Origin of the sequence: Pseudomonas sp. SJZ080 (assembly GCF_007828295.1) — a bacterium.
Lineage (GTDB): Bacteria > Pseudomonadota > Gammaproteobacteria > Pseudomonadales > Pseudomonadaceae > Aquipseudomonas > Aquipseudomonas migulae_A.
Window position 1 is genome coordinate 1 of the sequence record NZ_VIUK01000025.1, and the last position, 57,671, is coordinate 57,671.

The window sequence follows — 57,671 nt, forward strand, 5'->3', positions numbered from 1 at the left end:
TGCATGCGAATATTACTGATCAGACTGAATGCCATGCTGAGAGACGGCACCGAATGGCGGTGACGAATGGCAGGGTGAAGACAGTTGCTCCCACAGGTTTTGTGTCTGGCTCAAGTCAGGCGATGTCGCCGGGTTTGGGCGTGCGCGCCAGGCAATAGACATCGACCCGCGAGGCGCCCGCCTCGATCAACAGGCGCGCCAGAGCCTGGGCGGTTGCGCCGGTGGTCAGCACGTCGTCGACCAGTGCCAGGTGACGCCCCTTGATCACCGCATCAGGCATCAGGGCGAAGGCGTTGCGCAGGTTCTTTTTGCGGGCTTCGGCCTTCAGGTCTTGTTGCGCGCTGGTATCTTTAATCCTCTTGAGTAGCTGTTCGTCGCAGGGGATATTCAGGCTCGCGCTCAACCAGCGAGCCAGCATTGCGGCCTGATTGAAACCCCGTTGACGCAGACGTCTGGTGGCGAGCGGAACCGGGACCAGCGCATCTGGCCGATCCAGCGCTTCATCGAAGCGATGTTGCAGGAAATGAGCGAGAAGTTCGCCAAGCAGGTTGCCAAATGGCCACTTGGCGCTGTGTTTGAAACGGGTGATCAGGCTGTCGACCGGAAAGCTGTAGGTCCACGGGGCGATCACGTGTTCGAAGGCGGGCGGTGCCATCAAACATTGGCCACAGGTCATGTCCGCCGCGGGCAAGGGCAGGGCGCAGGTCAGGCAGTGATCGCCGAGCCAGGGCAGGTCGGTTTCACACGCCGTGCAGATCGGCGTCGCTTCATCCGCCATCTCGTCGCAAAGCAGGCAGGATTGTTTGTTTTTTAACCAGATGTAAACCGGTCCTTTGTATCGTGGTTGACAGCGCATCGCTCTTCCTTAAATATGCCGAACATCCGTGTCGCGTCTGTGGGTATTCCATTCCCCAGTCGCTTGCCAAGCATAATCAAGGAAACACCCATGAGCGCCAGCACCTCTGCAACTCTGCGTCATGACTGGTCTTTGGCCGAAGTCAAAGCACTCTTCGTTCAGCCATTCAACGACCTGCTGTTCCAGGCGCAGACCGTGCACCGCGCCCATTTCGACGCCAACCGCGTCCAGGTTTCCACGCTGCTTTCGATCAAGACCGGCGCCTGCCCGGAAGATTGCAAATATTGTCCGCAGTCCGGTCACTACAACACCGGCCTGGAAAAAGAAAAACTGATGGAAGTGCAGAAGGTCCTCGAAGAGGCTGCCCGCGCCAAGGCCATCGGTTCGACCCGTTTCTGCATGGGCGCGGCGTGGAAACACCCGTCTGCCAAAGACATGCCGTACGTGCTGGAGATGGTCAAGGGCGTGAAAGCCATGGGCCTGGAAACCTGCATGACCCTCGGCCGTCTGGATCAGGACCAGACCGAAGCGCTGGCCAAGGCCGGGCTCGATTACTACAACCACAACCTCGACACCTCGCCCGAGTTCTACGGCAGCATCATCACTACCCGCACCTACAGCGAGCGCCTGCAGACCCTGGCCTACGTGCGTGATTCGGGGATGAAGATCTGCTCCGGCGGCATCCTCGGCATGGGCGAGTCCCTCGATGACCGTGCCAACCTGCTGATCCAGCTCGCCAACCTGCCGGAGCATCCGGAATCGGTGCCGATCAACATGCTGGTGAAAGTCGCCGGTACGCCGCTGGAAAACGCCGAAGACATCGACCCGTTCGATTTCATCCGCATGCTCGCCGTCGCGCGCATCCTGATGCCGAAATCCCATGTGCGCCTGTCCGCTGGCCGCGAAGCAATGAACGAGCAGATGCAGGCCCTGGCGTTCTTTGCCGGTGCGAACTCGATTTTCTACGGCGAAAAACTGCTGACCACCGCCAACCCGCAGGCTGACAAGGACATGCAACTGTTCTCACGCCTGGGGATCCTGCCGGAAGCGCGTGAAGAGCACGCCGATGAAGTGCACCAGGCGGCCATCGAACAGGCGCTGGTGGAGCAGAAGAGCAGCGAGCAGTTTTACAACGCTGCTGTTTGATCAACACCTGTAGGAGCCGGCTTGCTGGCGATGGCATCTCCTCGGTTGTTCAGACAGACCGCGGTGATGCCATCGCCAGCAAGCCGGCTCCTACAATCTGACTTTTGAGGCCTGCATGTCTTTCGATCTCGCCGCACGCCTTGCTGCCCGTCGTGCCGAAAATCTCTACCGCCAACGTCCATTGCTCGAAAGCCCTCAAGGCCCGGAAGTGGTGGTCGATGGCCAGCCGTTGCTGGCGTTCTGCAACAATGACTACCTGGGCCTGGCCAATCACCCGCAAGTGATCGAAGCCTGGCGCGCCGGCGCGTCCCGTTGGGGTGTCGGTGGCGGCGCTTCGCATTTGGTCATTGGCCACAGCACGCCACATCATGAGCTGGAAGAGGCGTTGGCTGACTTGACTGGCCGCCCTCGTGCGCTGCTGTTTACCACCGGTTACATGGCCAACCTTGGCGCGGTGACCGCGTTGGTGGGGCAGGGCGATACGGTGCTCGAAGACCGCCTCAATCACGCCTCGTTGCTCGATGCCGGTCTGTTGTCAGGTGCGCGTTTCAATCGTTATCTGCACAACGACGCGGCGAGTCTGGCCAATCGTCTCGAGAAGGCCACCGGCAATACGCTGGTGGTCACCGACGGCGTGTTCAGCATGGACGGCGACATCGCCGACCTGCCGGCATTGGCCCGGGAAGCGAAGGCCAAAGGCGCGTGGCTGATGGTCGATGATGCGCACGGTTTTGGTCCGCTGGGCGCCAGCGGTGGCGGGATCGTCGAGCATTTCGGCCTGAGCCAGGACGATGTGCCGGTGCTGGTGGGCACCCTCGGCAAAGCTTTCGGCACTGCTGGCGCTTTTGTCGCGGGCAGCGAAGAACTGATCGAGAGTTTGATCCAGTTCGCTCGTCCGTATATTTACACCACCAGCCAACCGCCTGCCCTGGCCTGCGCGACGCTGAAAAGCCTGGAACTGCTGCGCACCGAGCACTGGCGTCGTGAACATCTGAACATCCTGATTCGTCAGTTCCGGCAAGGCGCCGAGCAGATCGGCCTGGAGTTGATGGACAGCTTCACGCCGATCCAGCCGATCATGATCGGCGATGCCGGGCGTGCGGTGCGCCTGTCGCAAATGCTGCGCGAACGTGGATTGATGGTGACCGCGATCCGCCCACCGACCGTGCCCGCCGGCAGCGCCCGACTTCGTGTGACCCTGACCGCCGCGCACAGCGAGGCGCAGGTGCAGCTATTGTTAAATGGACTGGCCGATTGTTTTGCACAACTGGGACCGGAGCCAAGCCATGCGTGATCGTCTGATTCTGCTACCTGGCTGGGGCCTCGGGATTTCGCCTCTGGAGCCTCTGGCGGCCGCATTGCAAGGGCTGGACGAACACCTGCGTGTCGAGATCGAGCCGCTGCCGGAGCTGGAATCCGGCGACCTTGAAGAATGGCTCGACGAACTCGACTCCACCGTGCCTCAGGACGCCTGGCTCGGCGGCTGGTCCCTCGGCGGCATGCTCGCTTCCGAGTTGGCGGCCCGACGCGGCGATCGGTGCTGCGGCTTGCTGACGTTGGCGAGCAATCCTTCATTTGTCGCCCATGAGCAATGGCCGAGCGCGATGCCCGGCGAGACGTTCGACGCGTTTCTGGCCGGATGCAGTGCCGATCCGCGCATGACGCTGAAGCGCTTTTCGCTGCTCTGCGCTCAAGGCGCTGAAGACCCGCGCGGGTTGTCTCGGTTACTGCTTGGTGGCGCGCCCCACACCTCTGCTTCGGTATTGATGAGCGGCCTGGAGCTGCTTGCGCAACTGGATACCCGTCAGGCGTTGCAAGCATTCCGCGGCCCGCAACTGCATTTGTTCGCCGGTCTCGACGGGCTGGTGCCGGCCGAAGCGGCGGGGGATTTGCTGGCGTTGCTGCCGGACGTCGAAATCGGCCTGATTGAACAGGCCGGCCACGCGTTTCTTCTGGAAGACCCTCACGGTGTGGCGGGGGCGATCCAGGCCTTTTTGCATGAGTGCGGTGATGACTGACTTATCTCTCCCGCTTCCCCATCCAAAGCAATCCGGCGGCTTGCCGGACAAGCGCCAGGTGGCTGCGTCCTTTTCCCGCGCGGCGGCCAGCTATGACAGCGTCGCCGAATTGCAGCGTGATGTCGGCAGCCAGTTGTTAAGCCGTTTGCCGGGTGATTTCGTGCCGGGTCGCTGGCTGGACCTGGGCTGTGGCACCGGGCATTTCAGTCGTGTGCTGGGTGAGCGTTTTCCTGTCGGTCACGGCGTGGCGCTGGACATCGCCGAAGGCATGCTCAATCACGCGCGCCCGTTGGGTGGGGCCACATATTTCATCGCCGGCGATGCAGAACGACTGCCCTTGCAGGATTCGACGTGCGACCTGATCTTCTCCAGCCTGGCGGTGCAGTGGTGCGCGGACTTCGCTTCGGTGCTCAGTGAAGCCCATCGTGTGCTGAAACCTGGCGGAAAGTTTGCATTTGCTAGTCTGTGCGTGGGCACGCTGTTTGAGCTGCGTGACAGTTGGCGGCAGGTGGATGGCATGGTGCACGTCAACCGCTTCCGCGAGTTCGGGGTTTATCAACAGCTGTGCGCGGCCAGCGGCTTGAAGGTCGCAAGTCTGCAAACCCGTCCTCACGTGCTGCATTACCCGGATGTGCGCAGCCTGACTCACGAACTCAAGGCGCTGGGTGCGCACAACCTGAATCCCGGACGGCCGGGCGGTTTGACCGGCCGGGCGCGGATTCTCGGCCTGGTCGAGGCTTACGAACAGTTTCGTCAGGCCGAAGGCCTGCCGGCGACTTATCAAGTGGTGTATGCCGTTTTGGAGAAACCCTTATGAGCGCAGCGTATTTCATCACCGGCACTGACACCGATGTCGGCAAGACCACAGTGGCGGCGGGCTTGCTGCATGCCGCACGGTCGGCGGGCCTGAGTACGGCGGCGGGGAAACCGGTTGCTTCAGGTTGCGACGTGACGCCCAAGGGTTTGCGCAACGCCGATGCGTTGGCGTTGCTGGCGGAATGCTCGGTGCCGCTGACGTATGCACAGGTCAATCCGGTGGCGTTCGAACCGGCAATCGCACCGCATCTGGCGGCACGCGAGGCGGGCGTGGCGTTGACAGTGCAATCCTTGTTGGCACCGATGCAGAAAATTCTGGAGATGCAGGCGGATTTCACCCTGATCGAAGGCGCCGGTGGCTGGCGCGTGCCGCTGGCGGATCAGGACAACCTGTCGGACCTGGCCATGGCGCTGAATCTGCCGGTGATTCTGGTGGTCGGCGTGCGGTTGGGTTGCATTAACCATGCGTTGCTGACAGCCGAGGCAATTGCGCAGGACGGTTTGCAACTGGCGGGTTGGGTGGCCAACATCATCGATGCCAAGACGGCGCGCCTTGAAGAAAACCTTGCCACGCTTGCCGAGCGGATTCCTGCGCCATGTCTGGGGCGAGTGCCGAAACTAAAGCTGGTGACAGCGGAGGCGGTGGCGGAACACCTTCAGCTGGATTTGCTGGACTGATCATTCAAGCAATGGTTTTACCTATGACAAGGCACTGTGCCATTAGTGTTTTTGTCGGGTGTTTTGCGCGTGCGTCTGTTTCAATGCCCGCTGTTGATCCTTTCCAGGACGAGTTCTCCCATGGAAATCTCAGGAAGTACCGCTTTTTATGCCGGTCTGAGCACTATTCAGACAGGGCAGAACCGTGTCGATCAGGCTTCCGGGCAGATCGCCAACACTACAATCGAGCGCTCGGTGACCAGTCAGTCTTCCGAGGTTCAGGTCGATCGCCTGCGTTCGGTCGATCGTAGCCAGCAGTCGGACCTGGCCAGCAACATGGTTGAGATGGCGCAGGGCAAGTTTCAGGTCGAGGCAGGCGTCAAAGTCGCCAAGGCTTCCGATGAAATGCTTGGTACGTTGATCGATACGTTCGCCTGATCATCCGCTGAATCAGTACATCCAACGCCGCGACCTCTCGCGGCGTTTTCGTGTGTAAGTCCTTCTCCCCAAACTAAACTTTCTTGTACGGCGTGTTGCCTGGGCAACGGCGCAGTGTGGTCGTACGTCCGGGATTTGCGTCGAGCGATGACGAACGGCAAAAGATCGACGCTTGACAAGATTTGGGCGTAAACGTATGTTTCAAACAACTGTTTGACCGTTACAACAAATCACCACGGTCGTTCATTCCCGGTTACATCAGCAGAGGTTTATCGCTATGCCTGACTACAAGGCCCCCTTGCGTGATATTCGCTTCGTTCGTGACGAACTGCTCGGCTACGAAGCGCACTATCAGAGCCTTCCGGCTTGTGCAGACGCAACTCCGGACATGGTTGACGCCATTCTCGAAGAAGGCGCCAAGTTTTGTGAGCAGGTGCTGGCTCCGCTGAACCGCGTGGGTGACACCGAAGGCTGCACCTGGAGCGAGTCCGGCGTTAAAACCCCGACCGGTTTCAAAGAAGCCTACAAGCAATTCGTTGAAGGCGGCTGGCCAAGCCTGGCGCACGACGTAGAGCACGGCGGCCAAGGCCTGCCAGAGTCTCTGGGGCTGGCAGTCAGCGAAATGGTCGGCGAGGCCAACTGGTCGTGGGGCATGTACCCAGGCTTGTCCCATGGCGCGATGAACACCATTTCCGAGCACGGCACGCCTGAGCAGCAAGAGGCTTACCTGACCAAGCTGGTGTCCGGCGAATGGACCGGCACCATGTGCCTGACCGAACCGCACTGCGGCACCGACCTGGGCATGCTGCGCACCAAGGCTGAACCTCAGGCCGACGGTTCCTACAAAGTCTCCGGCACCAAGATCTTCATCTCGGCCGGCGAACACGACATGGCCGACAACATCGTCCACATCGTGCTGGCCCGCCTGCCGGATGCACCGGCTGGCACCAAAGGCATCTCGCTGTTCATCGTTCCGAAGTTCCTGCCGAACGAAGACGGTTCGATCGGTGCGCGAAACGCCGTGTCCTGTGGTTCCCTGGAACACAAAATGGGCATCCACGGTAACGCCACCTGCGTGATGAACTTCGACGCGGCCACCGGTTTCCTGATAGGCCCGGCGAACAAAGGCCTGAACTGCATGTTCACCTTCATGAACACCGCACGTCTGGGCACCGCGCTGCAAGGTCTGGCCCACGCCGAGATCGGCTTCCAGGGCGGCCTGAAATACGCTCGCGATCGTCTGCAAATGCGTTCCCTGACTGGCCCGAAAGCGCCGGAAAAAGCCGCTGACCCGATCATCGTGCACCCTGATGTTCGTCGCATGCTGTTGACCATGAAAGCGTTCGCCGAAGGCAACCGCGCGATGGTTTACTTCACTGCCAAGCAAGTCGACATCGTCAAGTACGGCGTGGACGAAGAAGAGAAGAAGAAAGCCGACGCACTGCTGGCGTTCATGACGCCAATCGCCAAAGCCTTCATGACCGAAGTCGGTTTCGAATCCGCCAACCACGGCGTGCAAATCTACGGCGGCCACGGCTTCATCGCCGAGTGGGGCATGGAGCAGAACGTTCGCGATAGCCGCATTTCGATGTTGTACGAAGGCACCACCGGTATCCAGGCACTCGACCTGCTGGGCCGTAAAGTGCTGATGACCCAAGGCGAGGCTCTGAAAGGCTTCACCAAGATCGTCCACAAGTTCTGCCAGACCAACGAAGGCAACGAAGCCGTTCAAGAGTTCGTCGCGCCACTGGCTGCACTGAACAAGGAATGGGGCGAGCTGACCATGAAGGTCGGTATGGCCGCCATGAAAGATCGCGAAGAAGTCGGCGCGGCCTCCGTGGATTACCTGATGTACTCCGGTTATGCCTGCCTGGCCTACTTCTGGGCTGACATGGCGCGCCTGGCAGCCGAGAAACTGGCGGCCGGCACCACCGAAGCGGCGTTCTACACCGCCAAGCTGCAGACCGCGCGCTTCTACTTCCAGCGCATCCTGCCGCGTACTCGCACTCACGTTGCAACCATGCTGTCGGGCGCCAACAACCTGATGGACATGAAAGAAGAAGACTTCGCACTGGGCTACTAAGTCCCGGGCTGTCGCTTCATGAAGCCGCTGTTTCCTTCGGGGACAGCGGCTTTTTTGTGGGCGATTTACGCGCGTAAATATTCCTGACTAAAACGCTAAGAAGAACGACTTTGCTGCCGTTAAAGAGGATGGCGATGTGACATGTCGCTCGATGAGTGGGCACAATGCCATCTCAGTTTGCCGGGTCGGAGCTTTACCCTTGCCGCGTTCTTCCGCTGTACGTTTCAGTCATTTCCTACCGTCACTTCTGCTGTTGATTGCGGGGCTGGCGGCTGCCTACGTCAAGGACCTGAACGTCTTCTTCACGTCACTGTTCAACGTGTTGCCCACCCTCGTTTTGTTGCTCGGCGGTGCTTACTGCGCGGTTTACCGACGTCAGCGCGAGCTGTTTCTGATGGTCACGGTGTACATCGCCTACTACCTGCTCGACACCCAGACCGACTATTACCGCGACAACGGCAAGGTGCGTGAAGACGCCGCTGTGGTGTTTCACCTGTGCTGTCTGCTGCTTCCGCTGATGTTTGGTGTGTTCGCAGCGTGGCAGGAACGCACCCATCTGTTCCAGGACATGATCGCCCGTTTCGCGGTGTTGCTGGCGGTCGGGAGTGTGGCATTGGGGCTGGAGCAAAGTTACCCACAGGCATTGCTGATGTGGCTGTCGGAAATCCGCTGGCCTGCCCTGCATGGCGCCTGGATGAGCCTGATCCAGCTGTCCTATCCGGTGTTCATCGCTTCGTTCCTGCTGCTGAGCTGGCAATACTGGCGTAATCCGAGACCGTTGCATGCCGCACAGTTGGTGGGTTTGCTCGGGTTGTTCTGGGCGCTGCCGAAAACCTTCATCCTGCCGTTTACCCTCAACATCATGTGCAGCCAGGTGATGCTGATGATTGCGGCGGCGGTCGCCCATGAAGCCTATCAAATGGCCTTCCGTGACGAGCTGACCGGTCTGCCGGGGCGTCGCGCCTTGAACGAACGCATGCAGCGCCTGGGGCGCAATTACGTATTGGCCATGAGCGACGTCGACCACTTCAAGAAATTCAACGACACCCATGGTCACGACGTCGGCGATCAGGTGCTGCGCCTGGTTGCCAGCAAACTGTCGAAAATCGGCGGTGGCGGTAGGGCTTATCGCTATGGCGGTGAGGAGTTTGCACTGGTGTTCGCGGGCAAGACGCTTGAGGAGTGCATGCCGCACCTGGAAGTAATCCGTGAATCCATTGCGACCTACAACATCCATCTGCGTAATCAGGACAACCGTCCTCAGGACGACCAGCAGGGGCGTCAGCGTCGTTCCGGTTCTGCGGCCACGAGTGTCTCGGTCACCGTCAGCATCGGCGTTGCCGAACGGGTGGACCAACGTAATCCTGAAAAAGTGCTCAAGTCTGCCGATGAGGCGCTCTACGCTGCCAAAGGTGCCGGGCGAAACTGTGTGGTGGCTTACGGTCAGAATCGTCGTGGCGCTGTGCGCGAGGCGGCTGCGGGTTGAGTGATGACGGCGCATTCAGCGTCTGGACTGTGATTGTGAGGCGTGGTCGGCGGCAGTAGGTTTAAGGCATCTGCTGCCGGAGAAATGACCATGCCCGAGTACAAAGCTCCCCTGCGCGACATGCGCTTTCTGATCGACCACGTCTTCGACTTTCACACCAACTACGCGGCGCTGGGTGCCACCGAGGCCAGCCCGGACATGGTCAATGCGATCCTCGAAGAAGGTGCGAAATTCTGCGAGAACGTGCTGGCACCGCTCAATCGCAGCGGCGATGAAGAAGGCTGTCATTTCGACAATGGCGTGGTGACAACGCCTGCAGGCTTCAAGCAAGCCTTCGCACAATACGTGGAAGGTGGCTGGCATGGTCTGGCGGCTGATCCCGCCTACGGCGGCCAAGGCTTGCCGAGTTCTCTGGGGCTGGTCATCAGCGAGATGGTCGGTTCCAGCAACACTTCCTGGGGCATGTACCCCGGCCTGACCCACGGTGCGATGTCGGCCATTCACGCCCATGGCACCGACGAACAGAAAAACACCTACCTGAGCAAACTCACCGCGGGTCAGTGGACCGGCACCATGTGCCTGACCGAAGCCCATTGCGGCACCGATCTGGGCATCATCAAGACCCGTGCAGTGCCTGCGGCGGACGGCAGTTACGCCATTTCCGGCAGCAAGATCTTCATCTCCGCCGGCGAACACGACATGAGCGACAACATCATTCATCTGGTGCTGGCGAAACTGCCGGATGCGCCTGCAGGAACCAAGGGCATTTCGTTGTTCATCGTTCCCAAGTTCCTGCCCAATGCAGAAGGCGAAGCAGGAGAGCGCAACGGCGTTTCCTGCGGCTCGATCGAGCACAAGATGGGCATCAAGGCTTCGGCCACCTGTGTGCTGAACTTCGACGAGGCCAAGGGCTTCCTGATCGGCGAGCCGAACAAGGGCCTGAACTGCATGTTCACCATGATGAACCATGCGCGCCTCGGCACCGGGATGCAGGGGTTGTGTCTGGGTGAAGCGAGCTTCCAGGGCGCAATCAAGTACGCCAACGACCGTCTGCAGATGCGCTCGCTGACCGGCCCGAAAGCGCCGGAAAAAGTTGCCGACCCGATCATCGTTCACCCCGATGTGCGGCGGATGTTGCTGACCATGAAAGCCTTCAACGAAGGCAATCGCGCACTGACATACTTCACCGCGCAATTGCTGGACGCTGCGCACCTGAGCCCGGATGAAACCGCGCGGCAGGACGCCGAAGACCTGTTGGCTTTCCTGACGCCGATCTGCAAAGCCTTCATGACCGACACCGGGCTGGAGGTGACCAACCTCGGCATGCAGGTGTTTGGCGGTCACGGTTTCATTCGTGAGTGGGGCATGGAGCAACTGGTTCGCGATTGCCGGATCGCACCGATCTACGAAGGCACCAACGGCATCCAGGCGCTGGATTTGCTGGGGCGCAAGGTGCTTGGCAGCCAAGGAAAACTGCTGCGCGGCTTTACCAAAATCGTTCATAAGTTTTGCGCGGCGAACGCCGGGCATCCGCAACTCGCCAGTTATGTGACGCAACTCAATGGGTTGAATCAGCAGTGGGGCGAGTTGACGACCCAGATCGGCATGGCCGCGATGAAGAATCCGGACGAAGTGGGCGCCGCGTCGGTGGATTACCTGATGTACAGCGGTTACATCATCCTTGGTTACTTGTGGCTGCGCATGGCGCTGGTGGCTCAGTCACAACTGGATGCGGACAGCGGCGATGCCGATTACTGCCGGGCCAAACTGGCGACCAGCGAGTTTTACTTCAAGCGCTTGCTGCCACGCACTGCCGCTCATCGCGCAGCCATCGAAGCGGGCAGCGATTGCCTGATGAAGCTGCCGGCTGAGTTGTTTGCGCTGTAACGGTTACGTTTAAAAGCTTCGCGGGCAAGCCTCGCTCCTACAAGTCATGCACCCAATCGAAATGGCGCAAACCCTGTAGGAGCGAGGCTTGCCCGCGAAGGCGTTCTGGCAGACACAAAAATGCAATGACCAAAAATTACAAAACGGTCATAGCCTGACCCTATGTGTCGCAAAAGTTGTTGGGTTACACTCGGACCCAACGAAAACTCTTCCTACGAATCACCTGTAAAGATCCTGCGAGGTTTGCCATGGCTGACTACAAAGCGCCCCTGCGCGATATGCGCTTCGTCCTCAATGAAGTATTCGAGGTCGCCAAACTCTGGGCCGAGTTGCCTGCGCTGGCCGAGACCGTCGATGCGGAAACCGTTGAAGCCATTCTTGAAGAAGCCGGCAAGGTCACCAGCAAAAGCATCGCGCCTCTGAGCCGTGCCGCTGACGAAGAAGGTTGCCATTGGGCGGACGGTGCTGTCACCACGCCGGCAGGTTTCCCACAGGCTTATCAGACTTACGCCGAAGGCGGTTGGGTTGGCGTTGGTGGCGATCCGACCTACGGCGGCATGGGCATGCCCAAGGCGGTTTCGGCTCAGGTCGAAGAAATGGTCAACTCCGCGAGCCTGTCGTTCGGTCTGTACCCGATGTTGACTGCCGGTGCTTGCCTGTCGATCAACGCTCACGCCAGCGACGAGCTGAAAGCGGCCTACCTGCCGAACATGTACGCCGGCGTCTGGGCCGGCTCGATGTGCCTGACCGAGCCGCACGCCGGCACAGACCTGGGGATCATCCGCACCAAGGCCGAACCTCAGGCCGACGGTTCCTACAAAGTCAGCGGCACCAAGATTTTCATCACTGGCGGCGAACACGACCTGACCGAGAACATCATCCACCTGGTGTTGGCCAAACTGCCGGACGCGCCGGCGGGGCCGAAAGGCATTTCGTTGTTCCTGGTGCCGAAGTTCATGGTCAATGCCGATGGCAGCCTGGGCGCGCGCAACCCGGCGACTTGCGGTTCGATCGAACACAAGATGGGTATTCAGGCGTCCGCGACCTGCGTGATGAACTTCGACGAAGCCGTGGGCTATCTGGTCGGCGAGCCGAACAAAGGCCTGGCGGCGATGTTCACCATGATGAACTACGAACGTCTGGGCGTCGGCATCCAGGGCCTGGCCTCTGGCGAGCGCTCTTACCAGAACGCCATCGAATACGCCCGCGACCGTCTGCAAAGCCGTTCGCCGACTGGCGCGCAGAACAAAGACAAAGTGGCTGACCCGATCATCGTCCACCCGGACGTGCGTCGCATGCTGCTGACCATGAAAGCATCGAACGAAGGCGGCCGTGCGTTTTCGACGTACGTGGCCATGCAACTGGACACCGCCAAGTTCAGCGAAGACGCGACCACCCGCAAGCGCGCGGAAGACCTGGTGGCGTTGCTGACCCCGGTAGCCAAGGCGTTCCTGACTGACCTCGGCCTGGAAACCACCATTCACGGCCAGCAGGTTTTCGGCGGCCACGGTTACATTCGTGAGTGGGGCCAGGAACAACTGGTTCGCGACGTGCGCATCACCCAGATTTACGAAGGCACCAACGGCATTCAGGCGCTGGACCTTGTAGGGCGCAAGATCGTCGGCAGCGGCGGAGCGTTCTACAACCTGTTCGCCGACGAGATTCGTCACTTCACCGCGACTGCCAGCGCTGACCTGGCCGAGTTCACCCAGCCGCTGAACGATGCCGTGACCACCCTCGACGAATTGACCGCATGGTTGCTGGACCGAGCAAAAAACAACCCGAACGAAATCGGCGCGGCCTCGGTCGAGTATCTGCAAACCTTCGGTTATGTGGCCTACGCCTACATGTGGGCACTCATGGCGAAGGCGGCCTTGGGCAAAGAAGCGCAGGACGATTTCTACGCGAGCAAACTGGGCACCGCGCGGTTCTATTTTGCACGCCTGCTGCCGCGTATTCACTCGTTGAGCGCGTCGGTGAAGGCCGGTAGCGAATCGCTATTCCTGCTGGACGCAGCGCAGTTCTGAGGATGTAACGTCATGTAAGCATTCGCTTACATGACGTGCTGCTTTTCTCCCATAGATGGAGATTGGATCCACAGCTAATCTACTTCTCATGGACGTCGCGCAGGAAGCGCAAAGTAACAACACGGACACGTAGGATTCTGCCAGGACGGCGGAGTGAAATGGATGTCAGGGAAACAGTCTGCAAAGCCCCGCTTCGGCGGGGTTTTCTTTTGCCCGCAGAAAAGTAGTCAGCTCAGCCCATCCAGGGTTGCCGAGCGTTCATCCGGTGCGTTCATCACTTCTTCCAGCAAGGTTCGCAACAAGGCCAGCGAGGCTTGTTGCCGCTGCACATCCCGACACACCAGCCCGACTTTCAGCGGCACCCGTGGTTCGGTCAGCGGTTTCCAGAGCAGTTCATGGTTGCCGAGCGCTTTCTGCGAGCGGCCAGGAAGCACTGTCGCCAGTCGGGTGTGGGGCAGACTGTCGAGAATCCCCGCCATATTGTTCAGTTCCGCCTGCACTTGCGGGCGCCGCCCCAGGTTGGCCAGTTGCGTCTGCCAGATCTGCCGCACCTGAAATTCTTCACCCAGCAGCAACATCGGCAACTCGGCAGCCTGACTCATGGAGACTTTCTTGAATTCGCGCAACGGGTGATCCGCCGGGATGACGAGCGTCAGTTCATCTTCGTACAGCATCACGCCGTGCAGCCCAGGCTGTCGGGGCGGCAGGTAACTGATGCCGATGTCCAGAGCACCGTTAAGCAACCGCCGCTCGATCTCCAACCCGGTCAGTTCATAGATCTGCACCACCAAGTGCGGTTGCGCCTTGCGCACGCGCTCGAGCATTTGCGGCACAAGACTGGTGTGGACCGTCTGCAACACGCCAATGGCCAACGTGCGCAGCGCTTGTCCCTTGAAATTGCCCAGCGCTTCACGGGCCCGTTGCAAACCATCCAGCAAGGGCAGGGCGTGGTTGTACAACGTATGGGCGGCCAGGGTAGGCAGCAGGCGTTTGCTGCTGCGCTCGAACAGGCTGACATCAAGGTTTTGTTCGAGGTGGCGGATCTGTTGGGACAGTGCCGGCTGAGAGATTGAAAGTCGCTCGGCGGCCCGGCCGACATGGCCCTCTTCGTAGACCGCGACGAAATAACGCAGTTGTTTGAAATCCATAAGTTTTGCTTATTGAAAATGCTGAAAAATCGAAATGGCCCGAAGCCTGCTCTGAGCCTAGTCTAACCGCATTCACAAGGCTTACAGGGCCATAGAGCGCGATGAATACCGTTTACGCCGAGGTTGTTTACATAGGTCAGGCAAAAAACCTCAAGCGAGGTTTTTCTGGATGAATCTGTTCAATTTACGGCGTAGCGCTCCCAGTCTTGATGACCTGACTGCGGACAATTTCCTGCCGTCCAGAGGTGACAATCTTTCCAGCGAGTGCCTGATGCCCAGTGTCGAGCGGCCAAAACAGATTTTTGTGCGCGGTCAGGGCTCCTGGTTGTGGGACAGCGACGACCGTGCCTATCTGGATTTTTCCCAGGGTAGCGGGGCCAATAGCCTCGGACATAGCCCTTCTGTACTGGTCAATGCGATCACGGCGCAGGCTCAGTCGCTGATCAACCCCGGTTTCGGCCTGCATAACCGCGGCATGCTCAACCTCGCCGAGCGGCTCTGCGTCAGCACCGGCAGTGATCAGGCGTACTTGCTCAACAGTGGCAGCGAGGCCTGTGAAGCGGCGATCAAACTGGCGCGCAAGTGGGGGCAGCGGCATCGCGGCGGTGCTTCGCGGATCATCGTGGCCAAGAAGGGGTGTCATGGCCGTAGTCTCGGGACGATTCCCGCGTCGGACAGTTCCACTCTGACCAACCGCTTCGAGCCACAGCTCCCGGGTTTCAGCCACGTGCCGTTCAACGATCTTGCAGCGTTGCATGCAGCGGTTGATGCCCGGACCGTTGCAATCATGCTCGAACCGATCCAGAACGAAGCCGGGGTGATCCCCGCCACCGAGCTTTACCTCAAGGGGGTCGAACGCCTGTGTCGTGAGCTGGGCATTCTGTTGATCTTCGACGAAGTGCAGACCGGTATTGGTCGCGTCGGGACATTGCTCGCGGAACAATCCTACGGCGTACGGGCAGATATCGTTGTCCTCGGCAAAGGGCTGGGTGGTGGCGTGCCTCTGGCGGCGTTGCTGGCGCGGGGCAAGGCTTGCTGTTTCGATATCGGCGAACTGACGGGCACCCATCATGGCAATGCGCTGATGACCGCCGCCGGCCTTGCGGTACTCGATAGCGTGCAGGACAAGGGATTTCTCGAGCATGTCCGGGAAACCGGCCAGCACCTGCGTGAAGGCCTGGCCCGCCTGACTCATCGCTATGGGCACGGTGAGTTACGCGGACAAGGGCTGCTCTGGGGGCTTACGCTGTCCGAGGATTCGGCTGACGCCGTCGTTAAAGCGGCGATGTACGAAGGGTTGCTGCTCGACGCCCCGCAAGCCGATTGCCTGCGCTTTACCCCGGCGCTCACCGTGAGCAAGGCCAACATCGACGAAATGCTCCTGCGCCTGGCCCGTGCCTTTTCCCGCGTACGCACCGCACAGTTGCAATGCCGGAAAGGGATCGCCGTGTAATCAGAACTGCCCTACGCAAATTCCCGAACCGTCTTGCGGTATTACGCATCGCCCCACGTTTGATTCTTTTAACGTGGGGTGTTTTTTTTGTCTCTGCGTTTTGCCAGATGCCAATCGGGGCTTGAGCAATAGCGGGATCAATGGCCTTTTAGAGGGCGCCGGCAGGGAGTGCCGGTGCCCGACGTTGTCGTGGGGATGGTTTTGATTTCTATACCACTGAGTGGTATGTTTTTGCGGAAGGGAAGCCGATGTTACCCAGGTTATTCAAGACAAAGCGTTTTGCGGCTCAGGCTGGCAAGGCCTGGATTTGTGATGAGGAGCTTCGTGAGGCGTTCACCGAAATGCTCAATGGCCAGGCGGAAAGCCTGGGGGGTGGAGTCTGGAAAAAGCGTCTGAATGCCAATCGACACCGCTCGATTGTTTTTGCAAAAGGTGGTCGGTATTGGATCTATCAGTTGCTGTTTGCCAAGAAAGATCGGAGCAATATCAGCCTTGCAGAGCTGGCTGAATTGCGTGTTTTAGCCAAGGTTTATGGCGCAATGACAGATATGCAAATCCAGTACTTGCTGGAGACCAAGGAGTTTGTGGAGATACCCCATGAGTAAGAAATACAAAAGTGAAGTATTTGAGTCGATTCACGAGTCCGCCAGCGCCTTGTATGCCATCGGTGCCATCAGCAAGGCAACCATGCGCGAATTCGACGAATCCTGTCTTGCCACCGTTCCGGACGCGATGCCGGCGGCGCAAATCAAAGCGCTGCGTGAGCGCAACAACGTCAGCCAGCCGGTATTCGCGCGTTATCTGAACACCAGCGCGTCGACGGTCAAGCAGTGGGAAGCTGGGGACAAACATCCCAGTGGCATGGCCCTGAAGTTGTTGAGCATCGTGCAGAAGCACGGTCTGGAGATACTCGCCTGAAGAACCGCACTGAACCCTGACGAACAGCGCAGGTCGATTGGGTGTGACTCACACGAGTTCACTTCACCTCAGGAGCTGCCCCATGGACTTCATTCGCATCATCATCGCCATTCTGTTGCCGCCACTGGGTGTGTTTCTGCAAGTCGGTTTCGCCGGCGCATTCTGGTTGAATATTCTGCTGACGCTGTGCGGTTACATCCCGGGGATCGTGCATGCGGTGTACATCATCGCCAAGCGCTGAGTTTTGCGGCGCAAGATAGATCGCTCTCGTCGGAACGCCGCCCGGAGCCGGCTCGCTCCCACATGGAAACGCGTTCCTCTGATAGAACCCGGTCAAATGTGGGAGCGGGCTTGCTCGTGAATGAGGCGCCGCCATTTCTGCTCAAGGCGCAGGATTCAGTCCATCTGATCCATCACCCGCCGATAAAACAACCACTCCTGCTCCAGCGCATGGGCCTGATTCCCAGCCTTGCGAAAGCCGTGACGTTCGTCCGCGTAGTAATGCGCTTCAACCAGAATGCCGTTTTTCTGCAGCGCTTCGACCATGTCGCGGGTTTGCTGCGGCACGACCACGGCGTCGAGTTCACCCTGAAAGAAAATCACCGGCACGCTGATGTTGCTCGCATGCAGCAGGGGTGTTCGTGCGTCGTAGCGCTCGGCGTCTGTGACAGGATCGCCGATCAGCCAATCCAGATAATCGCCTTCGAACTTGTGCGTCGCACGGCCGAGGGCAACGGGATCGCTGACACCGTAAAGGCTGGCGCCGGCGCGGAAGACCTTTTTGAACGCCAACGCGCACAGCGTGGTGTACCCGCCGGCGCTGCCACCACGAATAAACGCCTTGTCGCCATCGATCAAGCCGCGCTGGGTGAGGTGGGTGACCACCGCGCAGGCATCTTCCACATCCACGTCTCCCCAACTCAAATGCAACGCCTGGCGATAGGCTCGGCCATAGCCGCTGCTGCCACGGTAGTTGAGGTCGGCCACGGCGAAACCGCGTTGCGCCCAGTACTGGATGCGCGGATCGAGCATCGGGTAGCACGCCGATGTCGGGCCTCCGTGGATGAACACCACCAGCGGCGGCTTCGTGTCGCCCGTCATCGCCGGGTAGAAGAAACCGTGAGCCTCGCCTGAACTGCTCGGGTAACGCAAGGTTTGCGGGACGCTGATTTGCTCGGCGGGCAACGGTGCCATTCCCCCGGCCAACACCTTGACCTGTCGGGTTTTGCGGTCGATGGCGATCACGGCGGACGAACTGACTGGCGAGGCAGCGATGCAGTAGATGAATTGGTCATCCAGTGCGAGATGGCGGAAACGGCTGTAGTCCCCGGTGAAGTCTTCAGGGTTTTCACCGCAAAGTCCCAGCCGGCCGAATCCGCCCTCGGTCCAGCTGGCCAGATAGGCGTTTTCGTTGAGGGGCAGCCAAGTGCAACCACCCAACTGCCAGGGCGCAGGCCCATGATCAGCCGCAGCGCTGGGCAACGGGCGCCAAGCATAGGAAGACTCGACCCACGGCTGCCAGTAGCCGCCACGGTCCGTCAGACAATACAGACGACCACTGTCATCGAATCGAGGCTGCTGCAGCGACTCCTGAACACCGTCGCCCGCCACACAACGGGCTTGAGTGAAACGGCCGTCGCCCTGGCGGTCGGCAACCATCAGGCGAGTCGCGGTCCATGGCTGGTCCGGGCGACTCCACTCGATCCAGGCTAACCGTTGAGCGTCAGGGCTCAACGTCGGTGCGGCATAAAAGTCCGCACCTTCGACCAGCAGGTGACGCGCGCCGTCCGCCAGATCGATGGTCACCAGACGATGACGGTCTCGATGCTCTTCAACCGCCAAAACCTGCCCATGCGCAAACTGCAGGTCGCCATAGCGGCATTCGCCGGATGTCAGCGTCTCGGGCGTTTCGTCCTTCAGCGATTGGCGATACAGCTGCTGGTCTGCCTCGTTGACGAAAACCACCCCGTCATCTGTCAGGCAAAACGCTCCACCGCCATATTCGTACACTCGACTGCGCACACTGAAACCGGCTGGCGTCAGGCAATGTGCCTGGCCGTCCCGCCAATGCCAGAGGCGGCAAGCGGCGTCCTCGGGGCGGTATTCATTCCAGAACAGGCCATGTCGGCCCACCTGCAATTCGGCAAAGTCGATACCGGCAGCGACTGCTTTAGCAGCGCTGAACGGTTCAACTTTTGGCGATGAGTCGTGAGTTTCGTTCATTGCGAAAGGCCAGTTGCTCAATGGTCTGGGTTGCGTGCTCGGCTTCTTCGCGGGCCTTGAGAATCACACCGTGATGTTCCGATTTGCTGCACACCGGGTCGGCATTGCTCGCGTCACCCGTGAGCATGAACGCCTGGCAGCGGCAACCGCCGAAATCCTTTTCTTTCTCGTCGCAGGAGCGGCACGGCTCGGGCATCCAGTCGTAACCGCGAAAGCGGTTGAAGCCGAACGAGTCGTACCAGATGTGCTGCATGCTGTGGTCGCGCACGTTGGGAAACTGTACCGGCAACTGTCGGGCGCCATGACAGGGCAGGGCGGTTCCATCCGGTGTCACTGTAAGAAAAATACTGCCCCAGCCATTCATGCAGGCTTTCGGGCGTTCTTCGTAGTAGTCCGGCGTGACGAAAATCAGCTTGCACGGATGCCCTTCAGCTTCCAGTTTGGCGCGGTATTCGTTGGTGATGCGTTCGGCGCGGACCAGCTGTTCCCTGGTCGGCAGCAGACCGACCCGATTGAGCTGCGCCCAACCGTAGAACTGGCACGTGGCGAGCTCGACGAAGTCCGCCTCAAGGGCGATGCACAGCTCGATGATCCGGTCGATCTTGTCGATGTTGTGCCGGTGGGTGACGAAATTCAGCACCATCGGATAGCCATGGGCCTTTACCGCGCGAGCCATTTCCAGCTTCTGCGCGAAGGCCTTTTTCGAGCCGGCCAGCAAGTTGTTCACTTGCTCGTCGCTGGCCTGGAAGCTGATCTGGATGTGGTCCAGGCCGGCTTTCTTGAAATCGCTGATTTTCTGCTCGGTGAGGCCGATGCCGGAGGTGATCAGGTTGGTGTAGAAACCCAACTTGCGCGCCTCGGCAATCAGTTCGGCGAGGTCCTGGCGAACCAGTGGTTCACCGCCGGAAAAGCCCAGTTGCGCGGCACCCATTTCCCGCGCTTCGCGGAACACCTTGATCCACTGCTCAGTGCTCAACTCTTTACCTTGCTCGGCGAAATCCAGCGGATTGGAGCAGTACGGGCATTGCAGCGGACAGCGATAGGTCAGCTCGGCCAGCAACCACAGCGGCAGGCCGATTTCCGGTTTGGGCGGTAACTTGTCCGACACGGAATCAGGCAAGTTCGATCCAGTGCTGAGCACGGGCGACCTCCATGAATTGCTCGATGTCATCACCGAGCTCCGGCACGCCGGGGAACTGCGCATCGAGTTCGGCGATGATCGCTGCGACGTCACGCTCGCCGTCGATCAAACCGCCGATGAGTGCGGCACTTTCATTCAGTTTGATCATGCCTTCCGGGTACAGCAGCACATGGCCTTTCTGCGCCGGTTCGTACTGAAAGCGGTAGCCGGGACGCCAGGTTGGGGTCTTGCTGCGATCGAAACTCATAAGGTGATTCCTTTGTGCCAGACCCGTTGCTCGGTCACGCTGTGATACGGCGGGCGTTTCAGTTCGTAGGCCATGCTCATGGCATCGAGCATGCTCCAAAGAATGTCCAGTTTGAACTGGAGAATTTCCAGCATGCGTTCCTGGCCTTCCCGCGTCGTGTAGTGCTGCAACGTGATGGCCAGACCGTGTTCGACATCGCGGCGCGCCTGGCCCAGACGGGTGCGGAAATATTCGTAACCGGCCGGGTCGATCCACGGGTAATGCTGCGGCCAGCTGTCGAGGCGCGACTGGTGGATCTGCGGCGCGAACAGCTCGGTGAGCGAGCTGCTGGCGGCTTCCTGCCAACTGGCCCGACGGGCGAAGTTGACGTAGGCGTCCACGGCGAAACGTACGCCGGGCAGCACCAGTTCCTGGGAGCGCAGTTGGTCCGGATCGAGGCCGACGGCCTGCCCCAGACGCAGCCAGGCTTCGATGCCGCCGTCTTCACCGGGGGCGCCGTCATGGTCGAGCAGACGTTGAATCCACTCGCGACGGATCTCGCGGTCCGGGCAATTAGCCAGGATGGCGGCGTCCTTCAGGGGAATGTTCACCTGATAGTAAAACCGGTTGGCAACCCAGCCCTGGATCTGCTCGCGGGTCGCCCGGCCTTCATACATCGCCACGTGGTAAGGGTGATGGATGTGGTAGTAGGCGCCCTTGGCGCGCAGGGCCGCTTCGAATTCGGCGGCGGACAGCGGGGTGTCTGTCATGTCTGTTCTCCGGGAACAACCATTGGATTCTGTGGTGTCTGGTCTGGCGTCATCGCTGGCAAGCCAGCTCCCACAGTGGTCGCGTAACCCTGTGGGAGCGTGGCTTGCCCGCGATGGGGCCATCCGCTACAGCACAATACTCATGCCGTCGTACGCCACTTCAACATCACGCCGAACCAGCTCGGCACGCTCCGGCGAATCCTCATCGAGGATCGGGTTGGTGTTGTTGATGTGGATAAGCACCTTGCGCTGCCGGGGCAGCTTCTCCAGCACTTCCAGCATACCGCCGGGGCCATTCTGCGCCAGGTGACCCATCTCCCGACCGGTGCGGGTGCCGACACCACGGCGCTGCATTTCGTCGTCGTCCCACATCGTGCCGTCCACCAACAGGCAGTCGCTGCCGGCCATGATTTCCAGCAGCGGCGCGTCGACCTTGCCCAGGCCCGGCGCGTAGAACAGCTTGCCGCCAGTGTTCAGGTCTTCGACGATCAGTCCGATATTGTCGCCCGGATGCGGGTCGAAGCGGTGCGGCGAGTATGGCGGCGCTGCGCTGCGCAGCGGCAACGGCGTGAAGCGCAGGCTCGGGCACGTCGGGATGGTGAAGCTGCGGTCGAGTTCGATGCGGTTCCAGTTCAAACCGCCGTTCCAGTGAGTCAGCATGGTGAACAACGGGAAACCGGTGCTCAGGTCTTCATGGACCATGTCGGTGCACCAGACATTATGCGGGCAACCTTCGCGCAGGCTGAGCAGGCCGGTGGTGTGGTCGATCTGGCTGTCCATCAGGATGATCGCGCTGATGCCGGTATCTCGCAGCGCTCGGCCCGGTTGCATCGGGGTAAAACTCTGGAGTTGGGCACGAATGTCCGGCGAGGCGTTGCACAGCACCCAGTTCACACCGTCATCGGAAATCGCGATCGACGATTGGGTTCGCGCCTTGGCGTTCAGGCTCCCGTCGCGAAAACCCGCGCAGTTCACGCAGTTGCAGTTCCACTGGGGGAAACCGCCGCCAGCGGCGGAACCTAGAATCTGGACAAACATGGGTGCTCCATCATTTCAACGCTGAAAATAAAAACGCCTCGGCAAACCGAGGCGCTGAACGGCAGGACAAACTTAGCGGCTTGCGAAGTACATGGTGACTTCAAAGCCGATACGCAGGTCGGTGTAAGCAGGTTTGGACCAGGACATGGGAGCGCTCCTTCAGGTGATGGGACAGTTGAGATCTATACATATAGTCCACCTCCAGCCGGAGATGTTCAGATAGTTAGGTGGCTATGTTACTCAAAATTACAGAGCGAAAGGCCTGCATTCTCGGAAAAAGCTAATTGCACCAGCGGTAATGATCATTTTGTCACTTGCCAAGGCGCTTGCGGTTGCGAACTGCTGGCCAGGCAACGCCAGCCGCCTTCGGCGTTGTTCAGTCGATGGGCGGCGGCGATCAGGGCGCTGCGATCGACGGCCAGAATCGACAAGGTCAGCTGCGTCAGGTAATCCGACGAGCGGCCAGCCAGTTTGCCTTGCCAGAGCAGTTCAGCAGCCTGGGTCAAGGGAATGGCAGCAATGTCGAATTGATCGGCCAACGCCTGGCGCTGGGCAATGAAAGCCGCCTCGTCGATCCCATCGACCAATCCGGGCAGGTCGCTCAGGAAGCATTCCATGTGTTCCAGCAGTTTCAATGGCGCGGTGCCCGGAGACTGAACGCCAAGCAGGATTCCTGTCTGCCCATGGATCTGACGCAGTGCGCTGAACACCGCGTAACCCAATTGCAGTTCCACGCGCAGGCGCTGATACAACGGCGTCTGACAGACAAGCGCCAACAAACGCCAGGCGGCTTCGTCGCAGATGTCCTGGGTTGCCGTCGGACAAAACAGTAACAACGCGTGCTCGCTGGATTCGGTGTCGAACGTTGTCCACAGGCGCTGTGAGTTGATCGAGGGCGGCGAGGACTTTTGAGTGTCCGCTACGCCGGGCACTCGGCTCAGCGCCAGCCCCATCGCTGCTTGAGTCTGTGCCGACAGGCCAGTGGCCAGGCCTTCCCAGCGCGCACTCGACCATAGCAGCTGCAGGTCTTCAGAGACGCCAGTGTGCTCGAGGCAATGATCGGGCAGTGCCTTGAGCAGGTGTTTAATCGGGATCAGCGCCGTGTTTTTCGGTTCTTCCTGTGGGAAGCCGCTGGCAGGTTTTGTCAGCTCTTTCAGTGCATGTTCGAGAACGGTCGGCATCGGCTCCTGCAGTCCCGTCACCTTCAGCAGCCATTCATTGCCCGATGCGCTGAAGGAAAAGTCGACGCCCGCCTGACGCGCATCCTCGCGCAGTGGCCGCAGGCTGTTTTCCAGACGCTGTTGAAGGCGGGGATGAGGCTGGGCCTCGAGTCGCCAGCGCAAATAAATCGCGCCTTCAGCGGTGTTATCCGGCAAGGCCTGGCTGAATTGCATCGGCGAATTTTCGCGACGGCTGCGCGAACGATCCTGGGCAAATGTGCGCAGGCCGCGGTGCTTGCTGGTTTGCCCGCGAATCAGTCCGGCGTTTTGGGGCGGCGCCTCGGCGTGCAAGAACGGATTCGGTGCCGGCAGTTGCCATTCACCGCTGAAGTTATCCACAGCGCCGATTTTCTTCAGGATGTCTTTGAGCGCTGCAACGCCTTGTTCGGATAACCCGGTTTCAAGCTGTTCGCTGTCGAGTCGGGCCAGTTGCAGCGCACCGCTGACTTGTTGCTGGCGCTGAAGCAGGGCCGCGTACTCTTCTCGCAGAGTGGCCCAGTCTTGCTGCGCGGCAAAAAAGCCCAACCAATCCAGCAGCTTCTCGCGCAGGACGCTCGCCGGTGCGGACGTTGTAAATTCGACGTGCAGCACGGCTTGTCCGGCAAATTGGTACAGGGACTCGGCGTTCAAATGCTCAGCCAGACCGCGCGTGCGCAAATCAGCCAGCAGCCCGCCGGGTTTCGAAGCGTTCAAACAATGGCACAGAAACGCCAATGCTTCAGTCGATGAAGCGGGCAGCGATTCGAAGGTAAACAGCAGATCAAGCCTGCGCTCACTCACCTGTTGATAACTTGCGTCTGAAGATTCCATCAGCGGCACAAGCGCCTGTTGCGGGACGTTTTCGCCGATGGGGATCGCCGCGCCGAAACTCAGTGCCATTTGCTGCAGCTCTTCGATACTTTGCGGGCCGGCCAGGCTCAGCGTCATCTGCCCGGTCTGATAAAACCGTTGATGGAAATCCTTCAACGCATTCTGAAAGTCTGGCTGCGGCAGCGGCAGGCTGTCGCGGTTGCCGGCATGAAAGCCGCGCAACGGATGGGTCGGCGAAAGTCCATCGAACAGCGCCAGTCGCTGTTGCGCCGTCGCGTCCTGCGACCAGGCAACAAACTCTGCCTGCAACACTTCCCGTTCCCGCTGCTGATCGTCCGGATTCATACGCGGATGAGCGAGCATGTCTGACAGACGTTCCAGCCCACCGTTGAACGCCTGTGGCGACAGTTCGAAAAAGAAGTCCGTGGTGCGCTCGCTGGTCCGTGCATTCACCTGCCCGCCATGACCTTGCACGTAGGCCATCAGCCCTTGTTCCGCAGGAAAACGCTCGGTACCGAGAAACAACAGATGCTCAAGAAAATGCGCCAGGCCGGGCCATGCCAATGGCACGTCATGACTGCCCGCAGCGACCCGCAACGCCGCCGCACAGCGCTTCAAATTCGGGGCATGACGCAGCGTCACCCGCAGGCCATTGGCCAGGGTTTCAGTGTGGGGGCGAGGGTGATTCAACGCAGGCATGAGCACTTCCAGAACAGAGAAGCGCTAATGCTAGCGGATAACGGGTGATCAGCGCTTGTTCAGCTCGCCGTAAAGCTCGGGACGGCGATCGAGGAAGTAGCGATTGACGGCGCGGGAGTCGACCATGAGCTGGCGATCCAGCTCACCGACAATCAGCGCTTCATCGAGGCCGGCCTGAGCAATGCGGCTGCCATCCGGTGCGGCGATGCTGCTTTGGCCGCAGTAATGGATTTCGCCTTCATTGCCGCAATAGTTGGCATAAGCGACGTAGCACTGGTTTTCGAAGGCCCGGGCGCGGACGGTGACGTCGGCGACGAAGTCGTAAGGAATCATGTTCGCTGTCGGCACCAGAATCAGCTCGGCGCCGGCCAATGCCAGACGTCGCGCATTTTCCGGAAACTCAACGTCGTAGCAGATCAGGAAGCCCAGCTTCCAGCCGTTGAGTTCCACCAACGGAAAATCACCCTGCCCGGCGCTGAACATCGAGTGATCGAGGTCGCCGTACAGGTGAGTCTTGCGGTAGTTGCACAGGCGTTCGCCATTGGCATCGATCAGTTGCACGGCGTTGTAGATCTGCCCGTCCTCGGTGCGCTCGGGGTAACCATACAAAATGGCGATCCCCGCGGTCTTGGCAATGCGCGCAATCTGTTGCGCCGATTCACCGTTGTGCACCTCCGCCAGTACGCTGACGGCATCGCTGCCGATGTTGTAGCCGGTCAGGAACATCTCCGGCAGCACCAGCAAATCGGCACCTTTCGCTTCCTGCGCCAGTTGGTGCAGGCGTTGCAGATTGCCGGCGACGTCCAGGGGCAGCGGCGGACATTGGTAAAGGGCTACGCGCATTTGGAACTCCTTTTACTCGGGCAGGGCGATCGGACCGATCTCGTTGAACACATCTCCTGGACCCGGGTTCTCGGCGTGAGTTTCACCGCCGAAGTGTTTCATGATGCCCCACACCGCATTGAGCGACGTCTGCACCGCGCCTTCGACCCATGCCGGGGTCCACGATACATCGTCGCCGGCGATGAAAATCCCGCGCTGTTCGGCCGGCATGTCCGCCTGCATGAAGTGCGCATACATGCGCTGGTTGTAACGGTAGTGACCGGGCAATGCGCCTTTGAACGCGCCAAGGAAATGCGGGTCGGCTTCCCACGACACGGTGATCGGATCGCCGATGATTCGCGCGGCGATGTCGACTTTCGGGTAGATTTTTTTCAGCGCGTTCAACGCCAGTTCGACGCGTTTTTCCACCGGGTGCGGAAGCATTTTCAACGCATCGCTCATCCACGAGTACGACAGGCAAATCACGCCTGGCTTGTCGTCGCCGTTGTCGAACAGATAGGTGCCGCGGGTCAGGCGATCGGTGAGGGTCATGCTCATCAGGTCGCGGCCGGTTTCCGGGTCCTTGTCCTTCCAGAACGGCCGGTCGACCATCACGAAGGTTTTCGAGGATTGCATGTAGCGCGTGCGGTCGAGGGCCATCCACATTTTTTGCGAGAACAGGGTTTCGTCGCATTCGATCTGGGTGGTCAGCAGCCAGCTCTGACAAGTGGTCAGCACTGCCGCGTACTCGCGGGTGTCGCCGTTGTTATCGGTGACCGCAAAACGGCCGTCCGGGGCGTGAGCGATTTTCTTGACCCCGGAGCGTGGCGCGCCTCTGTGCAGCGACTTGAGGCTGGTGCCTTCGGGCCAGTGCACGCAACGTTCCGGCACATGACGCCAGATGCCTTGCGGCACTTGTTCGACGCCACCGACGACCAGATGTTGGTGATCGTCGCAGTTGGTCATCACGACGCGGAAGATTTCCAGCATCGAGTTCGGGAAGTCCGAGTCCCAGCCGCCGGTGCCGAAACCGACCTGGCCGAATACTTCGCGGTGATGGAACGAGAGCTTGGCGAAGGCTTCGGAGGTGGCGACAAAGTCGTAGAAGGTGCGGTCGTCCCACAGCGGAACCAGGGTGTTCCACAACTCTTTGAGGCGCGGCACGTCACGGTCGCGGATCGCTTGCTGGATATCGGAGAACTGCGAGCCGGCCTCCAGGGCGTCGGCCCAGGCGTCAGCCACTTCCTGGAACAATGCAGGAAGGTCAGCCAGCTTCTGTGCGTAATGGGTTTTGCCTTCCAGGTCGATGACGGTGCTGCCAGAGGCAGGCGTCAGCGGATTGGGAAAGGGTTTGGTCTCGAGACCCAGCTTGTCGACATAGTGGTAAAACGCCGTGGACGACACCGGGAAGCGCATGCCGCCCAGCTCGGCGACGATGCCATCGGTCCCGTTGAACGCCTGGGAGCGCAGGCGGCCGCCCATCTTCGAGGCTTCGTAGACGACGGGTTTGAGGCCCAGTTTCATCAGTTCGTAGGCCGCGACCAAACCGGCGATACCGGCGCCGACAATCGCCACTTCGGCGCCGTGGTTGTGCGCAGGAATGCTGCCGAGGCCGGCCGGGTGCTCGATCCAGTCGTCGAAGGCAAAAGGAAAGTCCGGGCCGAAAATGGTGACTGGTTTTTTACCGTCTGCAGGATGGCGATTGTTCTTGTTCATGGCTGACCTTGCTGGCGACCGGACGCGGGGTGCGCGTCTGAGTATAGGAAAAGATGGCAGCCATTCTAGAGAGCGTAGAACACGTTAATAAGACGCAATGTGTCGTCGTTTTGCTAATTACTTGATCAAAACGACGATCCGTGACTACACACTGCTTAATGTGGGAGCGGGCTTGCTCGCGAATGCGGTGGACCCGCCAACACTAATGCCGGCTGAAACGGCCCCTTCGCGAACAAGCCCGTTCCCACAGGGAATCGCGTTTAAACCGGCTGCCCGCGATCAATCTTGCTGCTGAGAATGATCGACGTGGTCGTCTTCTCCACCCCATCCACACTCCCGATCTGATCCAGCAACTGATCCAGCTGCTCCGGCGAATCGGTTCTTAACCACGCCACATAATCAAATTCGCCACTGACCGCACACAACTGCTGCACCTGTGCCATTGCACTCAACCGCCGTAACACTTCCTTGCCCGAGCGCGGTTGCACCGTGATCCCGACGTACGCCTGCAAACCGCCATCCACCACCCGTTGACCCAATCGCACGCCGTAACCGGTGATGACCTTGGCCTTTTCCAGCCGCGCCAGCCGCGATGTCACCGTGGTACGAGCGATGCCCAGTTGGCGGGCGAGCATGGCCACGCTTTCGCGGGCATTGATCTGCAGGGCGGCGATCAATTGGCGGTCGATTTCGTCAAGAACGGGTGGGCGGATGTCGGGCAAGGGTGGTCTCCAGCGATACAGATCAATGGTTCAGCATGTTACAGGCACATCTCCCACTGTGGATGCCTGATCCTGGCGCCGTACCGTTCATGCCCTTTTTGTCTGCGACAATTTGCCATAAGTAACCAGTTCGTACATTATTCCGCGCTTGTCAAAAATGGGGAAATTTTCCGACATGAATACTTCTGGGGCTGCTGGCGGCAGCAAATGGTTGCTGCGCGGGCTGGGTGTCCTGATTGCATTGATCGGGCTTGGCCTGGCGGGTGGCGGTGGCTACCTCGTTTCGCTGGGTGGCAGCGGGTACTTCCTGCTGATGGGCCTGGCGATGCTGGTGTCCGGGCTGATGATTGCTCGTCGTAATCCGCAAGGCGCGCGGCTGTATGGTGTCGCGCTGATTCTTACGGCGATTTGGGCCGTGTGGGACACCGGTTTTGAATACTGGCCGCTGGTCTCGCGCGTGCTGACGTTTGCCGTGATCGGGCTGGTCGTCGCGCTTGTCTACCCGACGCTCGTGCGCGCTTCGGGCAAGAATGCGGGCCGTGGTGCTTATGGCCTGGCCGGTATGCTGGGCGTCGGCGTTGTTGCAACAATGGCCTACATGTTCGTGCCGACCCATGTGGTCAAGGCCGGCACCGAACCGGCTGTTACGCCGGTCGCACCGGGCACCGAACAGAAAGACTGGGCCCACTGGGGCAACACCACTGCCGGCAACCGCTTTGCCGCGCTGGACCAGATCAACAAGGGCAACATCGACCAGTTGCAGGTGGCGTGGACCTTCCGCACCGGCGACATCCCGCAAAGCACCGGCGCTGGCGCTGAAGACCAGAACACCCCGCTGCAAATCGGCGACACGGTCTACACCTGCACCGCCTACGGCAAAGTCTTCGCCCTCGACGCCGACACTGGCGCCCAGCGCTGGAAGTTCGACCCGCAAGGCACCGCGCCGAACTGGCAGCGTTGCCGTGGCCTGGGTTATTCCGAAGCCCCTGCGTCTTCGGGCAATCAGCCTGCAGCCTGTACGAAACGTCTGTTTCTGCCGACCGGTGATGCGCGTCTGATCGCGATCAATGCCGACACCGGCAAACCCTGTGAAGCGTTCGGCAACAAAGGCACGGTCGATTTGACCACCGACATGGGCGAAGTAAAACCGGGTTATTACCAGCAAACCTCGACGCCACTGGTCGCAGGTGACGTGGTGATCGTCGGTGGCCGTGTGGCCGACAACTATTCCACTGGCGAACCGCCAGGCGTGGTCCGCGCCTATGACGTGCGCAGCGGTGAATTGGTGTGGGCGTGGGATCCGGGCAATCCGGACACCACCAAGCGTCCACCGGCCGGTGAGACCTATACCCGTGGCACACCGAACGTCTGGTCGGCGATGTCCTACGACGCCAGGCTCGGTCTGGTTTACCTGCCAACCGGCAACGCCACGCCAGACTTCTTCGGCGGCCAGCGCACGGTATTCGATGACAAATGGAGCTCGTCCATCGTCGCCCTCGACGTGAAGACCGGTCGGGTGCGCTGGCACTTCCAGACCACTCACCATGACTTGTGGGACTTTGACCTGCCTGCGCAACCGCTGCTGTACGACGTGCCGGACGACAAGGGCGGCCTGCAGCCAGCCTTGGCGCAAGTCACCAAACAAGGCGAGATCTTCCTGCTCAACCGTGAAACCGGCGTGCCGATCGCCCGTGTCGAAGAGCGCCCGGTGCCGCAAGGCAATGTGCCCGGCGAACGCTATTCGCCCACACAGCCGTTCTCGGTGGACATGCCGTCCATCGGCAACAAGACCCTGACCGAAGCGGACATGTGGGGCGCTACACCGTTTGACCAGTTGATGTGCCGCATCCAGTTCAAAGGCATGCGCCACGAAGGTGTCTATACCCCGCCGGGCATGGACCGCGCCCTGCAATTCCCGGGCTCGCTGGGCGGCATGAACTGGGGCAGTGTCTCGGTTGATCCGAACACGAACTACATGTTCGTCAACGACATGCGCCTGGGCCTTGCGAACTACATGATCCCGCGAAACAAGATCGCCGCCGGGGCCAGTGGGATTGAAATGGGCGTCGTGCCACAGGAAGGCACCCCGTTCGGGGCGATGCGCGAACGCTTCCTCTCGGCGGCTGGCATTCCGTGTCAGAAACCGCCGTTCGGCACAATGTCCGCCATCGACCTCAAAACCCACAAGCTGATGTGGCAGGTTCCAGTCGGCACTGTGCAAGACACCGGTCCGCTGGGCATCCGCATGCACCTGCCGATTCCGATCGGCATGCCGACCCTCGGTGCGTCTTTGGCCACTCAGTCCGGCCTGTTGTTCTTCGCGGGTACTCAGGATTTCTACCTGCGTGCTTTCGATACCGGCAACGGGAATGAGATCTGGAAGGCGCGTTTGCCTGTCGGCAGTCAGTCTGGGCCTATGACGTACGTTTCGCCGAAAACCGGCAAGCAGTACATCCTGCTGACGGTGGGTGGCGCGCGTCAGTCGACAGATCGTGGGGACTACGTGATTGCGTACGCCTTGCCTGAGTAAGGGGTGAATCGCAGGTACGAAAAAACCGCGCAATTGCGCGGCTTTTTTGTCTGAGCGGACAGGATGGACAGCTATCGTCAATCGTAGTCGAATGCGGAATCTGGGGGTGCGAGGCGATGAAATGACCAGGAACATGCCTGCAGCTGTGCGGAATCACGCAATACAGATTGCCCATCACGAAATGGGCCACTACGTCGTGGCCCGCGCATTGGGGTTTGCAACGGGCGGCGTGACCCTGTCGGTGACCATGGACTTGCGGCATCAAGGGGGCGCCGCCATTACCCTGGCGCGCCTGATTTCGTCGATGGAAGCAATGAAAGCGCATTTGGAAGCGCGGATGATGGTCCTGTTGGCTGGCGCTATGGGGCAGACATTGTCTTCATCCGGGAAACGCGTCGACAAGTCGAAAGCGGTAGCCATCCTCAAAGGCGCGCAGGGGGCGGAACAGGATTACGCCAAAGTAAAAGAGTTGCAGCATTTGCTGCGCAACATTACCTGTCCCGACACGGACCCTGCGTCATCTGAGCGTATTGCGGCTGAGCTTAAAGCGATGACTGATCGTGTTTGGAGTCGGACTCAAGAAATCGTCGAGGAACTGGCCGATACGATCACTGGATTAGGACATGTGCTGGTCGAGGGCATGGTCATCGTGGAGCAGTGGGGCAGGGCGGCGGATACATACGAGGTCGTTTTTACCCGTGAAATGCTTGAGCGGTTGGGGCCAGTGCGGGCCATTCCAGTGCTGAGTGTTATCGCGTAAATAGCCATTTTGCACACCACTTATCCGCCAAAAAACGAGCTGGTTGCTCCCATTTGATCAAGACGATACTATTGCCACGTCAGCACAGACCGGAACCTTGGAAGCAAGGGGTGTTGATTTCGGTGGCGCAAGCCACTCCTAGCCAGTGAGCGGGATAAGCGGGAAACCGTGAAAGGAGAGGCCGATATTGAGATTCACAAAAAGCCCTGGTGCGAAAGCATCGGGGCTTTTTGCTGTCTATCAAACAGATTTTCCAGCGTTACGCATTTCGAGAATGTAACGCACGTTGTGCGGCTTGCCCTTGGGCAGCTTCGCCCGACCCCACTCCGCGACCTCATAGGCTGAAATCACTCTGAGCTTGAGCAGGTTCGTCGTATTGGGCGGTTTACTGATCGAGAAGAAAATCGCGTAGTCATGCAGGTCGAGGCAGAAGTAGCGCTGACTGTTTCCTACGTAAAAGGGGACAGCTAGCCCTTTGAAAAACCGTTTGTGAAGGTATTCCGCGATCTGGCTGCTGCAATGGTGCCGTTCAGCACAGAAGTATCGGTTTTCGCCTCGGTGCGTTATCGACTGTCCATTACCTTTGTCATCAGTGAAGCAATGAAATCCGAATTCGAATTTGACATTGAGCTGTTCACCGGCGACCTCAAATACCAGTTCGAACGGCTGGAGGTGCTCCATGCTGTAGTGGCGTCCGCCAATCGTCAGGTCATTCCATTGCATGTAGCTCGCCGCCGGACGCAGTAAAGTAAGGCATTGAAGCGGCACTCCCGATCATGATGTGAAAGCCCCGAATACTCGGGGCTCACGACCAATCGCCGCTATTTTTTTGGTTTCGTATCGGCTCGATCAAGCCCGCCTTCCAGCACCTTCACCACATCATCGACCACGGCCTTGCTCATCGCCGTCAGGTAATGCGCAGCCCAGATATGGCGGTCGGTGTCGCGGTTAAAGGCGGCATCTCTGGTCAGTTCCTTGGAAAGGAATAGAAAATCTGAGGCCATGGCTAGCGCATCACCGAGGGGAACGTCTCGAGTGACATGGAACAGCGGTTGGTTTGAGCAGTAGATGAAGGGGGTGAGGCCGATGGTTTTCAGTTCTGAGGGTGAATCTGATTTGTTCATGGTTTATCTCCTAAGCTTGAGGAGCCGCCATGTTCGTTTCCAAGCGAATGGGTGGCGGCCGTGCGCAGGTTGGAAAACCGGGAGCCTAGGAAACCGGCACGTCCGAAGACGTCCCACGCACAGCCGCCATGACACAGGATTACAGGCGTAAACGTCTGCGGTCATGTTGGGCACGTTGTTGTCATACGCTCGACGGGTTTCCAAGCCCGATCGCTGAATGGTCAGCGACGTCCGGAGACTATCCCGTCGAAGAAAAGCGCAACAAGGCATCAAAGTGCCCAAAAAGGACGATTCGGAGTTTGCCTACAAGGTCTGAGGACGTCATCCGATATTGCGCCACCTTAAGTAAACAAAACCAAACGCCAGACGCGAACACCCAGCTCCAGCGAGCAACCACCGTTAACAATCTCATTGGCAACCCAAGTGGTCGTGCGACCGCTAACGCCTAGAGTTATTCCCTTGAGGTCATATTCCTTGGGTGGCATATTGGTATGGGTTGGGAAGTTGAATACACCGATGAATTTGAAGGCTGGTGGGAGAATTTGGACGCGAAAGAGCAGGCCTCGGTGTCAGCCAGTGTCGATCTGCTTGGGCTGCTCGGACCGGGCCTGCGTTTCCCGCATAGCAGTGACATTAAAGGCTCGCGACTGGGCAACCTGCGAGAGTTGCGGGTCCAGATGCCGGTCGTCCCATTCGCGTGCTTTATGCGTTTGATCCAGCCCGATGCGCGTTACTTTTAATCGGAGGGGATAAAACCGGCCGAAACCGTTGGTATGACGAACATGTCCCGCGTGCTGAAAAACTGTATGACGACCATTTGGAAACATTGCGTAAAGAGGGCCGCAACGATGGCTAAAAAATTTGCTGAACTTCAAGCTCGTATGACGCCAGAGTCTCGCGCTAACGCAAAGCGGTTGTTCCAGCAGCACTTGAAAGAAATGCCCCTGCATGAACTGCGTAAGGCCCAGGAGCTGAGCCAGGAAACACTGGCCAAGACGCTGCATGTCAATCAGGCGGCGATTTCCAGGATGGAGCGACGCACCGACATGTACATCAGCACGTTGCGCAACTACATACGCGCAATGGGTGGCGAGCTGGAGATCATCGCGACCTTTCCTGAGGGGCAGGTAAAGATCGAAAACTTTGCAAACTGAGCGACTCAAAAATCAGCGCTAAAAAACCAATCACTCGGACACGAAAAAGCCGCGCATTCAGCGCGGCTTTTTTGTTTGGTGGGCCCACACGGACTTGAACCGTGGACCAAAGGATTATGAGTCCTCTGCTCTAACCAACTGAGCTATAGGCCCTCAGTAGGCCGCGGATTATAGCGACGGTTTCTCGGCTGTGCTATCCGAAAAATCCGATACGGCTATACGAAGAAACGTCGCGGCGAATTCGTCCGGCGGCAAGGGCAGGCTGACGATGTAGCCCTGAATCTGTTCGCAGCCTTCCTCCGCGAGGAATAGTTGCTGCGCAAAAGTCTCGACCCCCTCGGCAATGACGGTGAATTGCATGCTGCGGCCCAGCGCGATGATCGCGCGAACAATGGCCGCGTCATGGGGGTCATCCGGTAGGCCGCGGACGAACGACTGGTCGATCTTGAGGATGTCCAGCGGCAGGCGCTTGAGGTAACTCAGGGATGAATAGCCGGTGCCGAAGTCATCGATGGCCAGTTGCACGCCCAGGTGTTTGAGCTGATGCAGCACCGCCAGCGCTTCCTCGGCCTGGCTCATGATGAAGTTTTCGGTAATTTCCAGTTGCAATAATCCGGGCTGAAGACCGTTGTCCTTGAGCAGTTGTTCAATTCGGCCGAGCAGGTTGGGCTGGCGCAGTTGCGCGCCGGCGAGGTTGACTGACAATGGGCCGAGGCATTCATAAGTCAGGTTCCATTCGTACATCTGCCGGCACGCGGTCTCGAGCACCCAGTCGCCGATCTGCAGGATCATCCCGTTCTCTTCGGCCAAGGGAATGAAGTGCTCCGGCGGCACGGCACCGAAGGTCGGGTGATGCCAGCGGATGAGGGCTTCGGCCCCCACCAGGCGATTGTCGTCCAGGCTGATTTTCGGCTGGTAGTGCAGCAACAGTTCATTACGCTCGATGGCCCGGCGCAGTTCATGTTCCAGTGCGACGCGCTCGCTGGCCTGGGCGGTCAGGTCGCGGGTATAGCTTTCGACCCGGTTGCGGCCCTTGGCCTTGGAGCGGTACATCGCCGCGTCGGCGTTCTTGACCAGCGTGGCGACGTCGCAGCCGTCCTTGGGGTAGAGGCTGGTGCCAATGCTGGCACTGATGAAGAACTCGTGCTCGCCAGCCTGGAATGGCGCAGAGAAGCAGTTGAGCAGTTTGGTGGCAATGTTGTCGGCGTCGCTCGACTGTTGCAGGCCGGGCAGCAGGATGATGAATTCGTCACCGCCGAGGCGCGCCACGGTATCGATGTCGCGCAACTGCTCCTTGAGGCGCACGGCGATGCCCTTGAGCAGCAGGTCGCCGACCGGGTGGCCGAGGCTGTCGTTGATGTGTTTGAAGCGATCGAGATCGAGGAACAACACGGCGCCCTGGCCGCCGTTTTCCTGCTGGTTGTTGAGTGCGGTCAGCAGTCGGCTCTCGAACAGCGTGCGGTTCGGCAAGCCCGTCAGCGGGTCGTGATGCGCCTGGTAATCGAGTTTGGCCTGCGCGTGCTTGAGGCTGGAAATGTCCGCGAATACGGCGACAAAGTGGGTGATGAACTTGTCGCGGTTGCGCACGGCGCTGATGGTCAGCCAGCTCGGATAAAGTTCTCCGTTCTTGCGCCGGTTGGAAATCTCGCCCTGCCAATGCCCTTCGGCCGTCAGTTGATGCCACATGGCCGCGTAGAAAGCGCTGTCATGCAGGCCCGAAGCGAGCAGGCGAGGGGTGTGGCCCAGTGCTTCGCTTTCGCTGTAGCCGGTGATTTCGGTAAACGCGCGGTTGACCGCGCTGATGTGCTGCTGGGTGTCGGTGATCAACACGCCCTCGGCAGTACTCTCGAACACGGTCGCGGCCTGTTGCAGTTTTTCCTGCATCAGGTGGCGCTCGGTGATGTCCCTTGCGATGGTCAGCATGCAATCTTCGTCGCCGATCGGCAGTGGACGGCTCGACACTTCGCAGAGGCGGATCTTCCCGTCGCTGCGGCGGATATGGCAACTGAAGTCGCGGACGAAACCATCCCGATGCAGCAGGTCCAGCATCTGTTTGCGTTCGTTGAGATTGACCCAGATCCCCAACTCCAGCGCCGAGCGATCAACGGACATCGCGCTGTTGAAACCGGTAATGCGGCTGAAACCCTCGTTGACCTCCAGTAGCAAACCGTCACTCTGCCGGGACAGCAATAAACCGTCGGGTGAGGCGTGGAAGGCCTTGGCGAATTTTTCTTCGGAGGTTTGCAGCTGTTGCTGGGTTTCCTTGAGTTTGCTGATATCCCGGACGACCACCACCAGCGCCGGGGTGGTGTCGAGGTCGAAAGGTTCGGCAGAGATCAGGCCGGTAAATACCTGGCCATTGTTACGGCGAAAGGGCATTTCCAGGTTGCGGATGCTGCCGGCCTGCAGGCGCTGCAGCAAGCCTGGCCCGACGCCAGGGATGCCCCAGATGTTGAGGTCGGTGGCGGTCTGGCCGATGACGTCTTCTGCCTTGAGGCCGATCTGTTCTTCAAACGCTTCGTTCACCTCCAGCAGGCAGCCGTCGGAGAGTCGCGCGATGACCAGGATGTCCGGGCATTGCTGGAATACCGAGGCGAACTTTTGTTCCGACAGGCGCAACGCCTCTTCGGTGCGCTTGGCTTCGCTGATGTCGATCATCAGGCCACGCATCACCGGTTCATGCCCGTGTTCGATCAGGCTGACGATGTCGCGTACCCATATGCAGCGTCCATCGGCAGTGATGACTCGGTAATCGAGGCTGTGATCGCGCCCGGCGAGGACTTCGTGATCGCAGAATGTCTGGGCGCGGGTCAGGTCGGCGGGGTGGATGATGTTGCGCCAGAAGCCCGGTATCAGCCAATGGGCCAAGGGATAGCCAAGCAATTCCTCGGCGTGGGGCGACACGTAGCTGTAGGTGAAGTCGGAGATCCGCGCTTCCCAGGCAATGGCCGAAAGACTCTCCACCAGCCCGCGGTAATGGTATTCACTGCTGCGCAGTTCCTGTTCCAGGTCGACGCGACGGGCGATTTCCGAGCTCAGGCGGCGGTTGATCCGGATGACTACCGCCAGCACCGTCATCAGCAGCAACAAACCTGGCAAGCCGTACACCAGCAGGTCGGACCAGAACGTTCGATGATCGAGAACGTTGCCGACCCAATGCTCCTGGATGGTGTTGATTTCGTCCGGTGTCATGTCCGCCAGGACTTTGTCCAGAATGCTGACCAGCATCTTGTTATCCCGGGGCACGCCCATGGCCAGCTGATAGCGATAGGGCGTCTCACCGCTGACATACAGCCCGTCCAGTTTGAGCTGACGCAGGCTCCAGACGCTGGAAGCGAGATCGCCGACCACCGCGTCCACTTCATCGGTCGCCAGTGCCTGCAAGGCTGAGCTGACATTGGGCAACGCCACCAGATTCAGGTCGGGGTGATGGGTGCGCAGCAGTTCATGGGGGGCGTAGTTTTCCACTACGGCGATTTTCAGGCCGTACAGGTCTTCGAGTTTGCGCGGTTGAGCGCCGCCGATGTGGGCAAGAATGACAATTGGAAAGTCCAGGTAGGGACGCGTAAATGATAGATATGTCTGGCGTTCCGGGGTCGACATGATGCCCGGTAACAGGTCCAGTTTGGCTTGTTTGGCCTGTTCGAGAACAGCCGTCCAGCTTACGGGTTCGATGGGCGTGAGCTTGATGGCCAGGCGTTGGCGGATCAGGTCGATGTAGTCCGCGGCAAGGCCCTGATAGCGGCCCTGATCATCGCGAAACTCGAAGGGAGGCCATGACGCATCGACACCCAGACGCAAGTCCGGGTGGGCCGCCAGCCAGCTACGTTCTTCGTCGGTCAGAGTCAGCGCGCCAGCCGTTGCGGTCCAGGTCATCAGCGACAGCAAGAAAACCACGGTCGGCAGTCTGGGCATAACGGTCTCGTTATGGCTCGGGGGAATGCTTCGAGTGTAGACGGGCTATTCAGCGGGGGGGAGGGGAAGTGCTGGGGATTTTATCTGCACAAAGCAAAACCCCCGGCCTGGGCCGGGGGTTTTGTGATCACTCGTCGAGGAAGGAGCGCAAATGCTCGCTTCTCGTCGGGTGGCGCAGCTTGCGCAGCGCCTTGGCTTCGATCTGACGAATCCGTTCACGGGTCACGTCGAATTGCTTACCAACCTCCTCAAGGGTGTGGTCGGTATTCATGTCGATACCGAAGCGCATGCGCAGAACCTTGGCTTCACGGGCAGTGAGGCCGGACAGGACTTCGCGAGTCGCTTCTTTAAGGCTCTCAACGGTAGCAACATCGATTGGCGACTGCATCGTCGAGTCTTCGATGAAGTCACCCAGATGGGAGTCTTCGTCATCACCGATCGGGGTTTCCATGGAGATCGGCTCTTTAGCGATCTTCAATACCTTGCGGATCTTGTCCTCAGGCATTTCCATGCGTTCGCCCAGCTCTTCCGGGGTCGGTTCGCGACCCATTTCCTGCAACATCTGCCGGGAAATACGGTTGAGCTTGTTGATCGTCTCGATCATGTGCACCGGAATACGGATGGTGCGGGCCTGGTCGGCGATCGAGCGAGTGATCGCCTGACGGATCCACCAGGTGGCATAAGTCGAGAATTTGTAGCCGCGGCGGTATTCGAACTTGTCTACCGCTTTCATCAGACCGATGTTGCCTTCCTGAATCAGATCGAGGAATTGCAAGCCACGGTTGGTGTACTTCTTGGCGATGGAGATCACCAGACGCAAGTTCGCTTCAACCATCTCTTTCTTCGCGCGGCGGGCCTTGGCCTCACCGATCGACATGCGACGGTTGATGTCCTTGATCTCGGCGATCGTCAAACCGGTTTCGGTTTCCAGCGCGGTCAGCTTCTGCTGGCAACGAATGATGTCCGGCTGCAGGCGACCAATGGCTTCAGCGTATTTGCTTTTGCCTTTGGCCAGCGCGTCGGTCCAGCTTTCGTCGACTTCATTGCCCGGGAACTGGCGCAGGAAATCGGCACGCGGCATGCGGGCATCACGAACGCACAGTTGCATGATCGCGCGCTCTTGCTGACGCAGACGATCCAGGGCACTGCGAACACGCTCGACCAGGCCTTCGAATTGCTTCGGCACCAGTTTGATCGGCATGAACAGCTCAGCCAGGGCCAACAGTTCGGCGATTGCCAGCTTGTTGCCACGACCGTGCTTTTTCAGCGCCTTGCGGGTGATTTCCATCTGATCGGAGACAGCGCCAAAACGCTGTGCCGCGATAATCGGATCCGGACCGCTTTCGGCTTCTTCTTCGTCATCCGTTGCTTCGGCGTCATCGTCGTCGGTGTCGTCGTCCGCTTTCACGGCTTTCGGATCGACTGGCGGCGGCACTTCTGCAGCAGGCGGCGCAATGCCGTCGTCCGGGTCGATATAACCGCTCAGGACGTCGGACAGGCGGCCACCTTCGGTGGTGACGCGAGTGTACTCGGAGAGAATATGGTCAACCGTGCCAGGGAAGTGCGCGATTGCGCCCATCACTTCGCGGATGCCCTCTTCAATACGTTTGGCGATTTCGATTTCGCCTTCACGTGTGAGGAGCTCTACCGTACCCATTTCACGCATGTACATGCGCACTGGGTCGGTGGTGCGACCAATGTCGGTCTCGACCGCTGCCAACGCTGCTGCTGCCTCTTCGGCCGCGGCTTCGTCGGTATCGGCGTCGGCCAGCATAAGGGAATCCTTATCTGGCGCAACCTCGAATACGTTGATCCCCATGTCATTGATCATGCGGATGATGTCTTCCACCTGTTCCGGATCTGAAATATCCTCCGGCAGGTGGTCGTTGACCTCCGCGTAAGTCAGGTAGCCCTGCTCACGACCAAGTGTGATCAACTCTTTGATACGAGACTGCTGTTGCGCTTTTCCGGACATAACACCCTATCCACTGAAGGTCTTGGCGGGCAAAAAACAAGCCGAGGATTATACCTGAGCTATGACCTCACGCGCCAGTTGAGGTCGGGTTTGATGTGGCCATATTGCGTTTTAATAGGTCGCGCATCTGATTTGCGATCTGATTTGCTTCCTCTGCGGTCAATCCTGGCTGCCTTGCTTTTCTGATAAGTGCTTCAAGGCTATCGGTGTGTTGACCGGCTGATAGCCTAGTAATGGTGTCTAAAAACTGTTGTTCAAGGTTATCGCCTTTAATCAGCCATTCCTTTTCCGCCAATGCTTTGAGAAGGCGTCCCTGTTCCGTCCCGTGCCAGCGGGCCATTAACTGAATTGAGTTTAGCTTAGGATTTTTTTGCACTGCCTCGATAAGGGCCACCAGCAGTTGTGCGTAGGTGTTGCTCTCATTGGCGAAGTGATCGGCGGTTTCTACCTTGCCGGCCAGTTCCGGGTGATGAATGAGCGTGCGAAGTGCAATCAGTGTCGGAGCTTCCACGGCAATCGGTGTGCGCGGAGCGCTCGGTTGATCGCGATCACCGCCACGTTTGCCATTCTTGTCCCAGGGCTTCTTGTCCCATTTCTTGCCGCCGGCGCCGGGTTTCTTCGGCGTCCATTCCTGCTGCGGCACATGCATCTCTTGTGCCTGCGGCTGATGGTAGTCGCTGTAGTCCGGCATGGCGTCGTAATCGATGCCTGGATCATAGGCGGGTGGCGCGTCCTGAGGCGCGCTTTGCACCAGTTGGCTCACGGCTTCACCGCTCAGTCCGGTGATTTCAGTCAGGCGCTTACGCATCAGGATGCGCAGGTTCGCACCCGGGACCTTGTCGATCAGCGGTGCCGCGAGGGTGGCCATGTGGGCCTTGCCTTCGAGCGAGCGCGGATCGGATTCTTCGGTCAGCTGCTGAAAGAAATAATCTGCCAGTGGCTGTGCGTGCTGATTGATTCGCGCGCGGAATGCGTCAGTGCCTTCGGAGCGGACCAGCGTATCCGGGTCCTCGCCCTCCGGCAGGAACAGGAAGCGCGCCCGTCGCCCGTCTTGCAGGCAGGGCAGCGTGGCTTCCAGCGCTCGCCATGCGGCATTCCGGCCCGCCTGGTCACCGTCAAAGCAGAACAGCACGTTGGGCACGACGCGAAACAGTCGCTTCAAGTGCTCTTCGCTAGTGGCGGTGCCCAGTGTGGCAACGGCATTGCGCAGGCCTTGCTGGGCGAGGGCGATAACGTCCATGTAGCCTTCGACGACGATGATTTCGTCGAGGTTGCGATTATTTTTGCGTGCTTCATAAAGGCCGTAGAGTTCCTGGCCTTTATGGAATACCGGTGTTTCCGGTGAGTTCAGGTATTTCGGTTTGTCATCGCCCAGTACTCGGCCGCCGAAAGCGATGATGCGCCCGCGGCTGTCGCGGATCGGAAACATCACGCGATCGCGGAAGCGGTCATAGCGCTTGCCGGTTTCAGCGTTCTCGATCAGCAGGCCGGCATCGACCATGGCTTTTTGTTGCAGGGTGTCGCTGCTCAAATGCTTGAACAGATTGTCCCAGCCCGGCGGAGCGAAACCGAGGCCGAAGTCCCGGGCGATCTCGCCGGTCAGTCCGCGACCCTTGAGGTAATCCACAGCGGCTTTGCGCGACGGATGGCTTTTCAGCGCCTGGCGGTAGAAGTCGGCGGCAGCGGTGAGCAGCGGGTATAGCGGCGAATCGGTCGGCTGCCGCGGTTTGTGCGGCCGGCCGCTTTCTTCGCGGGGGATTTCCATGCCGGCGGCTTTGGCCAGTTCTTCGACAGCCTGGATGAAGTCCAGGTTGTCGTGGTCCATCATGAAGCCGAGGGCATTACCGCCAGCGCCACAGCCGAAGCAGTAATAGAACTGTTTGTCTGGGCTGACGCTGAAGGAAGGGGTTTTTTCTTTGTGAAACGGGCAGCAGGCGGTGTAATTCTTGCCGGCCTTTTTCAGTTGCAGGCGCGAGCTGACCACATCGACGATGTCGGTGCGGTTCAGAAGGTCGTCAATGAAGCTCTGGGGAATTAGCCCGGCCATGGCGTTCTCGTCATCTGCGCTGAAATGGACCCGAAACGAAGTGCGACCGAACGCGGGTCGTTGTTTGAGGCGCGCAAAATGTGCGGCTCGACCAGTGTCGTCTGCGTAATCGCTGTCGGGAAGTGTATCTGCCGAAAATCCACTGACGTTAATACCAATCAGTATTCGACTATTTGAAAGTGTTTCGCTGAATCCGCTGCGACCAGTCGATGGCCCCGGATAGCTCATAAGCGGGCACGCAAGAAGGTGCCTTGGGCTGATCGTCGTGAGAGGAATCAGTGGGTGTGCTCGTCAGTAGCCTTGGAAGGCTCGTCAGAAAAGACGTGCACCGCTGGCAAAAGAGCCAGGTCTGACGCTGTGAAGCAGGTTTGTCTCGGTCGCGTGTGCGGCTTTGACGGTGAAGCATCAAGCGTTTTCCGCAAATGCCATTAGCCCGGCTGAGGGCCGGGCTTGGCAGAAGCTTGCTACGATCGTCTGTGTATTAGTACAGACGAACGGCGCGGCGCTGTTCGCGCTGAACTTTCTTGGCGTGACGCTTAACAGCGGCTGCTGCTTTGCGCTTACGCTCAGAAGTTGGCTTCTCGTAAAATTCGCGGCTACGAACTTCAGCCAGTACACCGGCTTTTTCGCAGGAGCGCTTGAAACGACGCAGAGCTACGTCGAAGGGTTCGTTCTCTTTTACTTTGACGGCTGGCATCCAGAGCTACCTTCATTCATTACCGGGGTCAACATCCTCGCGGCAAAAGAGCACTTGAAGACGTCGGTTTTTAAGGGTTGCGGATGTTAACCCCTCATCGCTCGGAATGCAAAGCCTCTGATCGAAAACCGCTAGTCGGGGCATCGCATGGCGACTATTATGCGCGCCTTCGAATTCAGCCTAAACAAGGCGCAAACCCATGCTAGTACTGGGATTAGAAACCTCCTGCGACGAAACCGGTGTCGCATTATATGACAGTGAACGCGGCCTGCTGGCCGACGCGTTGTTCAGCCAGATCGACCTGCACCGCGCCTATGGCGGTGTGGTGCCGGAGCTGGCCTCGCGCGATCACGTCAAACGCATGCTACCCCTGATTCGTCAGGTGTTGGCTGAAGCTGACTGCGTGCCGACCGAGATCGATGCCATCGCCTACACCGCGGGTCCGGGGCTTGTGGGTGCGCTGCTCGTGGGGGCTTCCTGCGCTCAGGCGCTGGCCTTTGCCTGGGGCATTCCAGCTCTCGGCGTGCACCATATGGAAGGCCACTTGCTGGCGCCGATGCTGGAGTCGAAACCGCCCGAATTCCCGTTCGTCGCTTTGTTGGTGTCCGGCGGTCATACGCAGCTGGTTCAGGTCGACGGGATCGGTCAATACACGCTCTTGGGCGAGACCCTTGACGATGCCGCCGGTGAAGCGTTCGACAAGACGGCAAAGATGATGGGACTGAATTATCCGGGCGGTCCGGAAATCGCTCGTCTGGCGGAGCAGGGCGTTGCAGGACGTTTTACCTTCCCGCGTCCGATGTGCGACCGCCCGGGACTGGCGTTCAGCTTCAGCGGCCTGAAGACATTTGCCCTGAACACCTGGCAGCAGAGCGTCAACGCCGGGGACGACAGCGAGCAAGCCCGTTGCGACATCGCGCTGGCGTTCCAGCAGGCCGTGGTAGAGACTTTGACCATCAAGTGCAAGCGTGCCCTGAAACAGGCGGGCATGAAGCGTCTGGTGATCGCTGGCGGCGTCAGCGCGAACAAGGCGTTGCGTGCGTCCTTGGAGAAAATGCTCGGCGACCTGAAGGGCGATGTGTTTTACGCCCGTCCGGAGTTCTGTACCGACAATGGCGCGATGATCGCGTTTGCCGGGTGCCAGCGTTTGCAAGCCGGTCAGCATGAAAGCCTGGCGATCAGCGTTCAGGCGCGCTGGCCGATGGAGCAATTGTCGGGGCTGTGATGAGCGGCGCTCATGTCCGGTATTTAGAAATGCCGTTCGCGCCCGGCAAACAGGTCGCGTAGATTGCCGCGATGACGCCAGACGATCAGCCCTGTGAGCGCACTCATGGGCAGCAACGCCGCTGGTTCTTGCCAGGCCAGCAGCGGCAGGGTCAGCGGTGTGGCGATCAGGGCGGCGAGTGAGCTGGTGCGGGTCAGGAAGAACGTCAGCAGCCATGCGCAGACCGCCAACAGGGCTGCAGGCGGATAAAGGCCCAGCAACATGCCGGCGGCAGTGGCGACACCCTTGCCGCCGCGAAAGCGAAAGTACAGGGGGAACAGGTGACCGATGACGGCGCAAACGCCGATCCAGGCTTGTTCTTGCAGCGAAAGGCCCGCAATGCCTGCGATCAGCACCGGCAGCAGGCCTTTGCAGAGGTCGCCGATCAAGGTCAGGATGGCGAGTTTCTTGCCGGCCAGGCGCAGCATGTTGGTGGCGCCGGCATTGCCCGAGCCACTCATTCGCGGATCGGGGTTACCGGTCAGGCGGCTGAGCAAAATGGCGAAGGACAGAGAGCCGAGCAGGTAGGCGAAGGTCGCCAGTAACCAAAACATGCTAACTATTCCGGGCGAGGACGCCCTGATTCTAACGGCGCATTGCGCCCTTGTCGTGCAGCGGAGAAGAGTGCTTGGACAGAGTGTTTATCGAGGGCCTGGAAGTCGACACCGTGATTGGTGCCTACGACTGGGAGCGAGGCATCCGGCAATGCCTGCGTCTTGATCTGAGCTTCGCCTGGGATAATCGCCCGGCCGCTGCCGGTGACGACCTGACCCTGGCGCTCGATTACGCGAGCGTTTCGTCGCGCATCCAGGCCTTTGCCGAGCAGGCGCAGTTCCAACTGGTCGAGACTTTTGCCGAACGTCTGGTGGAAGTGCTGATGAGCGAATTCAATATCACCTGGATGCGCCTCAAACTGACCAAGCCAGGCGCCGTCCCGGCGGCCACTGGTGGTGTGGGCGTGGAGATCGAGCGCGGATGTCGCTGACTCAGGTGTATCTCGGGCTCGGTAGCAATATCGAGCGCGAAACCCATTTGCAGGCTGGCCTGGAAGCCCTGGCGGGTTTTCTGGTGGATATACGCTGCTCGGCGGTGTTCGAAAGCCAGCCTGTGGGGATCAAGAGCGGGCCATTCTTCAATTTCGTGGTGTCGGCTTTCACCGATCTGCCGCTGATGGAATTGGACCGCCGGTTAAAATTCATTGAGGCGGACAATGGTCGCTATGCGCCGGATCGCAAGGGTTTGCCGCTGGATATCGACGTGTTGCTGTTCGGTGATCTGGTGGGCAACTTCGATGGCCTGATTCTGCCAAGGGCTGAGATTCTGAAAAATGCCTTTGTGCTGTGGCCGTTGTCGCTGATTGCGCCGGATCGCGTGCATCCGGGTGTGGGCAAAAGCTTTGCGACGTTGTGGAGCGAAGCGCAGATTGACCAGGTGTTGGCGCCGGTGGCGTTTGAGTGGCGTGGCGAACAGTTGACCCCTTCAAATTTGTTGTAAGGCGGATGACGTCATCGCGGGCAAGCCCGCTCCCACAGGTACGGTGAAAATCCTGTGGGAGCGGGCTTGCTCCGGGCGGCGATCCGACGAAGCTTTCAGGCAGACGCCGCTTCTTTGTAAGCCTTCAAAGCCTTGAGCCGCTCGCGCTTGATCGCCTCACCCAGCTCCGGCCCCTTGAATCCCTTCTCCAGCAATGGCTGAACCGCCACGCTTCGCGCAGCATTCGCCGCCCCACGCAAATAATCAGCCTGTGGATAACTTCTCTGCTCCAGCCCTTTGCGTCCACGCGCATCCATTTCACACGCCGCAATAAACTCTTCAAACCGCTGCGGCCGACGGTAGACATCGAAGCTCTGCAGCAACTCCAGCAAGGTCGAAGGCTTCAGTTCCAGAGCGCGATGACCATGGGTGTGATATTGGCCCACCAACAGCGCCAACTCCTGGCAGTCCTTCGGCGCCTTGAAGCGTTCATTGACTGCTTTGATCAGCTTCAGCCCCTTGTGTTCGTGGGCAATGTGCCGCGGCCATTCTTCTTCCGGTGTCAATCCTTTGCCCAGGTCATGCAGCAGGCAGGCCCAGCGCACCGTCAGCGGCTGTTTGTGCAGTGCCGCTTGTTCGAGCACGCTCAGGGTGTGGGCGCCCGTGTCGATTTCAGGGTGATGGGCTTCGGGTTGCGGGACCCCGAACAGTGCGTCGACTTCCGGCATCAATACCTTCAGCGCGGCACAGTCGCGCAGCACCTGGATGAACACTTGTGGCTGATCTTCCATCAGTGCGCGGGAAATTTCCTTCCAGCTGCGTTCCGCCGTCAGCGCTTCGAGTTCTCCTGACTCGCTGAGCTCACGCATCAACTCCAGCGTTTCAGGTGCAACGGTAAAGCCGAGCTCGGCATATCGCGCGGCAAAGCGCGCAACACGCATAACACGGAGTGGATCTTCGGCGAACGCGGGGGAAACGTGACGAAGCAAGCGAGCCTCGAGATCACGTTGGCCATGATAGGGGTCGGTCAGATTCTGCTGATCGTCTTCTGCCATTGCGTTGATCGTCAGGTCACGACGGATCAGGTCTTCTTCGAGCGTTACTTCAGGGCTGGCGTGAAAGGTGAAGCCGCCATAGCCGCGTCCGCTTTTGCGTTCGGTCCGGGCGAGGGCGTATTCCTCACCGCTTTTCGGGTGAAGGAAGACCGGGAAGTCCGCACCTACCGGGCGAAAGCCCTTGGCGAGCATTTCTTCGGTGGTGGCTCCGACCACAACCCAGTCGATATCAGTAACAGGTTTGCCCAGCAGGCGATCACGAACTGCGCCGCCGACTTTATAAATCTGCATAAAAAACCTCCGTTAGCTCGACAGAATAACCGTTGCGTCGAACTTTCGGAGGCAAAAACAGGATCAAAGATGGATGACGGCCAGGTCCAGTCGCCCGTAATCGCCTTCGTTGTGCTCGCTTCTGGGCGGAACGTGGTGGGTTTTCATCACTTGGTCCCCTTGCAGGGTTTCCAGGTGAATGTCGAAGCCCCAGAGACGGTGCAAGTGCTTGAGCACTTCCTCGGTGGATTCTCCCAGCGGTTTGCGGTCGTGCTGCTGGTGACGAAGAGTCAGGGAGCGGTCGCCACGGCGGTCGATGCTGTAGATCTGGATGTTGGGTTCGCGATTGCCCAGGTTGTACTGCGCTGCCAGGGTTTCACGGATGGTGCGGTAGCCGTCTTCATCGTGAATGGCCGGCACCAGCAGATCGTCCTTCTGGTCGTCATCAAGAATGCTGAACAACTTCAGGTCGCGGATGACCTTCGGCGAGAGGTACTGCAGGATGAAACTCTCATCCTTGAAGCTGCTCATTGCGAACTTGATGGTCGACAGCCAGTCGGTGCCCGCGATGTCCGGGAACCAGCGGTAATCCTCCTCGGTGGGGCTTTCACACATGCGCCGGATATCCCGGTACATGGCAAACCCCAGGGTGTAGGGGTTGATTCCGTTGTAGTACGGGCTGTCGAAGCCTGGTTGAAAAACCACGCTGGTGTGGGACGTCAGGAATTCCATCATGAAGCCGTCGGTGACCAGGCCTTCGTCGTACAGGTCGTTCATCAGGGTGTAATGCCAGAACGTGGCCCAGCCTTCGTTCATCACTTGCGTCTGGCGTTGCGGGTAGAAGTACTGTGCAATCTTGCGCACGATGCGCACGATCTCGCGCTGCCACGGTTCCAGCAGCGGCGCATGTTTTTCGATGAAATACAGGATATTTTCCTGAGGTTCGGCGGGGAAGCGTGCGTTGTCCTTGTCGCTGTACTTGTCCGCGCCTTTTGGGATGGTGCGCCACAGATCGTTGATCTGCTTCTGCAGATGCTCTTCCCGATCCTTTTGCCGACGACGTTCCTCTTCCGCGGAAATCGGGTAAGGGCGTTTGTAGCGGTCGACCCCGTAGTTCATCAGCGCGTGGCAGGAATCCAGCAGGTCCTCGACCGCATCGATGCCGTGGCGCTCTTCGCACTGCATGATGTACTGCTTGGCGAACACCAGATAATCGATGATCGAACTCGCGTCAGTCCAGGTGCGGAACAGGTAGTTGCCTTTGAAGAAGCTGTTGTGTCCATAGCAGGCGTGAGCCACCACCAGTGCCTGCATGCAGATGGTGTTTTCTTCCATCAGATAGGCAATGCAGGGGTCCGAATTGATCACGATCTCGTAGGCCAGCCCCATCTGGCCGCGAGAGTAGGATTTTTCGGTGCTGAGGAAGTGTTTGCCGTAGGACCAATGGTGATACCCCAGCGGCATGCCGACAGAGGCGTAGGCGTCCATCATCTGCTCGGCGGTGATCACTTCGATCTGGTTGGGGTAGGTATCGAGTGCATAGCGAGCCGCGATACGGCTGATTTCGCGGTCGTAGGCCTGGATCAGCTCGAATGTCCATTCGGAGCCGGTGGAAATGGGTTGGCGCTTCTGCTCTTTGGCGGTCATGTCACTAACCTGCGCTGGAAGAGTTCACGGAAGACCGGATAGATATCCCCGGCCGAGACCAGTTGCTGCTGGGCAAAAGTGTCAGAAAAGGCTTCGGCGATGCGTTCATATTCGAACCACAAGGCCTGATGTTCGCGCGGGGTGATCTCAACGTAAGTGTAGTACTGCACAAACGGCATGATCTGGTTGATCAGGATGTCGCGGCAGATCGGCGAGTCGTCATTCCAGTTGTCGCCGTCGGAGGCCTGTGCGGCATAGATGTTCCACTCGTTGCTTGGATAGCGTTCGGCCATGATCTCCTGCATCAGTTTCAAGGCGCTGGAAACGATGGTGCCACCGGTTTCGCGGGAGTAGAAAAACTCTTCCTCATCCACTTCCCGGGCGCTGGTGTGGTGACGGATGAACACGACGTCGATCTTTTCATAGTTACGCTTGAGGAACAGGTACAGCAGGATAAAGAAACGCTTGGCGATGTCCTTGGTCGCCTGGGTCATGGAACCGGACACGTCCATCAGGCAGAACATCACAGCCTTGGAGCTGGGGTTGGGTTGTTTGATCAGCAGGTTGTACTTGAGGTCGAAGGTGTCGAGGAACGGAACGCGGTGGATGCGCGCACTGAGTTTTTCGATTTCGGCCTCGATTTCCTGAATATCGCCGAAGTTGTCTGGTTCATCCCGCTTGAGTCGCAGCAGTTCTTCTTTGGCTTCGCGCAGTTTCGCCCGGCTGCTGCCGGACAGGGCGATGCGCCGTGCATGAGCGGAGCGCAAGGTGCGGATGATGTTGATCCGCGACGGGTTGCCTTCGTTGCTGATCCCTGCACGTACGGTCTTGAAGGTGTCGGTGCCGGTCAGGTTGCGCTTGACCAGGTTCGGCAGTTCAAGGTCCTCGAACATGAACTCGAGGAATTCTTCCTGGGTGATCTGGAAGACGAATTCGTCCATTCCTTCACCCGAATTGCCGGCCTTGCCCGGACCTCTGCCGCCGCCACCTCCGGGTGGACGGGCAATGTGCTCGCCGCTGGTGAATTCCTTGTTGCCCGGATGCACGACGGTCTGCTTGCCGCCGCGACCGTGGTGAAGCACCGGCTCGTCGATGTCGCGGCCGGGAATGCTGATCTGTTCGCCGTGTTCCATATCGGTAATGGAACGCCGACTGACCGCCTCTTCGACAGCCTTTTTGATGTGATCACGGTAACGCCGCAGAAACCGCTGACGGTTCACCGTGCTCTTGTTCTTGCCATTGAGACGTCGGTCGATCACATAGCTCATGACTGCTCCTTAGAAGCTGTCCTGAAAGGGGCGAGCGGTTATGCAGCATCGAATGTGCAAAGGGATGTTCACGCTCCCCCAAGCGCTTTTGACGCTGATTGAACCTCGCTACCGACTTTCGAACACCTTCCAGAGGTCTGTGTAGCAGAAAATGCATACACAAGCCTCTGGCTGACGACAACCGGTCTGACCGGCAGCGGGTTATTGTGATTTTCTGACCCGCAGATACCACTCGGAGAGCAGTCGTACCTGTTTGTCGGTGTAACCCCGCTCTACCATCCGTGTGACGAAGTCGTTGTGCTTCTGCTGGTCCTCTTTGCTGGCCTTGGCGTTGAAGCTGATGACCGGCAGAAGGTCCTCGGTGTTGGAGAACATTTTCTTCTCGATGACCACCCGCAGTTTTTCGTAGCTGAGCCAGGTCGGGTTCTTGCCGTTGTTGTTGGCCCGGGCGCGCAGCACGAAGTTGACGATTTCGTTGCGGAAATCCTTCGGATTGCTGATGCCGGCCGGTTTTTCGATTTTCTCCAGTTCTTCGTTCAGTGCTACGCGGTTGAGAATCTCGCCGGTTTCCGGGTCGCGGTATTCCTGGTCCTGGATCCAGAAGTCGGCGTACAGCACGTAGCGATCGAAGATGTTCTGGCCGTACTCGCTGTAAGACTCGAGGTAGGCCGTCTGGATTTCCTTGCCGATGAACTCGATATAACGGGGTGCCAGGTACTCCTTGAGGAACCGCAGATAGCGTTCACGGGTTTCGGCCTGGAATTGTTCCTGTTCGATCTGTTGTTCCAGCACATAGAGCAAGTGCACCGGGTTGGCGGCGATTTCGTGCGGATCGAAGTTGAAGACCTTGGACAGGATCTTGAACGCGAACCGGGTCGACAGGCCGTTCATGCCTTCATCTACACCGGCGTTGTCGCGGTATTCCTGGATCGACTTGGCTTTTGGATCGGTGTCCTTCAGGTTTTCGCCGTCATACACGCGCATCTTGGAGTAGATGTTGGAGTTTTCCGGCTCCTTGAGGCGTGAGAGCACGGTGAACTGGGCGAGCATTTTCAGGGTGTCGGGCGCGCAATGGGCCTTGGCCAGGGAGCTGTTGAACAGGAGCTTGTCGTAGATCTTCACCTCATCACTGACCCGCAGGCAGTACGGCACTTTGACGATGTAGATCCGGTCGATGAAAGCTTCGTTGTTCTTGTTGTTGCGGAAGGTGTGCCATTCCGATTCGTTGGAGTGAGCCAGCAGGATCCCGGTAAACGGAATCGCCCCGAGACCTTCGGTGCTGTTGTAGTTACCTTCCTGGGTGGCGGTCAGCAATGGGTGCAGCACCTTGATCGGTGCCTTGAACATTTCGACGAATTCCATCAACCCCTGGTTGGCCCGGCACAGCGCGCCCGAATAGCTGTAGGCGTCGGCGTCGTTCTGTGGGTATTCCTCCAGCTTGCGGATATCGACCTTGCCCACCAGTGCCGAAATGTCCTGGTTGTTTTCATCACCCGGTTCGGTTTTGGCCACCGCGATCTGATTGAGGATCGACGGATAGAGTTTCACTACGCGGAACTGGCTGATGTCACCGCCGAACTCGGCCAGGCGCTTGGTGGCCCATGGCGACATGATGGTATTTAGGTAGCGCCGTGGAATGCCGAAATCTTCTTCGAGGATCGCGCCATCTTCCGTGGCGTTGAACAGACCCAGAGGCGACTCGAATACCGGCGAGCCCTTGATGGCGTAGAAAGGCACTTTTTCGATCAGTTGTTTGAGCTTCTCGGCCAGGGACGATTTGCCGCCACCTACGGGGCCGAGCAGATAAAGGATTTGTTTCTTCTCTTCCAGGCCTTGAGCGGCATGGCGGAAATACGACACGATCTGGTCTATGCATTCTTCCATCCCGTGGAAGTCTTCAAAGGCCGGATAGCGGCGGATCACCTTGTTGGAGAAGATTCGCGACAGTCTCGAGTTGGTCGAGGTGTCGAGCAGCTCCGGTTCTCCGATGGCCAGCAATAGGCGCTCGGCGGCGGAGGCGTAGGCGCTGCGGTCCTGTTTGCACAGTTCAAGATACTCTTGCAGCGTGAGTTCTTCCTGGCGTGTGGACTCGAATCGTTGTTGGAAGTGGCTAAAGATACTCATGACGTCACCTCGCTCGATACGTGGAGCCGACGCCGGATCATTCAGTCGATGCTGGCAGCAACCGGATATGCAGTCGCTGTTTACCCCCCAGAACTCTTTCGGAACTGACGACTCCGAAAGCTACTCCCGATGATCCGCGCGCCGGTGTACCGGCTCTCCCCTGTTTTGGATGGCCTGCGCTTAAGGATAGTTGGGAATTCGGGAGGTAAAGGGTGGATACGTAATTAGTTATGGCTGACCGTTCGTCCGCCACCGCGCTAGCCCGCGGGAGCCGGGGGCTTGCGCGTTACAAAAAAATTATTCGGAAGAGCCTTGCGCTGTTTCCGAAGGATAAGTCGTACGCCACAGCTCAAATCCGCCATCCATGCTGTAGACGTCGGAGAAGCCCTGACTGATCAGGTAGGCCGCCGCACTCTGGCTGGAATTGCCGTGATAGCAGACCACGACCGTCGGGGCGTCAAGATCGGCGGCGCGGATGAAATCCGAAATGGACACGTTGTCCAGATGCTTCGAGCCGGCGATATGCAGCGCGGCAAATGTGGCCGGGTCTCGAACATCGACCACCACTGCGCCTTGTTCGCGCAGGGCCTGGGCCTGTTCTGGGGGGATGCGTTTGAATTCGCTCATGGCGGGCTCCTGTGGCTCGGCTGAAAGCGCAGTCTAGCGCTGGGCGCTGGCTGACGTTTGTTCGGGAATAGGGGAGGCGACTGGCGGCAGGGTATGGCCATGCTCGTCGCATTTGCACTGCAGGCGTTCAAAGGTGTCGACGTTCATCAGGGTCATCGAACCACCCCAGACGCATCCGGTGTCGAGGGCGAAGATGCCCGGCTCATTGCATTGGCCTTCAAGTGCCGCCCAGTGACCGAAGATGATTTTCACCCCCTTGGTCTTGCGTTCCTTGTACTTGAACCACGGGGCGTAACCTGGCGGTGCGGTGTCGACACCTTCCTTGCCCTTGAGGTCCAGCTTGCCTTCGCTGGTGCAGAAACGCATGCGGGTGAAATAGTTGGTGATCACACGCAGGCGGGTCACGCCTTTGAGGTCACTGTCCCACTTCAATGGCTCGTTGCCATACATGCCGTCGAGGTAAGGAGCCAAACGGTTGTCGTCGCGCAGGGCCTCTTCGACCTCGGCGGCGCACTTCAAGGCTTTGCGCAGCGACCATTGTGGCGGTATGCCGGCGTGGACCAGGGCAATGTTGCGCTGTTCGTCGTAATGCATGAGTTTTTGCTGGCGCACCCATTCCAGCAGTTCCACGCGATCCGGTGCTTCGAGAATCTCGCGCAGGGTGTCGGCTTTCTTCAAGCGTTCGATGTTATGACCGGCGGCCAGCAAGTGCAGGTCGTGGTTACCCAGCACGCACACCAACGAATCGCGCAAGCTATAGAGGAAGCGCAAGGTTTCCAGCGACTGCGGGCCACGGTTGACCAGATCGCCGACCAGCCACAGTTTGTCCCGGGCGGGGTCGAAGGCGACTTGTTCGAGCAGGCATTTGAGCGGTTCGAGGCAACCTTGCAAGTCACCGACGGCATACGTTGCCATCAGTGCAGGGCTCCAGGCACCGCCAGGCGGAATGGGGCGATGATGGCGTCGAAGTGCTTACCGTCATCGGCGATCATTTGATAGGTGCCTTGCATGGTGCCGACCTTGGAGGTCATGACGGTACCGCTGCTGTAGGTGTGGCTTTTGCCCACATCGATCAACGGTTGCTGACCAACAACGCCGGCACCGCGAACCTCTTCGACATGTCCGTCGCCATCGGTGATCACCCAATGCCTCGACAACAGTTTGGCCGGTAATTCGCCATTGTTGTGCACGGTGATGGTGTAAGCGAAGGCAAAGCGGTTTTGCTCGGGTTGCGATTGTTCTGCCAGATAGCGGGTGACGACGCTGACGTCGACCTGATAACGAGGATCGGACATGCAAGAGGCCTTAAAAACGAAGCGGGACGCGGGGCGTAGCTGATGCAACTCAGTCTAGGCCAAGTATCGGGTAGTAAACCAGACATGGGAGCTGGTGTCCTACCCGATAACGCTTGTTGCCTGTCAGTCGGCGGCGGGCTTCTGTAGGACTTGTTCGCTGAGCTTGTCGGCCAGGCGCACGAAGGCGGCCAGATCGAGCTGTTCGGGACGCAAGCTGCCGTCGACACCGGCGGCGGTGATTTCGTCGTTGCTCAGCAGCAGTTTGAGGGTGTTGCGCAGGGTCTTGCGGCGCTGGTTGAAGGCTTCGCGCACGACGCGCTCCAGCAAGCGGTGATCCTTGGCCGGGTGCGGCAGTACGGCGTGTGGCACCAGACGCACGATGGCCGAGTCGACTTTCGGCGGTGGGTTGAACGCGCCTGGGCCAACGTTGAACAGGTGCTCCACGCGGCAGTGGTACTGAACCATGATCGACAGGCGACCCCAGTCGCCGCCGCCAGGGCCGGCAGCCAGACGCTCGACCACTTCCTTTTGCAGCATGAAGTGCATGTCGCGAATGATGCCCGCGTTGTTCAGCAGGTGAAATATCAGCGGCGTAGAGATGTTGTACGGCAGATTGCCGACCACTCGCAGGCTGTTCGGCGCAGCGTTCAGGCTGTTGAAGTCGAACTTCAGCGCGTCACCCTGATGCAGGTTGAAGTTGCTCTTGCCGGCGAACTGTTGGTTGAGGATCGGGATCAGGTCTTTGTCCAGCTCCACCACGTCCAACTGGGCGCCGCTGTTCAGCAGGCCTTGAGTCAGTGCGCCCTGGCCCGGGCCGATTTCCAGCAGGCGGTCTTCGGGTTTGGCATGGATGGAGCGCAGGATGCGGTCGATAACGCCGGCATCGTGCAGGAAGTTCTGGCCGAAACGCTTGCGCGCACGGTGTTGGTAATGCTCGGTCATAAACGGGTCTCGGCCATCTGGTAGGCGGTTTCCAGGGCGACTTGCAGGCTGCCGGTGTCGATTTTGCCGCTGCCGGCCAGGTCCAGGGCAGTGCCGTGGTCGACCGAAGTGCGGATGATCGGCAAGCCGAGGGTCACGTTGACTGCCGCGCCGAAGCCTTTGTATTTCAGCACGGGCAGGCCCTGGTCGTGGTACATCGCCAGCACCGCGTCGCAGTGCTCCAGATATTTGGGGGTAAACAGAGTGTCGGCGGGGAGGGGGCCGCGAAGGTCCATGCCCTCGCCGCGCAGGCGCTCTAATGTAGGTTCAATGATGTCGATTTCTTCATGGCCCAGGTGTCCGCCTTCACCGGCGTGCGGGTTGAGCCCGCAGACCAGGATGCGTGGCCGGGCGATGCCGAATTTTTCCTGCAGGTCCGCGTGCAATATCCGCGTGACCCGTTCCAGACGCTCCGGCGTGATTGCATCGGCAATCTCGCGAAGGGGCAGGTGAGTGGTGACCAGCGCCACACGCAATCCGCGAGTCGCGAGCATCATCACCACTTGCGCGGTTTGCGTCAGGTCCGCGAGAAATTCCGTATGACCGGAAAAGGCGATGCCTGATTCATTGATCACACCCTTGTGCACAGGGGCGGTAATCATCCCGTCGAAATGCCCGTCGAGGCAGCCCTGACCCGCGCGGGTAAGGGTTTCCAGAACGAAGGCCGCATTGGCTTTATCGAGCTGCCCGGCAATCACTGGCGCACTAAGCGGTGTATCCCAGACATACAGACTGTTGGCTGGCGCGGGTACATCCGGCCAGGCATCAGGCGTGACTGGCAGCAAATCGACAACCACACCCAGTTGCGCGGCCCGCTCTATGAGCAGGTCGCGACTGGTAATGGCAATCAGTGGGTGTGGCTGGGCTTGCGAGGCGAGCAGCAGGCACAGGTCAGGACCTATGCCGGCCGGTTCACCGGGTGTCAGCGCGAAACGCTTGGGTTTCACTGCGCTGCCTGGTCTGCACCAGGGAGTTTGATCTCTACGTACGCTTCGTCACGGATCTGACGCAGCCAGGTTTGCAGCTCTTCGTCGTATTTGCGGTTACGCAGTACGGTCATGGCTTGCTGCTCACGGGCCTGGGTGGTGCTGTCAGTGGCGCGACGGCCAAGGACTTCCAGAACGTGCCAGCCATATTGAGTCTGGAATGGCTTGGACAGCTGACCTTGTGGGGTCTTGGCCATCACTTCGCGGAATTCAGGCACCAATGCATTCGGGTCGATCCAGTTCAGGTCGCCACCGTTGAGGGCGGAACCCGGATCTTCCGAGAAACTTTTCGCCAGTTCGCCGAAATCTTCGCCCGATTCGATGCGGCTATAGAGCGATTCAGCCAAAGCCTTGGTTTTAGCTTCGTCGCGGATAGGGCTAGGTTTGACCAGGATATGACGCACGTGCACTTCATCACGCGTCTGGGTCTCGCCGCCACGCTTGTCGAGGATCTTCAGGATGATGAAGCCCCCCGGCGTGCGCATTGGCTGGGTAACGTCGCCAACAGCCATGGTGCTCAGCATGCGATCGAACGGAGGTGGCAATTGAGCGGCTTTACGCCAGCCCATGTCGCCGCCTTCCAGTGCGGTTTCGCTGGCGGATTTGGCGATTGCCAACTGACCGAAGTCAGCGCCTTGCTTGAGCTGCTGGTAAACCGCGTCTGCCTGTTTGGCTGCATTCTGAATCGCGTCGGAGTTAGCGCTTTCCGGCGTAGGAATCAGGATGTTGGCCAGACGGAATTCTTCGGACAACTGCATTTTGCCAAGGTCGGAGGCGAGGAAGTTCTTCACTTCCTGTTCGGACACCTGGATGCGTTCGGCCACACGGCGTTGACGCACACGGCTGATGACCATTTCGCGTCGAATCTGTTCACGGGCGTCGTCGTAAGACAGACCGTCGCGAGTCAGTGCGGCGCGGAATTGTTCAATCGACATGTTATTGCGCTGGGCAATAGTGCCGACCGCCTGGTTCAGCTCTTCATCGGTAATGCGGATGCCGGAGCGTTCGCCGATCTGCAGTTGCAGGTTCTCGATGATCAGGCGCTCCAGCACCTGCTGGTCCAGCACGCTGGCCGGCGGCGCGGAAGCGCCGCGTTTGGCGATGGTTTGCTGAACTTCGTGAACACGCTGGTCCAGTTGGCTCTGCATGACCACATCGTTATCGACAATGGCCACCACTCTGTCGATGGACTGTACCGCGGCATTCGCCGCAGTACCCAGGAACAGCGCGCCCAGCACTAGCGGGCGCAGACAATCAGAAAGCTTGGTCTTCACGTTCACGATAACCTTGGATGCCTTTGTCGAGGAAGCTCTCTACTTTGGCGCCGGTGAGGCCGCCGAGACCTTTCAGAACGATCTGTAGGAAGATGCCATGGTCGCCTTTCTCGTTTTCAGGGGCGTTCTGACTGAACTCGTCATACGACACCCAGTAACGGTTGATCAGGCGCAGTTTCCAGCAGCAGTTGTCGTACTCGAAACCACCGAAGGCTTCCAGGGTACGGTTGCGGTTGTAGTCATATTGCCAGCGGCTGATGGCGTTCCATTGCGGCACGATCGGCCAGATCACCGAGAAGTCGTGCTGCTGGATCTTGTAGTAATCCTTCACGTAACCCGGGGTGCCCGGAGTGCCGTAGTCACCGCCGCCCACCGACCATTGACCGGTGTTCTGGTCGTAACGAACCTGGTCATTACGATAGCGATAGCCGGCGTTGATGACCTTGTTCGGGTTGTCTTCAGGCTGGTAGTGGAACATCGCGCTGCCCGAGCGAGGGCTGTGGCTGTCCGGGTCCCAGTTGTAATCGGCGGTCGTGCGCCAATCGCGGTTCCAGCGGTATTCGTATTCCAGCGCGTACGGAGAAACGTTGGCCTGGGCATCTTCGCGGGTTTTCGCATCGATACCCGGCAACTGGACTTCGCGATCCTTGAAGTACAAGGCCTGGCCGACGCTGATGCGTTGACGTTCGAAGCCGTCTTCTTCGATCCAGCGGTTGGTCACGCCCAGCGACAGTTTGTTCTCGTCGCCGACACGGTCGGAGCCCGAGAAGCGGTTGTCACGGAACAGAGACGCATAGTTGAAGGTGTATTCGCCAGTGTCGAAGACCGGGATGTCTTTCTGGTCTTCTTCAGGCACATACAGGTAGAACAGGCGTGGTTCCAGGG

Annotated in this window: 50 protein-coding genes, 1 tRNA gene and 1 pseudogene (1 of these 52 running past the window's edge); 21 read left to right on the forward strand and 31 right to left on the reverse strand. The window is 59.2% G+C overall.

Annotated elements, in window-relative coordinates; genetic code table 11:
• Positions 1-115: 115 nt before the first annotated feature.
• Complete coding sequence (locus FBY04_RS25850; RefSeq protein ID WP_145317919.1) at positions 116-856, reverse strand: ComF family protein; 741 nt, start codon at positions 854-856, stop codon at positions 116-118.
• A 90-nt stretch (positions 857-946) separates the two neighbouring features.
• Between FBY04_RS25850 and bioB the strand changes: the two genes are divergently transcribed.
• From bioB to FBY04_RS25900, 10 genes are all read left to right on the forward strand, one after another.
• A complete protein-coding gene (gene bioB, locus FBY04_RS25855) occupies positions 947-2,002 on the forward strand; it encodes a biotin synthase BioB (protein ID WP_145317922.1) in 1,056 nt (351 codons plus the stop codon).
• A gap of 115 nt (positions 2,003-2,117) precedes the next feature.
• The gene (gene bioF / locus FBY04_RS25860; RefSeq protein ID WP_145317926.1) at positions 2,118-3,296 is read left to right on the forward strand and encodes an 8-amino-7-oxononanoate synthase; all 1,179 of its coding nucleotides are present in this window, start codon (positions 2,118-2,120) and stop codon (positions 3,294-3,296) included.
• A complete protein-coding gene (locus tag FBY04_RS25865) occupies positions 3,289-4,020 on the forward strand; it encodes an alpha/beta fold hydrolase (RefSeq protein ID WP_084318421.1) in 732 nt (243 codons plus the stop codon). The genes bioF and FBY04_RS25865 overlap by 8 nt, the downstream gene beginning before the upstream one ends.
• Positions 4,013-4,837: a malonyl-ACP O-methyltransferase BioC gene (gene bioC, locus FBY04_RS25870; protein ID WP_084318420.1), complete on the forward strand. Its 825-nt coding sequence runs from the start codon at positions 4,013-4,015 to the stop codon at positions 4,835-4,837. The genes FBY04_RS25865 and bioC overlap by 8 nt, the downstream gene beginning before the upstream one ends.
• A complete protein-coding gene (gene bioD / locus FBY04_RS25875) occupies positions 4,834-5,514 on the forward strand; it encodes a dethiobiotin synthase (protein WP_084318419.1) in 681 nt (226 codons plus the stop codon). The genes bioC and bioD overlap by 4 nt, the downstream gene beginning before the upstream one ends.
• Positions 5,515-5,634: 120 nt before the next feature.
• Positions 5,635-5,931, forward strand: coding sequence for a pyrroloquinoline quinone biosynthesis protein PqqE (locus FBY04_RS25880; protein WP_145317929.1), 297 nt, complete (start codon positions 5,635-5,637; stop codon positions 5,929-5,931).
• A 277-nt stretch (positions 5,932-6,208) separates the two neighbouring features.
• Positions 6,209-8,014, forward strand: a complete 1,806-nt coding sequence (locus FBY04_RS25885; RefSeq protein ID WP_084318417.1) for a phenylacyl-CoA dehydrogenase — start codon at positions 6,209-6,211, stop codon at positions 8,012-8,014.
• 199 nt (positions 8,015-8,213) lie between these two features.
• Entirely contained in the window at positions 8,214-9,500 is a 1,287-nt protein-coding gene (locus FBY04_RS25890; protein WP_145317931.1) for a GGDEF domain-containing protein, read from the forward strand.
• A gap of 90 nt (positions 9,501-9,590) precedes the next feature.
• Positions 9,591-11,387: an acyl-CoA dehydrogenase C-terminal domain-containing protein gene (locus FBY04_RS25895; protein WP_145317933.1), complete on the forward strand. Its 1,797-nt coding sequence runs from the start codon at positions 9,591-9,593 to the stop codon at positions 11,385-11,387.
• A 248-nt stretch (positions 11,388-11,635) separates the two neighbouring features.
• Positions 11,636-13,414 carry an acyl-CoA dehydrogenase C-terminal domain-containing protein gene (locus tag FBY04_RS25900; RefSeq protein WP_084318414.1) on the forward strand — a complete coding sequence of 593 codons (1,779 nt, stop codon included), beginning with the start codon at positions 11,636-11,638 and terminating at the stop codon, positions 13,412-13,414.
• A gap of 227 nt (positions 13,415-13,641) precedes the next feature.
• Here FBY04_RS25900 and FBY04_RS25905 read toward each other — a convergent pair whose 3' ends face one another.
• Positions 13,642-14,562 (reverse strand): LysR family transcriptional regulator, encoded by a 921-nt coding sequence (locus FBY04_RS25905; protein WP_084318413.1) that lies wholly within the window; start codon positions 14,560-14,562, stop codon positions 13,642-13,644.
• A gap of 169 nt (positions 14,563-14,731) precedes the next feature.
• Here FBY04_RS25905 and FBY04_RS25910 point away from each other — a divergent pair, with 169 nt between their 5' ends.
• From FBY04_RS25910 to FBY04_RS25925, 4 genes are all read left to right on the forward strand, one after another.
• Entirely contained in the window at positions 14,732-16,015 is a 1,284-nt protein-coding gene (locus FBY04_RS25910; protein ID WP_145317937.1) for an aspartate aminotransferase family protein, read from the forward strand.
• A 248-nt stretch (positions 16,016-16,263) separates the two neighbouring features.
• Positions 16,264-16,620, forward strand: a complete 357-nt coding sequence (locus FBY04_RS25915) for a type II toxin-antitoxin system RelE/ParE family toxin (protein WP_145317940.1) — start codon at positions 16,264-16,266, stop codon at positions 16,618-16,620.
• Positions 16,613-16,933: a DNA-binding transcriptional regulator gene (locus FBY04_RS25920; protein WP_084318410.1), complete on the forward strand. Its 321-nt coding sequence runs from the start codon at positions 16,613-16,615 to the stop codon at positions 16,931-16,933. Before FBY04_RS25915 ends, FBY04_RS25920 begins: the two co-directional genes overlap by 8 nt.
• An 82-nt stretch (positions 16,934-17,015) precedes the next feature.
• Positions 17,016-17,174 (forward strand): YqaE/Pmp3 family membrane protein, encoded by a 159-nt coding sequence (locus tag FBY04_RS25925; protein ID WP_007904205.1) that lies wholly within the window; start codon positions 17,016-17,018, stop codon positions 17,172-17,174.
• A 155-nt stretch (positions 17,175-17,329) separates the two neighbouring features.
• On the opposite strand, the gene FBY04_RS25930 is transcribed toward FBY04_RS25925, so the two are convergent.
• From FBY04_RS25930 to FBY04_RS25975, 10 genes are all read right to left on the reverse strand, one after another.
• A complete protein-coding gene (locus tag FBY04_RS25930) occupies positions 17,330-19,156 on the reverse strand; it encodes a S9 family peptidase (protein WP_145317943.1) in 1,827 nt (608 codons plus the stop codon).
• Positions 19,122-20,297 carry a pyrroloquinoline quinone biosynthesis protein PqqE gene (gene pqqE, locus FBY04_RS25935; protein ID WP_084318408.1) on the reverse strand — a complete coding sequence of 392 codons (1,176 nt, stop codon included), beginning with the start codon at positions 20,295-20,297 and terminating at the stop codon, positions 19,122-19,124. Before pqqE ends, FBY04_RS25930 begins: the two co-directional genes overlap by 35 nt.
• Positions 20,269-20,544, reverse strand: coding sequence for a pyrroloquinoline quinone biosynthesis peptide chaperone PqqD (gene pqqD / locus FBY04_RS25940; RefSeq protein ID WP_008024193.1), 276 nt, complete (start codon positions 20,542-20,544; stop codon positions 20,269-20,271). The genes pqqE and pqqD overlap by 29 nt, the downstream gene beginning before the upstream one ends.
• Positions 20,541-21,293: a pyrroloquinoline-quinone synthase PqqC gene (gene pqqC / locus FBY04_RS25945; protein ID WP_084318407.1), complete on the reverse strand. Its 753-nt coding sequence runs from the start codon at positions 21,291-21,293 to the stop codon at positions 20,541-20,543. The genes pqqD and pqqC overlap by 4 nt, the downstream gene beginning before the upstream one ends.
• Positions 21,294-21,419: 126 nt before the next feature.
• Entirely contained in the window at positions 21,420-22,331 is a 912-nt protein-coding gene (gene pqqB, locus FBY04_RS25950) for a pyrroloquinoline quinone biosynthesis protein PqqB (protein ID WP_145317946.1), read from the reverse strand.
• Between the two features lie 72 nt (positions 22,332-22,403).
• Positions 22,404-22,478 (reverse strand): pyrroloquinoline quinone precursor peptide PqqA, encoded by a 75-nt coding sequence (pqqA, locus tag FBY04_RS25955; protein ID WP_009045898.1) that lies wholly within the window; start codon positions 22,476-22,478, stop codon positions 22,404-22,406.
• 155 nt (positions 22,479-22,633) lie between these two features.
• The gene (gene pqqF, locus FBY04_RS25960; protein WP_145317949.1) at positions 22,634-25,060 is read right to left on the reverse strand and encodes a pyrroloquinoline quinone biosynthesis protein PqqF; all 2,427 of its coding nucleotides are present in this window, start codon (positions 25,058-25,060) and stop codon (positions 22,634-22,636) included.
• 48 nt (positions 25,061-25,108) lie between these two features.
• A complete protein-coding gene (locus FBY04_RS25965) occupies positions 25,109-25,903 on the reverse strand; it encodes a carbon-nitrogen hydrolase family protein (RefSeq protein WP_145317952.1) in 795 nt (264 codons plus the stop codon).
• A gap of 12 nt (positions 25,904-25,915) precedes the next feature.
• Positions 25,916-27,598: an NAD(P)/FAD-dependent oxidoreductase gene (locus tag FBY04_RS25970; RefSeq protein WP_084318403.1), complete on the reverse strand. Its 1,683-nt coding sequence runs from the start codon at positions 27,596-27,598 to the stop codon at positions 25,916-25,918.
• A 260-nt stretch (positions 27,599-27,858) separates the two neighbouring features.
• Positions 27,859-28,320, reverse strand: a complete 462-nt coding sequence (locus FBY04_RS25975) for an Lrp/AsnC family transcriptional regulator (protein ID WP_046029956.1) — start codon at positions 28,318-28,320, stop codon at positions 27,859-27,861.
• Between the two features lie 175 nt (positions 28,321-28,495).
• On the opposite strand from FBY04_RS25975, the gene FBY04_RS25980 reads away from it, so the two are divergent.
• Both FBY04_RS25980 and FBY04_RS25985 read left to right on the forward strand, forming a co-directional pair.
• A complete protein-coding gene (locus tag FBY04_RS25980; protein WP_145317955.1) occupies positions 28,496-30,850 on the forward strand; it encodes a glucose/quinate/shikimate family membrane-bound PQQ-dependent dehydrogenase in 2,355 nt (784 codons plus the stop codon).
• 121 nt (positions 30,851-30,971) lie between these two features.
• Positions 30,972-31,610 carry a peptidase M41 gene (locus tag FBY04_RS25985; protein WP_145317958.1) on the forward strand — a complete coding sequence of 213 codons (639 nt, stop codon included), beginning with the start codon at positions 30,972-30,974 and terminating at the stop codon, positions 31,608-31,610.
• Positions 31,611-31,850: 240 nt separating this feature from the next.
• Here FBY04_RS25985 and FBY04_RS25990 read toward each other — a convergent pair whose 3' ends face one another.
• Positions 31,851-32,291, reverse strand: a complete 441-nt coding sequence (locus FBY04_RS25990) for a hypothetical protein (RefSeq protein WP_084318561.1) — start codon at positions 32,289-32,291, stop codon at positions 31,851-31,853.
• Positions 32,292-32,431: 140 nt separating this feature from the next.
• Complete coding sequence (locus tag FBY04_RS25995) at positions 32,432-32,734, reverse strand: DUF3077 domain-containing protein (RefSeq protein WP_084318401.1); 303 nt, start codon at positions 32,732-32,734, stop codon at positions 32,432-32,434.
• 491 nt (positions 32,735-33,225) lie between these two features.
• Between FBY04_RS25995 and FBY04_RS26000 the strand changes: the two are divergent.
• Positions 33,226-33,590, forward strand: a pseudogene (locus tag FBY04_RS26000) (type II toxin-antitoxin system RelE/ParE family toxin).
• Positions 33,583-33,888 (forward strand): XRE family transcriptional regulator, encoded by a 306-nt coding sequence (locus FBY04_RS26005; RefSeq protein WP_145317962.1) that lies wholly within the window; start codon positions 33,583-33,585, stop codon positions 33,886-33,888. Before FBY04_RS26000 ends, FBY04_RS26005 begins: the two are co-directional and overlap by 8 nt.
• A 76-nt stretch (positions 33,889-33,964) precedes the next feature.
• On the opposite strand, the gene FBY04_RS26010 is transcribed toward FBY04_RS26005, so the two are convergent.
• The 5 genes from FBY04_RS26010 to rpsU all read right to left on the reverse strand — a co-directional run bounded on the left by FBY04_RS26010 (position 33,965) and on the right by rpsU (position 42,522).
• A tRNA-Ile gene (locus FBY04_RS26010) sits at positions 33,965-34,041 on the reverse strand.
• Positions 34,042-34,056: 15 nt separating this feature from the next.
• Positions 34,057-37,803: a bifunctional diguanylate cyclase/phosphodiesterase gene (locus FBY04_RS26015; protein ID WP_145317965.1), complete on the reverse strand. Its 3,747-nt coding sequence runs from the start codon at positions 37,801-37,803 to the stop codon at positions 34,057-34,059.
• A gap of 127 nt (positions 37,804-37,930) precedes the next feature.
• A complete protein-coding gene (gene rpoD / locus FBY04_RS26020; protein WP_084318398.1) occupies positions 37,931-39,778 on the reverse strand; it encodes an RNA polymerase sigma factor RpoD in 1,848 nt (615 codons plus the stop codon).
• A gap of 67 nt (positions 39,779-39,845) precedes the next feature.
• Entirely contained in the window at positions 39,846-41,825 is a 1,980-nt protein-coding gene (gene dnaG / locus FBY04_RS26025; protein ID WP_084318397.1) for a DNA primase, read from the reverse strand.
• Positions 41,826-42,306: 481 nt separating this feature from the next.
• Entirely contained in the window at positions 42,307-42,522 is a 216-nt protein-coding gene (gene rpsU, locus FBY04_RS26030; protein ID WP_002551877.1) for a 30S ribosomal protein S21, read from the reverse strand.
• A gap of 199 nt (positions 42,523-42,721) precedes the next feature.
• Between rpsU and tsaD the strand changes: the two genes are divergently transcribed.
• A complete protein-coding gene (tsaD, locus tag FBY04_RS26035; RefSeq protein WP_084318396.1) occupies positions 42,722-43,747 on the forward strand; it encodes a tRNA (adenosine(37)-N6)-threonylcarbamoyltransferase complex transferase subunit TsaD in 1,026 nt (341 codons plus the stop codon).
• Between the two features lie 23 nt (positions 43,748-43,770).
• Here the strand turns inward: tsaD and plsY are convergent, their stop codons facing one another.
• Complete coding sequence (gene plsY, locus FBY04_RS26040; protein ID WP_017341125.1) at positions 43,771-44,340, reverse strand: glycerol-3-phosphate 1-O-acyltransferase PlsY; 570 nt, start codon at positions 44,338-44,340, stop codon at positions 43,771-43,773.
• A 74-nt stretch (positions 44,341-44,414) separates the two neighbouring features.
• Between plsY and folB the strand changes: the two genes are divergently transcribed.
• Together folB and folK are read left to right on the forward strand one after the other, a co-directional pair.
• Positions 44,415-44,771, forward strand: coding sequence for a dihydroneopterin aldolase (folB, locus tag FBY04_RS26045; protein WP_008027044.1), 357 nt, complete (start codon positions 44,415-44,417; stop codon positions 44,769-44,771).
• Positions 44,762-45,280: a 2-amino-4-hydroxy-6-hydroxymethyldihydropteridine diphosphokinase gene (gene folK / locus FBY04_RS26050; protein ID WP_145317968.1), complete on the forward strand. Its 519-nt coding sequence runs from the start codon at positions 44,762-44,764 to the stop codon at positions 45,278-45,280. Before folB ends, folK begins: the two co-directional genes overlap by 10 nt.
• A 95-nt stretch (positions 45,281-45,375) precedes the next feature.
• Here the strand turns inward: folK and FBY04_RS26055 are convergent, their stop codons facing one another.
• The 11 genes from FBY04_RS26055 to FBY04_RS26105 form a co-directional block, all read right to left on the reverse strand.
• Positions 45,376-46,605 carry a multifunctional CCA addition/repair protein gene (locus FBY04_RS26055; protein WP_145317971.1) on the reverse strand — a complete coding sequence of 410 codons (1,230 nt, stop codon included), beginning with the start codon at positions 46,603-46,605 and terminating at the stop codon, positions 45,376-45,378.
• Positions 46,606-46,668: 63 nt separating this feature from the next.
• Positions 46,669-48,231, reverse strand: coding sequence for a SpoVR family protein (locus tag FBY04_RS26060; protein WP_084318394.1), 1,563 nt, complete (start codon positions 48,229-48,231; stop codon positions 46,669-46,671).
• Positions 48,228-49,499, reverse strand: coding sequence for a YeaH/YhbH family protein (locus tag FBY04_RS26065; RefSeq protein WP_084318393.1), 1,272 nt, complete (start codon positions 49,497-49,499; stop codon positions 48,228-48,230). The genes FBY04_RS26060 and FBY04_RS26065 overlap by 4 nt, the downstream gene beginning before the upstream one ends.
• Before the next feature lie 201 nt (positions 49,500-49,700).
• Positions 49,701-51,623: a PrkA family serine protein kinase gene (locus FBY04_RS26070; protein ID WP_084318392.1), complete on the reverse strand. Its 1,923-nt coding sequence runs from the start codon at positions 51,621-51,623 to the stop codon at positions 49,701-49,703.
• A gap of 297 nt (positions 51,624-51,920) precedes the next feature.
• Positions 51,921-52,250 (reverse strand): thiosulfate sulfurtransferase GlpE, encoded by a 330-nt coding sequence (gene glpE, locus FBY04_RS26075; RefSeq protein ID WP_084318391.1) that lies wholly within the window; start codon positions 52,248-52,250, stop codon positions 51,921-51,923.
• 33 nt (positions 52,251-52,283) lie between these two features.
• On the reverse strand, positions 52,284-53,165 hold the full coding sequence (locus FBY04_RS26080; protein ID WP_145317974.1) for a symmetrical bis(5'-nucleosyl)-tetraphosphatase: 882 nt from the start codon (positions 53,163-53,165) through the stop codon (positions 52,284-52,286).
• Positions 53,165-53,545: a Co2+/Mg2+ efflux protein ApaG gene (gene apaG, locus FBY04_RS26085; protein WP_084318389.1), complete on the reverse strand. Its 381-nt coding sequence runs from the start codon at positions 53,543-53,545 to the stop codon at positions 53,165-53,167. Before apaG ends, FBY04_RS26080 begins: the two co-directional genes overlap by 1 nt.
• Positions 53,546-53,668: 123 nt before the next feature.
• On the reverse strand, positions 53,669-54,487 hold the full coding sequence (gene rsmA, locus FBY04_RS26090; protein WP_017341115.1) for a 16S rRNA (adenine(1518)-N(6)/adenine(1519)-N(6))-dimethyltransferase RsmA: 819 nt from the start codon (positions 54,485-54,487) through the stop codon (positions 53,669-53,671).
• Entirely contained in the window at positions 54,484-55,473 is a 990-nt protein-coding gene (gene pdxA / locus FBY04_RS26095) for a 4-hydroxythreonine-4-phosphate dehydrogenase PdxA (protein WP_145317977.1), read from the reverse strand. Before pdxA ends, rsmA begins: the two co-directional genes overlap by 4 nt.
• On the reverse strand, positions 55,470-56,786 hold the full coding sequence (gene surA, locus FBY04_RS26100) for a peptidylprolyl isomerase SurA (RefSeq protein ID WP_084318559.1): 1,317 nt from the start codon (positions 56,784-56,786) through the stop codon (positions 55,470-55,472). Before surA ends, pdxA begins: the two co-directional genes overlap by 4 nt.
• Positions 56,767-57,671, reverse strand: partial view of an LPS-assembly protein LptD gene (locus tag FBY04_RS26105; RefSeq protein WP_145317980.1) — the end only. Its footprint extends 1,894 nt past the window's final position; only the last 905 of its 2,799 coding nucleotides appear in the window; its start codon lies off the right edge, out of view; its stop codon occupies positions 56,767-56,769. Before FBY04_RS26105 ends, surA begins: the two co-directional genes overlap by 20 nt.

Coding starts and splice junctions, on each gene's coding strand:
- bioC (WP_084318420.1), top strand. CDS start 4,013: ATGACTGACTTATCTCTCCCGCTTCCCCATCCAAAGCAATCCGGCGGC.
- bioB (WP_145317922.1), top strand. CDS start 947: ATGAGCGCCAGCACCTCTGCAACTCTGCGTCATGACTGGTCTTTGGCC.
- FBY04_RS26015 (WP_145317965.1), bottom strand. CDS start 37,803: ATGCCCAGACTGCCGACCGTGGTTTTCTTGCTGTCGCTGATGACCTGG.
- tsaD (WP_084318396.1), top strand. CDS start 42,722: ATGCTAGTACTGGGATTAGAAACCTCCTGCGACGAAACCGGTGTCGCA.
- pqqB (WP_145317946.1), bottom strand. CDS start 22,331: ATGTTTGTCCAGATTCTAGGTTCCGCCGCTGGCGGCGGTTTCCCCCAG.
- FBY04_RS25985 (WP_145317958.1), top strand. CDS start 30,972: ATGACCAGGAACATGCCTGCAGCTGTGCGGAATCACGCAATACAGATT.
- FBY04_RS25995 (WP_084318401.1), bottom strand. CDS start 32,734: ATGAACAAATCAGATTCACCCTCAGAACTGAAAACCATCGGCCTCACC.
- FBY04_RS25905 (WP_084318413.1), bottom strand. CDS start 14,562: ATGGATTTCAAACAACTGCGTTATTTCGTCGCGGTCTACGAAGAGGGC.
- FBY04_RS25925 (WP_007904205.1), top strand. CDS start 17,016: ATGGACTTCATTCGCATCATCATCGCCATTCTGTTGCCGCCACTGGGT.
- pqqC (WP_084318407.1), bottom strand. CDS start 21,293: ATGACAGACACCCCGCTGTCCGCCGCCGAATTCGAAGCGGCCCTGCGC.
- folK (WP_145317968.1), top strand. CDS start 44,762: ATGTCGCTGACTCAGGTGTATCTCGGGCTCGGTAGCAATATCGAGCGC.
- FBY04_RS25920 (WP_084318410.1), top strand. CDS start 16,613: ATGAGTAAGAAATACAAAAGTGAAGTATTTGAGTCGATTCACGAGTCC.
- FBY04_RS25910 (WP_145317937.1), top strand. CDS start 14,732: ATGAATCTGTTCAATTTACGGCGTAGCGCTCCCAGTCTTGATGACCTG.
- FBY04_RS26065 (WP_084318393.1), bottom strand. CDS start 49,499: ATGAGCTATGTGATCGACCGACGTCTCAATGGCAAGAACAAGAGCACG.
- FBY04_RS25980 (WP_145317955.1), top strand. CDS start 28,496: ATGAATACTTCTGGGGCTGCTGGCGGCAGCAAATGGTTGCTGCGCGGG.
- FBY04_RS25865 (WP_084318421.1), top strand. CDS start 3,289: ATGCGTGATCGTCTGATTCTGCTACCTGGCTGGGGCCTCGGGATTTCG.
- rpsU (WP_002551877.1), bottom strand. CDS start 42,522: ATGCCAGCCGTCAAAGTAAAAGAGAACGAACCCTTCGACGTAGCTCTG.
- apaG (WP_084318389.1), bottom strand. CDS start 53,545: ATGTCCGATCCTCGTTATCAGGTCGACGTCAGCGTCGTCACCCGCTAT.
- FBY04_RS25850 (WP_145317919.1), bottom strand. CDS start 856: ATGCGCTGTCAACCACGATACAAAGGACCGGTTTACATCTGGTTAAAA.
- FBY04_RS25915 (WP_145317940.1), top strand. CDS start 16,264: ATGTTACCCAGGTTATTCAAGACAAAGCGTTTTGCGGCTCAGGCTGGC.
- FBY04_RS25880 (WP_145317929.1), top strand. CDS start 5,635: ATGGAAATCTCAGGAAGTACCGCTTTTTATGCCGGTCTGAGCACTATT.
- FBY04_RS25900 (WP_084318414.1), top strand. CDS start 11,636: ATGGCTGACTACAAAGCGCCCCTGCGCGATATGCGCTTCGTCCTCAAT.
- rpoD (WP_084318398.1), bottom strand. CDS start 39,778: ATGTCCGGAAAAGCGCAACAGCAGTCTCGTATCAAAGAGTTGATCACA.
- FBY04_RS26005 (WP_145317962.1), top strand. CDS start 33,583: ATGGCTAAAAAATTTGCTGAACTTCAAGCTCGTATGACGCCAGAGTCT.
- FBY04_RS26070 (WP_084318392.1), bottom strand. CDS start 51,623: ATGAGTATCTTTAGCCACTTCCAACAACGATTCGAGTCCACACGCCAG.
- FBY04_RS25990 (WP_084318561.1), bottom strand. CDS start 32,291: ATGGAGCACCTCCAGCCGTTCGAACTGGTATTTGAGGTCGCCGGTGAA.
- dnaG (WP_084318397.1), bottom strand. CDS start 41,825: ATGGCCGGGCTAATTCCCCAGAGCTTCATTGACGACCTTCTGAACCGC.
- FBY04_RS25930 (WP_145317943.1), bottom strand. CDS start 19,156: ATGAACGAAACTCACGACTCATCGCCAAAAGTTGAACCGTTCAGCGCT.
- FBY04_RS26060 (WP_084318394.1), bottom strand. CDS start 48,231: ATGACCGCCAAAGAGCAGAAGCGCCAACCCATTTCCACCGGCTCCGAA.
- plsY (WP_017341125.1), bottom strand. CDS start 44,340: ATGTTTTGGTTACTGGCGACCTTCGCCTACCTGCTCGGCTCTCTGTCC.
- bioD (WP_084318419.1), top strand. CDS start 4,834: ATGAGCGCAGCGTATTTCATCACCGGCACTGACACCGATGTCGGCAAG.
- FBY04_RS25965 (WP_145317952.1), bottom strand. CDS start 25,903: ATGCGCGTAGCCCTTTACCAATGTCCGCCGCTGCCCCTGGACGTCGCC.
- FBY04_RS26080 (WP_145317974.1), bottom strand. CDS start 53,165: ATGGCAACGTATGCCGTCGGTGACTTGCAAGGTTGCCTCGAACCGCTC.
- pqqF (WP_145317949.1), bottom strand. CDS start 25,060: ATGCCTGCGTTGAATCACCCTCGCCCCCACACTGAAACCCTGGCCAAT.
- FBY04_RS25895 (WP_145317933.1), top strand. CDS start 9,591: ATGCCCGAGTACAAAGCTCCCCTGCGCGACATGCGCTTTCTGATCGAC.
- rsmA (WP_017341115.1), bottom strand. CDS start 54,487: ATGACCGAGCATTACCAACACCGTGCGCGCAAGCGTTTCGGCCAGAAC.
- FBY04_RS25885 (WP_084318417.1), top strand. CDS start 6,209: ATGCCTGACTACAAGGCCCCCTTGCGTGATATTCGCTTCGTTCGTGAC.
- FBY04_RS25970 (WP_084318403.1), bottom strand. CDS start 27,598: ATGAACAAGAACAATCGCCATCCTGCAGACGGTAAAAAACCAGTCACC.
- glpE (WP_084318391.1), bottom strand. CDS start 52,250: ATGAGCGAATTCAAACGCATCCCCCCAGAACAGGCCCAGGCCCTGCGC.
- pqqD (WP_008024193.1), bottom strand. CDS start 20,544: ATGAGTTTCGATCGCAGCAAGACCCCAACCTGGCGTCCCGGCTACCGC.
- FBY04_RS26055 (WP_145317971.1), bottom strand. CDS start 46,605: ATGCAGATTTATAAAGTCGGCGGCGCAGTTCGTGATCGCCTGCTGGGC.
- bioF (WP_145317926.1), top strand. CDS start 2,118: ATGTCTTTCGATCTCGCCGCACGCCTTGCTGCCCGTCGTGCCGAAAAT.